This window comes from Hymenobacter sp. BT18, from assembly GCF_012273015.1.
GTDB lineage: Bacteria > Bacteroidota > Bacteroidia > Cytophagales > Hymenobacteraceae > Hymenobacter > Hymenobacter lutimineralis.
In genome coordinates, this window is the sequence record NZ_CP050954.1 from 1,151,328 (window position 1) to 1,208,998 (window position 57,671).

Genomic DNA, 57,671 nt, shown 5'->3' on the forward strand with positions numbered 1-57,671 from the left:
ACCGGACGGTTGGGGAGCTGAAGCTGGAAACAACGACCATGCGCACGGCCCCAACTATTTTCTACCAATACCTGCGCAACCTGCTGATGGGCCCTGATAAAACTAGCGCAAAGGGGTCCGCTGATGGGGATGCGGGAGGAGGCGCGACGGCCGAAATAGCGGAGCTGCTCCGGCAGCGCGGGGGCCTGCAGAGCTGGGCCCTGACACGCACCCTGAAGAGGCTGCAAGATGCTATTCGGCAGCGGGAGGCACTACGACTGGAGCGGACCCGGCTGTTTGGCATGTACCGCAGCCTGTATCGAGCCGCCGGCCACCAGCTGGCTGCGCAAGGCCGTTTGGGTCGTGCCGAAGACGTATTCTACCTGACCGAAGATGAATTGACCGCCGCGCTTGGGGCACCAGCCGGTTTATCCTCCCCTGCTCTTCCGCTGCCACCCGTGCCTGCTACTATCTGGCTGAGTTCCCCAACAGCTGCTTCCCCCGATTTACGGGCGGTGGTAGCAGCGCGGCAACAGGAGTTTGCCGCCTACGAACAGGCCGAAGTACCGGCCCGCGTAACGGTGCCCGCCTCGCCTCACCGGATGGCCCCACCCCTGGCCGCTACGGATGACTTGTTGCAAGGCACGGGCTGCTTTCCCGGCATTGTAGAGGGCGAAGTACTGGTAGTGCGGCGCCCCGAAGACGACCTCAGCGTAGCGGGCAAGATTGTGTGCGCCCTCCGCACCGACCCCGGCTGGGCCACCTTGTTTCCCGCCTGCAAGGCCGTAGTTATTGAGAAGGGCTCCTCCCTTTCGCACTCCGTCATTATTCTGCGGGAGCTGGGCATTCCTACCATCATCAACGTGCCTGGCCTCACGCGGCAGCTGCAAAGCGGGCAGCGCGTGGTGCTCGACGGGCAAGCCGGCACCCTGCGAATACAACCCAGGCCGGCGGGCTGAAGCCGTTGGTTCGGGTTTGTTCCTGACTTTCAACTGGAAACCAGCAACCAGCAACCCGAAACAGCGGCTTCGGTAGCTACGGCATATCAGCAGTTACTTAGGGCACCGTGTTGCGTCGCTCCGGCGTGTTCTCAGCCTTAACCTGTATTAGCCTCTGGCAAAAGCTTTTTTGGATAGCCCGAAGAGGCCCCGGTGGTGGGGGATACACTTTTACAGACTAGCGCAAAAGTGTATCCCCCCGGCCGGGTACACTTTCACGCCTACCTGGAAAAGTGTACCCGGCCGGGGGGATACACTTTTTCAGACCGACGAAAAAATGTACCCCCAGCCAATACAGCCGTCCAACTAACCGCCGTGTTTTGTCTGACGCCTGCGCGGCCGACGCGTGATCATCAACCCCACTTGCACCCTTGCTTATGTTGTATTGCTTGCCTTATGACCACCAGCTCCCCGAGTCGTTCTGGCAGATTCCGGCGCGGGTGTATGCCCCTGAAGCCGCCGCACCTCGAGAGTCGCCGGAAGTGCTGGCGGCCGTGGTAGCCGAGGAAGCAGGACGCCATACCATACAGGTGTACACCGACCACGCCTCGCTACGCCTGCTGGGCATTTTCCCTGATGAAGGCGCGGACGCCTTTTTCGGCCTTTGGGAAACGCTGCCCGATGCGGCCCTCAACCAGCAGGCATTTGCCCAGCTGGCGGCCGAGGCCAAGCGGCGCGGCTACCGCCGGCTGGTGGGGCCGCTGTGCTTTACCACCTTTCACCGCTACCGCCTGCGGCTGGGCGCGGCGCCCTCGTGGGGGCAATTTGATGCGGAACCCGTAAACCCTGCCTACTATGCCGAGCTGCTGACGGATTTGGGCTTTACGCCCACGCTGACGTTCGAAAGCCGCCTGCTGCAGCCCGCAGTAGTACCGACGGTGTACGACAACAAAGCCGCCCTGCTGGCTCAGCTTCAGCAGGTGCCATTTGAGTTTTTGCCCCTGACGCCGGACGTTTGGCAGGAACACGAAGCGGCTATTTTTGAGTTGGTCCAAGCCATTTACGGGGCCAATCCGGCCTACCGGCCGGTGTCGGCGGCGCAGTTTAAGCTGCTCTACAACCGCACCTATGCCGAGAAGCTGTGCCCGCATACCTCGGTGCTACTGCGCGAGCGAAGCACGGGGAAGCTGGTGGCCCAGAGCTTCTGCAACCCCAACTATGCCCCCCTGAACCTGCCCGCTACTGAGCCGGCTACCTTCCAGCGGCACTACCCGCTCCTGCCACACCGCACGCTGCTGGCCAAAACCGTGGGCGTGCACCCCGACTACCGCCAGCAGGGCCTGATGTCTTACCTGGGTGCCTACGGGATGGTGTCGTTCCGGGAGTACTACGACGACATCATCTTTTGCCTGATGCGCACCGACAACTTTTCCCGCCACTTCACCGACGGCTTCCCCTACGAAACGGCCCACTACGCGCTGTATGCGCGGGAGCTGTGAGGCTTGTCGTTCGGGAAGTAAGACCGTCATGCTGAGTGGAGTCGAAGCATCTCTACCGCTTCGTCCGCATCATCCAACGAAGCGGTAGAGATGCTTCGACAAGCTCAGCATGACGGACATTTTATCTTTTTCTTTCCGTTACTTCACCATCTTGCCCTCATGAATCTACCAGCTTTCGGGGCGTATCTGCGGCAGCGGTTTCCGCCCGTAAACATGGCGCTGTTTGCCATCTTGTTTGGCACCGTGTACAGCGTGGCGGCGGCTTTGCAGGCCGGGCCGGCGGCTCAGCGGGCCTGGGGCTGGCCAGAGTGGCTGGGCGTGGCGGCCACCATCAGCTTCTTTTTCCGGCTGCGGGTGTTCGATGAAATAAAGGACTACGCCACCGACCTGGAGCACCACCCCGAGCGGGTGCTCCAGCAGGGCCGTGTGACGCTAGGGCAGCTGCAGGCCGTAGCCGCCTTGGGTACGCTGCTGGAAGTGGCGTGGTCGGTGGGTATGGGCTGGCGGGCCGTGGTGGGCTGGGCGCTGGCCGTGGGCTATAGCCTGCTGATGCGTTACGAGTTCTTTGTGCCCACCTACCTGCGGCCCCGGCTCGTGCTCTACGCCCTCACCCACATCCTGGTGATGCCCCTGCTCATTGGCTGGCTGTGGGCAGCCTACGCGGCCCCGCCTTTACTCACGCCGCCACTGGGACTGCTGGCCTTATTGAGTGTGTTTGGGGGCCTGTCCTTTGAAATAGCCCGCAAAATCAGAGTGCCGGCCGATGAACGCCCCGGGCTTGACTCCTACTCCCGCGCTCTGGGCTACGGCGGCGCCGTGGCGGCGGTGCTGCTGGTGCTGCTGGCCGGGGTGCTTACGCAGGGCGTGCTGCTGCAGCGGCTGGAAGCCCGCGCCTGGCCCTTCTGGCTGGTAGCCGTGCTCTACGCCGCTACGGCGGCAGCCTACGGCTGGAGCTTGCGCCGCCCCTCGGCCCGGGCCCTCAAGCTGGCCGAGCTGCTGACCTCCCTGTTCATGCTCAGCAGCTACGTGTCCATCATTGCGGAAATAGCGCGACGGTGGTAGCTGAGGTCAGTGAGCAGCACGCAAACACCACTAACGCGTCCTGCTGAGCTTGTCGAAGCATCTCTACCGCTTCGTCCGCATCATCCAACGAAGCGGTAGAGATGCTTCGACTCCGCTCAGCAGGACCGTCTGTTACTCAACTTTCACATTGATGATTGATTTCCTCTACCGTTTCCGTTTCTGGCTGCTGACCCTGGTAGCTGGGCTGGTGGTGGTACTTACTCCCGGCGTACGCACGGCCGTGCAGATCGACAACAGCCTTTCAGTGTGGTTTCTGGAAGGCGACCCGGCCCTGGGCGCCTACCGCGACTACCAGGCCCGCTTCGGCAACGATGAGGTAGTGACGCTGGTGGTGCACGACTCCGCTGGTTTGCTGCGGACGCCCTACCTGGGCAGCCTGTCCGCCCTGAGCCAGGAGCTGACCGCCCTGCCCGACGTAGCCGCCGTGCTGGGGCCGGGCACGAGTACCATTGCCGGGCGGGGCCTGATGGCGGGGGCGCATCCGCTCCTTTCCGCCCAAACCAGCGAGGCACAGGTGCGCCAGGACCTTAACCGCCTGCCCACGCTCCGGGAGCAGCTGTTCTCGCCCGATTTCCAGACCACCCGCCTGCTCATCGAGCTGAAACCCAGCCCTACGTTCGATGCCCGCCGCGCAGATATTCTGGCGCAGATTCGAGGGGTGGCGGCCCGGCACCTACCGCAAGGGCACTACTGGCTGGGGGGCGTGGGCGTGCTCTACGCGGGCCTGAACGCGCTGTCGGAGCAGGACTTTGGGCGGTTTCTGGGGCTGGGCTACGGGCTGATGTTCCTGGCTTTGCTGGTGCTGTACCGCAACCTGCGCCTGCTCCTGTACGTGGTGGGCATTGTGGGGCTGGCTACCTACCTCACCCTCGGCGTGTACGGGGCTATGGGCTACCGCCTCAACCTGATGACGGTGCTGCTGCCCATGATTCTGATTCTGCTGGGCATTATGGATGCCCTGCACATCATCAATGAGCGCAACCTCGTGCTCACCGAGCCCGGCCAGACGCCCCACTCGGCGGCCCTGACGGCCCTACGCCACACGCTGGCGCCCTGCCTGGCCACTATGCTCACCACGGCGGCTGGCTTTCTGGCCCTGGTTTCCAGCCCCATGGCCATTCTGCGCACGTTTGGGGGCTTTGCGGCCTTGGGCATTGTGCTGTGCTTGTTTTTCACGTTTCTGCTGGGCGTCCTGCTCTTGCCCGGCTACCAGGGTCGCCCGCGTGCCACCATGCAGGCGGCCGGCGGGTTGGCCCGGCTCTATACCTGGGTTGATGCCCACCCGCGCCAGCTCACGGCCCTGGCATTGGTGCTCACGGTGGCGGCCGCCTTTGGAGCGCTGCGGCTGCGGGCCGACACCTACACGTTGGGCTATTTCCCCGACGACCACGCTGCCGTGCGGGACCACCAGGCCATGCAGCGCACTTGGGGCGCCTACATGCCCCTGGAGCTGCTGGTGGAGCCCCGCCCCGGCCACACCCTGCACGATGCCGCCGTGGTACAGGCGGCAGCGGCTTTTGCAGACTCGGCCCGTACCTTGGCGGGCGTGGGCCGGGTGGCAGGCTTCCATACACTCTACCTTGCCGGCCTGGAAACGGTAGTGCCCGCCAGCCGGGCACGGGCGGCCCTGGGCAGCCAAAGCCTGCTCAACCGTGTGCACGCCCGCCTTGTCCCCGACTACCCCCAGCTCACCCGGCAGTTCATTGACGAAGCCTCGGGTACGGGCCGCATTACGGTGGCCGGCCCTATGCTCTCGGCGCGGGAGCTCACGGCGAAATCGGAGGTGCTGCTGCGCATGGCGCGCCACACGCTGGGGCCCGTGGCCACGGTGCGGGCGGCCGGCTACCAGCCACTCTACGCCCGCATCGTCGACTATGTGACCCGCTCCCAAGCCAGTAGCCTGGGTTGGTCGGCGGTGGTGATATTCGGGCTGGTATGGTGGTTTGTGGGCAGCTTCCGGCTGGCTTTGCTCACGCTGGCACCCAACCTGCTGCCGGTGCTCTTGCTACTGGGCCTCATGGGCTGGGCCGGCATTGCCCTGGATACCGCTACGGCCAGTATTGCCGCCATTGTGCTCAGCCTTTGCACCGACGATACGGTGCATTTCGTGCATCACTACCAGCAGCTGCGCCGCCAGAACCTGGCGCCGGCGGCGGCCCGCTTTGCCACCATCACCCACGTGGGGCCCACCATTCTGCTGTCCAGCGGGGTGCTGTTTGTGGGTTATTTGGCCATGACGCTGGCTTCGCTGAAAACGGTGATGCTGTTCGGCCTGCTCACGGCCGTCAGCATTGCGGCCGCCTTCTACGCCGAGCTGCTGGTGTTTCCCTTGCTGCTGGCCCGGTTTGACCGGGAGAAACCGGCACCACCAGCGCAAACCCGTGCTCAACGCCCCTGAAACAAGCTTGCCATCGGCTTGCTGTTGTGCTTTACCTGGAATTAAAAACAATGCCTCTGCCTCCCGGATAGCTCGGGAAGCAGAGGCATTGTCGATAGGAAACCAGGCTTACTTCTTGAGCACGAGGTAGCCGTAGGGCAGCAGGGAAACCGTGCTTTCCAACGTCCGGGAGCCGCCTTGCAGGGCATCGGTCCAGGTGGTGTTGGCTAGGGCTGCCGGCAGCGTGTACTGCACGGTTTGGTTGCGCACGTTCACCAGCACCAGCGCTTGTTCGTTGCCTTCGGTTTTGGTGAAGGCGCACACGTCGGCGCTGCTGTACGCGGTAGGCGTGCCGTGGCGCAGGGCGGCGCTGGCGGCGCGGGCGCGCAGCAGCTGCTTATAGGCCTTGGTCACGTCGGGGCGGGTGTCCCAGGTGACGTTCACCGACGTGAAGGGAAATGGAATAGCCGTGCTCATCCCCGATTCCTGGCCGTTGTAGATCATGGGCACTCCTTTGTAGTAGGACGCAATGACGAAGGCAGACATGGCCCCCGCATCCCCGCCAAACAGGGCCACGGGCGTGCCATCGGAGCCGTTCACGTCGTGGTTGGTGGTGTAGCGCACCACTTGCTGGGTGCCGGTGGCCTTCTGGTATTCCGTGGCGTTGAGCTGGTCAAACCGGGTGGCTGGCTGCCCCCGGCGGTATACGTCCCACAGGCCGCCGTAGAAGCTGAAGCCAAAGTTCATATCGAAGCCGACCGTGAAGTTATCGGCCCGGGTGCCCTCGGCCAGCAGCAGCAGCTTATGGGATTTAATGTTGCGCAGGGTATCCGTGGCTTGCTTCCAGAAGTCCACGGACTGGAAGTCGGCGTAGTCAAAGCGGTAGCCATCCACGTTGGCCTTGTACACCCACGATTTCATGGCCGCAATCATCTCCAGGCGCATGGGCTGGCTGGCGAAGTTGAGCTGGGCAACATCGTTGTAGGTGACGCCATTGTTGGAGGGGGATACAATGGTGCCCGCCGCATTCTGCAAATACCAGTCGGGGTGGGCCGTAATCCAGGCATGATCCCAGCTGGTGTGGTTGGCTACCCAGTCCAGCATCACGGCCAGACCACGGGCGTGGGCCGCGTCTACCAAAGTGCGCAGGTCGTCCAGGCTACCAAATTCCGGGTTCACGGCCGTGTAGTCGCGCACGGCGTAGGGCGAGTTCACGCCCCGCAGCTGACCTATCGGATAAATCGGCATCAAATACACCACGTTTACTCCCAGGGCCTTGATGGAGTCCAGGCGGGCCGTGACGCCGGCAAAGTTCCCGGCCTGGCTGAAGGCGCGCATGTTCACCTGGTACAGCACGGCATCCTGGCGGTCGGGCACGGCCGCGAACGGGGTGCCGTACTGGGTGGGCTTTTCCGTAGCGGGCGGCGGGTCAACGGGGGCCGGCGCTACGGGCGACTCGGGCTTACAGCCGGCCAGCAGGCTGGCCGCCGTCAGGCAGGCGAGGCTATACTTGAGCGCGGTGTTGAAAAAGGACATACGATACGAATGAGTTTGTGAAGACTTGGGAAAGGCGGCGGTCAGCTACCATCGGGCAACCTGCTGAACGCTTGGCTGGCGGCCGATAGTTCGTCGCTGAGCGTCATGCAGAGCGGAACCTGGAATGACGTTGATCAACGGCTGACAGGTTTGATGCTCACAGCCGCACCACCCCCGGCCGCCAACTGCAGCTTCAGGGTCGACTTGCTGTCCACTTTCTGCTTGCGGATCTGGTAGCTCATGGGATTTTTGTCCCAGCTGGCATCTTTCCCGTCGGCGTAGATGGTCGCCTCGTAGCGCTGGCCGGGCGTCAGGAAATCCAGCTTCAGGGTTTGGGCGCGGGCGTTTTCGTCGGTGATAGCGCCTACGTACCACTCTTCCTTACCCTTGGCTTTGCGGGCCGTGGTGATATAGTCGCCGGGCTCGGCGGCCAGGATGCGCGTATCGTCCCAGTCGACGGCTACGTCTTTGATGAACTGGAAGGCATCGGGGCGCTTTTCGTAGGCTTCGGGCAGGTCGGCGGCCATCTGCAGGGGCGAGTACAGGGTTACGTACAAGGCCAGCTGCTTGGCCAGGGTGGTGTGCACCTGGCGGCCTTTGTTCTGGGCGGGGTTCCAGTCTTCCAGCTTGATCTGAAAAATGCCGGGCGTGTAGTCCATGGGGCCGCCCATGAGGCGGGTAAACGGCAGGATGGTTTCGTGCTCGGGCGGGTTGCCGGTGCTCCAGGCGTTAAACTCGTTGCCTCGGGCGGCTTCCGAAGCCAGCCAGTTGGGGTAGGTGCGGTGCAAGCCCGTGGGGCGCACCGACTCGTGCATGTCTACCATAATCTGCCGCTGGGCCATGTTCTCGGCAGTGCGGTTGAAGTGGTTGACCATCCACTGCCCGTCGTGGTGCTCCCCGCGCGGAATGATGCGGCCCACGTAGCCGGTTTTCACCGCGTCGTAGCCGTGCTCCTTCATAAAGCGCAGGGCCTGGTCCTGGCGCCGCTCGTAGTTGGTCACGGAGCCCGAGGTTTCGTGGTGCATGATGAGCTTCACGCCCTTGCCGGCGGCGTACTGCTGCAGCTCCGCCACGTTGAAATCGGGATAGGGCGTCACGAAGTCGAATACTTCTTCCTTCCAGTTGTTGGCCCAGTCTTCCCAGCCCACGTTCCAGCCTTCCACCAATACGCCTTCAATACCATTTTTGGCGGCAAAGTCGATGTAGCGCTTCACGTTGGCGGTGTTGGCGCCGTGGCGGCCGTTGGGCTTCAGCGCGTTCCAGTCGGTGGAGGCCAGCTTGAGGTTGCCGGTATCGGAGTAGTTCCAGCTGGCCTTGTTCACGTGCATCTCCCACCACACGCCCACAAACTTCTGGGGCTTAATCCAGCTGGTTTCGGCGAGCGTGGTAGGCTCGTTCAAATTCAGAATGAGCTTGGAGGCCAGCACGGCGGGGGCATTGTCGGCCACTACCACGGTGCGCCAGGGCGTGTGCTCGGGCGCCTGCAGGTAAGCCGCCGCCCCAGTGGCCGAGGGCACCAACTGGCTGGTGAGGCCGAAGGTTTTGGTGTCCACGTTCAGCATCAGGGCCGGGTAGTTCACCAGCGCGGCCTCGTGGATGTTCACGTACAGCCCGTCGTCGGACTTGAGCATGAGCGGAGTCTGCACCCGGTTCGGCGCCGATTTTTCCTGAATCGGGGTAATGTCCGCGCTGTTGACTTCGCTTAGCTTCGAGGTCGTATAGGTGTATTCGTTGGAGTCGTAGTCCCCGGGAATCCAGAACGCCTTGTGGTTGCCGGTTAGGTTGAACTCCGTTTTCTCTCCCTGCACCGTGAAATAGGTGAGGTCTTTTTGCCGGGGTACTTCGTAGCGGAAGCCCACGCCGTCGGCAAATACGCGGAAGACGATATCCAGCTGCCGGCCGGGGGCCTGGGCCTGCCGCAGGTGCACCGTGAGCTGCTGGTAGTGGTTGCGGATGCTTTTCACCTCGCCCCACACGGGCTGCCAGGTCTCATCTGCGTCCTTTACCTCACTGCCGATGAGCTGCAGCTGACCATCGAAGCCCGGCGTGCCGGCCAGCTCCAGGCCCAGGCGGGAAGGCGTAATCACGGCCCGTTGTCCGTAGGAAACCGTGTACGTGGGCTGCCCCGCGGGGCTGAGCGCAAAGGTTAAACTCACCTTATCGAGGCGGGCCGTGAGTGGGGCAGCCGTAGGTTGAGCGGCCCCCCGGAGGCCGGCCGTAAGCAAACAAAGAAGCAGTACTTTTCGCATGATCTAAACAAGAATTCCGACCGCGTGAGTTGTGTAAAGCCCACCCACGCCCGGAATATCGGACAAACTATTTGTGCAGCACCAGATACTGATACGGCGCCAGGGTAAGGGAGCGGGCTGCGTCGGCGGGCTGCCCACTAAAGGCGTGGCGCCAGCCGGCACCGGCCAAACTGGCGGGAATGGAGAAGAGTTTCGGAGAGCTGCGCAGGTTGACCAGCACCAGCACCTGCTCCTTACCCGCCGTTCTGGTGAAGGCGCACACGTCGTCGGTGCTGTAGGAGGTTAGCTCGCCGCGGCGCAGGGCCTTGCTGCCGTTGCGGAATTTGATGAGGCGCTTGTACTCGGCCGTCAGCGCGGGGTTGGGCGTCCAGTCGATGGGCTGGCGCGCGCCCATGAACGGCACCCGCTGGCCGTAGCCCACTTCCTGCCCGTTGTAAATCATGGGCACGGCCTGCATGTAGGCTGCCGTCACGAAGGCCGCCATTGCCCCTTGAAGGCCGCCAAAAAACTCCTGCGGGGTGCCTTCCCAGGCGTTCAGGTCGTGGTTGGACACGTAGCGCACCATGCGCGCCGCGGGCGGGGCGTTGCGGTACACGGCCGCGTTCAGGGAGTCGAGCAGCTTCACGCTTTTGCCCTGGGCAAAGATTTCATGCTTTAGCACATTGATAAAGCCAAAGTCGTAGCACAGCGGGAAGCCGGCCCGGAAGAAGTGTTTTTTCTTGTCGCCCTCGGCCAGCAGCAGCACCTTGCGCCCCCGGATGGAGGTGAGGCTCTGGCTGGCTTCCTGGAAAAACTCGAACGTGGGCCCATCGGCGTAATCAAACCGGAAACCGTCGACGTTGGCCTGGAACACCCAGTAGCGCATGGCCTGAATCATGGCGGAGCGCAATTGGGCGTTCTGGAAGTCCAGCTGAACAATGTCCTTCCACTCGGGAATGGGGTTGACGAGGTTGCCCGCGTCATCGTGCACGTACCAGTCGGGGTGCTGCTGGGTCCAGGCGTGGTCCCAGCTGGTGTGGTTGCCCACCCAGTCCAGCATCACGGCCAAGCCGCGGGCGTGGGCGGCGTCTATCAGCATGCGCAAATCCGTGAGCGTCCCAAACTCAGGATTCACGCTGGTGTAGTCGCGCACGGCGAAGGGCGAGTCCACGGCCTTGAGCTTCCCAATCGGGAAAATGGGCATCAGATACACCACGTTTACACCCAGGGCCTTAACCGAATCAAGCCGGGCCGTGACGCTTTGAAAGTCGCCCGCCCGGCTGAACCCGCGCATGTTTACCTGGTAGATAGTGGCGTCCGGACTGTCGGGCACGCCCCGAAAGGGCTTGCCGTACGGGGCCGGGTCGTGGTAGACGGCCGGGGGGCCGGCTTTTTGCGCCAGCCCCGGTTGGGCGCCCGCCAGCAGCGGCAGTGCCAAAAGACAGGCCGCGAGTAAGGTATTTTGCATGGTGAACAACTCAATACCAGCCCGGCAGCCCTATTGCTACCTGACTGGCGAAACGTTATTTGGTTGGTAGCAGCCAGCGGGCGGGCGGCAGACCTTCCCAAGGGGCCGGAAACATTCCCCAAGTTTCCGGCCCGGGAAAAGTATAGCCGCACTAGCGGGTTACGGCCAGGCGGCGGGTCGCTATTTTTTCCCCTACCTGGACCTTCACCAGGTATGCACCCACCGCCAGGTCGCCCGTGGCTACACTCAGTTCGTGGAAGCCGGCCGACTGGCGGGCTGCCAGCAGGGTCCGCACCTCGCGGCCCAGCAAATCCGTCACGCGCACCGATACAGCTTGCGCCTTATCAAGCACCCGGTAGGCAATAGTTGATTTTCCCTGCGCAGGGTTCGGAAACACGCTCATGGCCACCACCGCTTCTTCGGCCTTGCGGCTGCTGGTCACCACCAGGTTAAGGGCTGCCGCCTGGGTGCCGGCCAGGGCCGTAAAGTCGGGGCTGAAGCCGAGGTTGTTGTTGCCATTGCCGGGAATTTCCGGAATTACATCCGACGACCAGTAGCCGTCCCCGCTCACGTAAGCGGCCATAGCGTGCACTACCGAAGCCCCCGAGGGCAGGCCCAGGGCGGCATTGTCGAACTCATATTCGAGTCCATAGGAACCCGCGCCCCCTTCGGTGGCATTGCCGGGGTTGCTGGTAATGTCGCCGGTGGGCGTGGTCGGGGCCAGATAGGCTACCCGGGTGCCCGCAAACAGGCTGTAAGCACCAGTCGTGGCCGAGGCCGGCAACGTGTTGGCCGAGCCGCCGGGGTTGACGGGTGCGCTCAGCCCGTCGCCCAGGGACTTGGCCATGCCCGTGGTGGCCGTGTAGATGGCGGCCTGCACGTCGTTGGTGCCGGTGGCGGCAATGGCCACGTCGGTTTCCATCTCCATTTTGGTGCCGCCAATGCCCCCGCCCGCGAAGGTGCCAAATACTGTGGTCGTGCCCGCAATAGCCGGTAGGGCCGTGCCCACGGGCACCCCGGTTCGGTTCGGCAAATCCAGGTAGAGCTGAAAGTTATTGCCACTGGCTTCCAGGGTGCCGGCCAGCCCGATGTAGAGCTTGGTGGCAGTGTTAGCCCCGTACATGCGCAGCAGGCCCGCATTGCCGAAGCCGGCCCCAGCAACGTGCGGCGTAGTAAAGGCCCCCAGGGACGTGTATTTGCCGCCGGTGGCTCCTATTTCGTTGGCGTTGATGATGCCATCCAACGTAATCTGGGCCTGGGCGCTGGTGGCGCCAGCCAGGGTGCTAATCAATGCCAAGGTAAGTGTTTTTTTCATGACGAAGGAGCGGGTGAGAAGAAAGGATAGGTGAGTGAGTGCCGCGGGCCGCGGAGCAGGCAAGGACCCTCCCCCACCGGCGCTGGGCCCAAGTGTGTCGGCCGCCATCAGGAGTATTCCGGCAACCAGCAACGGCCCAGGGCAGCCCGGTAAGTGGGGCCACCGGGCCCTGACGCAAGAGCAGCGCCAGGGCCCATGCCGCATTAGTAACCTGGCTGGTTGCCCACTGCCGGGCCAGGGCGGCCCGGTGGGCTGTTTAATTGTAGCCGTCGTTCTGCTTGAGCGTTGGGTTGGCTACCAGGTCGGTAGAAGGCAGCGGGTAGAGGTTGCGGTAGGCGGGCACATCGTGGCCCTGCTTGTCGTCGCCCGAGCCGGCGTAGCCTTTGAAGGGCCAGTTGTAGCCGGTTGTGAACTTGCCGAAGCGCACGAGGTCGGTGCGGCGGGTAGCCTCCCAGTACAGCTCGCGGCCGCGCTCTTCCAGAATAAAGTCGGGGGCCGTGAGCTGGGCCAGGGTGATCCGGCCGTTGGTATTGCCGTAGGCCCGGTCGCGCAGGGCATTCACGTAGTCCAGAGCCTGGGCCTGGGTCCCGCCCTGGCCGCCGCGCAGCACGGCTTCGGCGTACATCAGGTACACGTCGCCAAGGCGAAGCAAGGGGAAGTCGGTGTCCACGAAGATGAGCTGTGGGTCGTTGCCGTTGGCTCCGGTGGAGGTCTTGTTCCGCCACTTCGTCACGCCGTAGCCCTCCGTGAAGATAGTCAGGTCGTTGATTTCCAGCGTCTGGCCCGAGGTAAAGAACATGGCGCGGGTATCGAAGTCACTGCCGGTGGCGGGAAACAGCAGCGGCAGGTTTTTGCGGGTGCGGTTGCCGGCCCAGCCGCTGTTAATGCCAAAGCCGCTGGTGAGCATCTGGCCGCCTACGGCCGCGTGGGTCAGGTAGGTAGTGCCACCGTAGCCCTGCGAGGCCACCCCGTCGCTGGTGAGGGGAAAAATGATTTCCGAGGCGGACGTCACGTTGTTGTCGGCCAGAAAGAGTAGCCGGTACTCGGGGGCCAGTGCGTAGTTAGCCTTCAGGATGTTATTGCAGTACGTGAGGCAGTCGGTATAGCGCGCAGTGCCGGTATACACCTGGGCATTCAGGTAGAGCTTGGCCAGCAGGGCCCAGGCAGCACCCTGGTCGGCGCGGCCGTAGGGGGCCGTGTGGGCGGGCAGCAGCGCGGTTTCAATAGCTTTCAGCTCAGACTCCACGTAGGCAAACAGCGCTGCGCGGGTGGTTTGCTTGGGCAGGTTCTTGCTGGGCGCGTCGGCCTCGGTCACGAAGGGCACGTTGCCGTACAGGTCGATGGCGTGGTAGTAAGCCAGGGCGCGCAGGAAGCGGGCTTCGGCCCGGTAACGGCGCGCATTTTCGGCATCGAGGCCCACAATGCCGCGGCGGCTGAGCTTGTCGTCGCTGGTTTCGCGGATAAACTCGTTGCACAGCGCCACTTCGTAGAAAATCCGGGTGTAGCTGTTGTTGATCAGGTCGTTGCTGCTGGTCCAGCTGGTGGTATTCAGCTCCTGGAGCGGGGGGCTGTTCCAAGCCACCACGGCCTGGTCGGCTACCAACTCCTGCAGGTACCAGTAGGCGCGCAGGTACGAGGTTTCGCCCTCATCCTTGCCCTGGCCGGCAAATACGTCGGGGCTGCCGGGGTTGCCCGATAGGTTGAAGCCGGCGTAGCACTTGGCCAGCACCTGCAGGTGGTTGGCCGGGTCCTTGTACACCGACTCGGTGTTCAGGTCGTAGAACGGCTCCCGGTCGAGGTCTTTATTGCAGGCCGTGAGGCCCCCGGTGAGTAGCGCGGCGGCCGCGGCCAGGGTGAAGGCGTTGCGGCGCAGAATGCGATGGAAGTTCATGAAAAGGCGATGAGTAAATGAGCGAAGGGGTGCATGAGTGAATGGTAGAATACCGGCAGCAGTGATGGAGGACTCGTGGGTCATTCACTCCTACCGTTATCTGCCCATTCGTTCATTGGCTTAAAAACCCAGGTTGATGCCGGCGGTGAGGGTACGGGGCAGCGGGTAGAAGTTGCTGTCGATGCCGGTGGCGCGCTCGGGGTCGAGGCCCGAGTAGCGGGTGAGCAGCAGCAGGTTCTGGCCCGCCAGGGTAAGGCGCAGGCTGGTGCCGGCTTTCAGCAGGCTGCCGAAGTCGTAGCCCAGCGTCACGTTCTGCAGGCGCACAAACGACCCATCTTCCAGGTTGATGTCGCTGAAAGGCTGACCGTTGCGGAACCCGGTTGCGTAGATGGCGGGCACCACGTTGGCCGAATAGTTGAGCGTCGTGTTCAGGCCGTAGTAGTTGTTCTGGCCACTGGCTACGTTGTTGTACACGTAGCCCCCGATGTTGGAGCGCACCGTAAAGTCCAGGCTGGCTTTGCCGTAGCTCAGGCTCGAGCTAAAGCCCAGAATGGCTTTCGGAGCGGGATTCTTGCCGTACACCTTGTCGCGCTCATTGATGGTGCCGTTACCGTCCTGGTCCACGTACTGGTCGGTGCTGAGGCTGGCGGTGGGGCCTTGCAGGGGCCGGCCGTTTTCGTCGTACTTCTGCTCGTACAGGAAGAAGGTATTGGGGGCGTAGCCCACCGCATTCACCTGCACAAACTGGAAGTTGCCCACATTGCCCGTGGGCGTGCCCAGGTAGTTGGGGTCAACTACCTGCGAGAGGCGGGTAATCTTGCCCCGGTTCATGGTCGCATTAAAGTTCACCGTCCAGTTCAGCTTCTCGCCGCGCAGCACGTCGTAATTCAGGGCCAGCTCCACCCCGCGGTTTTCCAGGCTGCCAATGTTGGTGAGCAGGGTGTTGGACAGGTTGCTACCGGCCGGCACCGGAATCACGGCCAGCAGGTCGTCGGTCTGGCGCAGGTACGCATCCACGGTACCCGTCAGGCGGTTGTTCAGGAAGCCGAAATCCAGGCCCACGTCATACGTCCGGGTTTTTTCCCAGCGCAGGTTGGCGTCGTAAGCGGCCGGCTTGAGGGTGCGTACAGTATCGGTGCCAATGATCTGGCTGACCACCGGGGAGCTGAGGTTGTAGCTGGCCAGGTAAGGGTAGTTGCCGGCCACGTTGTACACGTCCTGCTGGCCCGTGCTGCCGAAGCTCAGGCGCAGCTTCAGGTCCGAAATTACGGTCGTCTCTTTCAGGAACTCCTCCTGGTTGATGCGCCAGGCCACCGAAGCGGCCGGAAAGTAGCCCCAGCGGTTGTCGGGGCTGAAGCGCGAGGAGGCATCGGCCCGCAAGGTGCCCGTCACTAGGTATTTGTCCTTGAAGTTGTAGTTGGCCCGGCCGTAGTACGAGAGCAGGGTGTACTGCGTCTTGAAGGGGTTCTGAGCGGGCTCCAGCGGGTTGATGCGGCTGCCGTCGGCCTTGTAGCTGAACCGGAACGGCGCGTAGGTATAGAAATCCTGGTACGAGTAGCCGGCCAGGGCCTCCACCCGATGGTTGCCCAGCTGCTTGGTGTAGTTGAGGAAGGCTTCCAGGAGCTCATTGTTTTTTTCCTGGCGGTAGGAGTTGTTCAGGCCCTGCGTGGAGTACGCCACCGGCGACTCCGCCCCGATAAATACCGTCCCTGAGCTGCGCGACCGGTCGTAGCCCAGGTTCAGGTTGGCGTGCAGCTCGGGCAGGAAGTGCAGGGAGTAGTCGAACTGCACGTTGCCGATGCTGCGCAGCACGGTGCTCCGGTCGCGCTTGTCGTTGAGCAGCGCCACCGGGTTACGGTCGGTCAGCGGGTTCGGAATAGCCCCGTCGCGCCACTCAAAGTAGCTGTTGAAGCCCGTGCCGTCGTTCACGTAGATGGGCTGCGTAGGGTTGAAGCGCGCCGCCGCGCCAATGGCGCCCTGGTCGGCGAAGCGGTAGTCGGCCCAGGTGCCCTTGAAGTTGAGGTCGATGCGCAAATGATTGTCCAGCAGCTTCGGCGACAACCCCACAGAAGCCGAGTTGCGCTTCAGGTTGCCGGTTCTAAGGGTGCCATCCTGGTCGAGGTAGCCCACCGACACCCGGTAGGGCAGGCGATTCAGGCTACCGGTCACGCTCACGTTGTTGTCGGTCGTCCAGGCGGTTTGGTAGATAGCATCCTGCCAGTCGGTGTTGGCCGTGCCCAGGTAGGCCGTGTTGTTGGGCGGGATAATGCCCTGAGCGACGGCGTTGTTGAGCAGCGTGCGGTAGGCGTCGCCGCTCAGCACGTCTACTTTGCCGTAGTTCTCGGCGCGCGTCACCAGTGAGCTGACGTTGACGCGGGTTTTCTCCCCTTCCAGGCCTTTTTTGGTGGTGATGAGGATAACCCCGTTGGCCGCCCGCGAGCCGTAGATGGCCGTGGCGGAGGCGTCTTTCAAAATGGTAAACGTCTCAATATCATTGGGATTCACCAGCGCCAGTGGATTGCCGGCCCCGTTGATGCCCTGGTTATCCACCGGCACCCCGTCGATAACGATGAGCGGGTCGTTGCTGGCGTTGAGGGAAGAGCCCCCCCGCACCCGGATGGTGCTCACCTCGCCGGGGGCCCCGCCGCCGGTGGTAATTTGCACCCCAGCCACCTTGCCCTGCACCAATTGCTCGGGCGCGGTCACCTGGCCTTTCACAAAGTCCTTGGCCGATACGGTCGTTACGGCGCCGGTCAAATCCTGGCGGCGGGTAGTGCCGTAGCCTACCACCACGGCTTCGTTCAGCAGGGTGGTATTTTCGGCCAGCGTGGCGTTCAGCACCGCGTTCTGGCCGGGGGCCGCCGTAAAGGGCAGGCGCTGGGTATTATAGCCCACGAAGGATATCACCAGCACGTGCGGCCCGTCGGGCACATTGTCGATGTTGAACTGCCCGTCGGCGTTGGTGGAGTTGCCCAGGGAGGTACCTTCTACCAGCACCGTAACGCCGGGCAGGCCCTGCCCTTTCTCATCCACGATACGGCCACTCACCGAGCCCACCACTACGGGGGCCAGGCGCACCAGCACGGTGGGGTAACGAAGACTGGCGCCGGCTACAAGAGCGGGCAGCGCCGGCGTGGCCAGAGCAGTGCCGGCCGCCAGCAGACCCAGGGCCGGCGCGAGCAGGACGCTGGTAAACTTCCGGGGAATGGGGGGAAATGGTAGGAGTACGGGCATACGAGTAAGGGGCTAGCAGAACCTGCGGATTACGTTGCCTGCCCAGCACTACCCACAGCAACAAACGTTTGCGGCAGCCTCTGGCAACAGGAACGACACAAAGCAATGCCCCTCGGTACTCAACTAAAATTTGTCAAACTTCAATCAAGAAAATATAGCCACATCTAATCTTCAACACGCTTATTTACAGTAATTTAACTCCCTGTTTCGCAACTCAAATATGAACGTAGTATTGCTGCTTTGGGAGTTTATTTCCCGGAACCCCGGGTGTTGATCAGCTGGATAGTAGCGCCGCAAGGCGCATTAATTGTGCCCTAAGTACGTACTCACTTCCATTCCCCTTTCCCGCACCCAGCCTTGCACTGGGCGGCTGGGTGTGGCGTAAGCAAGCCCAACACCCACAAGCCCTGCGGGGCTTGATAGTTCATTTGTCGTCTTGTGGTTAGTAGGTAACTCGGCCGTGGCGCAATGGCCAGGCCTGGCTACACCGCCTGAATGGCCTGGATGCGCGCCTCGAACTCCTCGTTGGGTACCAGGGAGCGGTTTTTCACCCGCGTCTTGTAGGTATAGATAGTATTGATAGAGTAGCCCAGCATCCGGCTGATCTGCTCACTGTCGCTGATGCCTAGGCGGATGAGGGCGAAAATGCGCAGCTCCGTCGTCAGCAGCTGGTCCTCGGCGAGCTGTACCTGATCTTCGGGCCTGAACAAGGCATTGAACTGGCTGATGAAGTTGGGGAACAGCCGCAGGAAGACGGTGTCGAAGCCCTTGAACAGGTCGTTGCGCTCCTTCTTGATGTTGATACCGTCGGTCAGCTTTTGCACGGCGGTGTACTGCTTGTTGCCGAGCTGCGTGTCAAGCGTCTTCTTCAGCGACTCCAGCTTGTCAATGTACTGGGAGTTATTGTGGAAGTAGTAGGCAATGTATTCCTCCTTGATCTTGTTGGCCTCGTTCAGGCCGTTGTTCAGCTGGTGCAGCTCGTGGTTGCGGGTGCGCAGCTCCCGATTGGTCAACGAAATCAGCTTGTCGGCCTTTTGCAGGCGGCGCAGCTGCTTGAAGATGATGAACAGGAAACCCACCACAAACAAGGCCAGCAGCGTGACGACCGTGGAGTACGTTTTCAGCGACTTGCGCTGGTTTTCGATGATATTGATTTTCTGCCCTTCAATGAGGGAAGAAATGTGGCTTATTTCAATCTGCCGCTGCCGCGCCTTATAAAACGTGGCTTGCGCCCGCGCTTCCCGGATGAACGTGTAGGCGTTTTCCAGGTTGCCGCGCCGGTAGCAGTAGTCAGAAAGCTGGAAGATGGCTACCGTTTCCTTGGTGGCGGTTTTTACGTCGGCAATGGCCGATACCAGCAGCAGCTCGAAGGCTTTGTCTTCCTGCTTACCCACGAAAGCCATGTGGGCCGCGGTGCTGGCACTCACCGCCAGCTGGTGCAAGGACAGCTGCGGCAGCCGCCGGATCTGCTCGTAGAGCCTCGTACCCTCGGCCAGGCGGTTGTTTTTCAAAGCCAGAAACTGCCGCATCGAGAGCTGTTCGTAGGAGCCGGGACGGCTGTACTGCAGGGCCGTATCGGTATAAGCCAGGGCCTTGACGTAGTAAGCGGGCCGGTACACGGCATCCTGGTTGAAGTCGCCCAGGTCGCTGTAGGCGCGGGCCTGCAGGAAGTAGAAGTCCACTTTATCGGCGTTGCTCAGCCGGCCGGGCTTAATGGTTGCCAGCGTTTCGAAGGTTTCCTTGAACATGCCCGAGGAGAGCAGGATGAAGGCCAGCCTGAGCTTGGCCACTTCAATTTTGCCGGGGTCACGCAAGTGCTCCGCTACCTGCATGATCTTCTGGCTGTAGACGAAGGCCGAGTCGTACTTAAAGGCCTTGTATTCGTCGTAGATGCGCAAGCCCAGGTCGAACTTCGCCGCGTCGCTGCCCTTGCTGGCCCGGAAGGCCGTGGTGAGGGCCGCAATACGGGTCCAGCGCTGCGCGTCGTACTGCTGCTTATGCGCCAGCGCGGTATTCAGCTCCGTGAGCAGGCTGTCGGTAGTGCCCGTGCTGGCCCGGCCCGAAGCCACGCAGCACACCACCATCACGCATAAGAGCAGCAGGAATTTCACCAGGCAGGCAAACTAAAAGGGGCCGAAGTTGGCGGGGGCCAAAAGTAGTAAATATGTTGAGCCGGCCCGGAAGGCCGCTACGCCCACTCCCCGGGCAGCTGCACGGCTTCCAACCAGGGCTGGAGCTGGGCCGGGTTCTGAAAGGGGTTGATGAACAGCACCCGCTCCTCCCCCACTAAGCGCCACACCTCGGCGTAGAAGTCGCCGAAAGCAAACAGCTGCAGCCGGCAGCCGTGCTCGGCGCGGTCGGCCAGGTGGTGCCCGGCCTGCGCCAGCCGGATTCCCTGCTCGGTCTGGTGGAGTTGTTTAAAGGTGTGTAGGTCCATCGGCGGCATTGCTCAGGCATCGAAGATACAACGCGCCCGGCAGCTCCCGCAACTATATAGATCAGCAGCTATTAGCCACAACGCGTACTTTCGCCGGATGAAAACCCTGCGCTTTCCGCACCCGCTGGTGCTGCTCACCGGCTTTATTCTGCTGGCCTGCCTGCTAAGCTACCTCTTGCCCGCCGGCGTGTTTGAGCGCCACGCCGACGCCGCCACCGGCCGCGATATTGTGGTGCCTGGCTCCTACCACCGCGTGCCGCCCACGCCCGTGAGCCCGCTGCAGGCGATAGTAGACATCCCGAGAGGTCTGGGCGAGGCCGCTTCCGTCATCTTCCTGGTGTTTCTGGCCGGCGGCGCTTTCACCGTGGTCGACCACACCGGGGCCCTGCGCCGGGGCGTCGACTGGCTGCTGGCCAAGTTCCGGGGGCGGGAGGCGGTGGTTATTCCCATCATCTCGGTGCTGTTTGCCACCATGGGCGCCCTGGAAAACATGCAGGAGGAAATAGTGCCGCTCATTCCGGTTTTGCTGGTTCTGATGCGGCGCATCGGCTACCCCGCCATCACGGCTGCTGCCGTGAGCATTGGCTCGGCGGCCGTGGGTGCAGCGTTTAGCCCCCTCAACCCTTTTCAGGTAGGCATTGCCCAGAAGCTGGCCCAATTGCCGCTACTGTCGGGCGGCGGGTTCCGGCTACTTTTTCTGGCTTTGGCCTTGGCTATCTGGATTGGAGGCACCGTGCGCTTTGCGTTGCGCCACCGCGTAGCTCCGGAAGCTGATGCCGATGCCGAAACCAGCGGGCAGGGGGGGCGACACGGCATCGTGCTGGCATTGTTGTTCGTCACGTTTGCCTTTTTTGCCTACGGAGTACTGAAGCTGGGTTGGGAGTTTGAGCAGATGGCGGCGCTGTTCTTCGCGCTGGGCGTAGCAGCGGGCCTCATTGGCGGCCTGGGCCTGACGGGCACCGCCGAGTCGTTTATCGTTGGCTTCCGCGACATGGCGTTTTCGGCCATGCTCATTGGCTTTGCCCGGGCCATTTTCGTGGTGCTGGAGCAGGGCCAGATTGTGGATACCATCGTCAACGCCATGTCGGCGCCGCTGGCGGGGCTTCCCGTGGCGCTGTCGGCGCTGGGTATGGTAGGGGTGCACACGGCTTTGCACCTGCCGGTGCCCAGCGTGAGCGGGCAGGCCGTGCTTACCATGCCCCTGCTGGTGCCCCTCTCCGACCTCATCGGCCTTTCGCGCCAGGTAACGGTGCTAGCCTACCAGTACGGCGCCGGCCTCTGTGAGCTAATTACGCCCACCAACGGCGCCCTGGTGGCCATTGTAGCCGGCTGCGGGGTGCGCTTCGACCAGTGGTGGCGGTTTGTGCTGCCGCTGTACCTGGCGCTGCTGGCGTTGGCGGTGGTAGCTATTGTAGTGGGCATTGCGGTAGGAATTTAGCCCGGCTGGCCCGGCGCTGGTATTTTCTACTGGCTCCGGAACGTGCCTGAGCACTTGGCTACCACAAAGCCAGGGACAGTCGGACGGCCCCCGTAACCGTATAAGCCCGCTATGAAAAGACCCCATGTAATTTGCCACATGATGTCGTCGGTGGATGGAAAAATCCTGTCCAGCAACTGGCAGGACGAAGACATTTACGACACTTTTGCCGGCTACTTCGAGAAATACCACGACACGTTTACCAGCCAGGCCTGGATGTGCGGGCGCATCACCATGGAACGGGACTTCACGGGCGGCGTCCAACCCGAGCTCCAGGCCCCACCCCAGCCCATTGCCCGGGAACCGTTCATCGGGAATAAAAATGCCAGGTCCTTCGCCGTTGCCGTCGACGCCCACGGCAAGCTGGGCTGGGATACCAACGAAACCGGCGGCGACCATATCATCGAGGTGCTGACCGAACAGGTAAGCGACGAGTACCTTTACTACCTGCAGCAAAAGCAGATTTCCTACCTGTTTGCCGGGAAATCGGAAGTTGACTTTGCCTCGGTGTTGGAGCAGCTGGCCGCGCTGTTTCCCATCCAGACGCTGATGCTCGAAGGCGGCGGCCACCTGAACGGCTCCTTGCTCAACGCGGGCCTCATCGACGCGCTCAGCCTGCTGGTGCTGCCCCTGGCCGATGGTACGCCCAAGTCGCCGACTACCTTTGAAGTCAGTGAGTACCTGACCAAGGGCCCCGCCACCCACTTGTACCTCACCCAGGTACAGCGGCTCGATAACGACGTGGTGTGGCTCAAGTACCGCTTCGAGCGTTAAGCAAGTTCTCAAGATGAACGTCATGCTGAGCACAGCCGAAGCATCTCTACTGCTTCGTTGAACAACCATTATAACGAAGCGGTAGAAATGCCTCGGCTCCGCTCAGCATGACACAAGGTTTTTCTGAGGCTTATATTTTTGCTTCTACCCATTTCTGTTCTGCTCAACCAAACCTCCTTCTCATGATTGAAACGAAAGCCTACGCGGCTCAAAGCCCCGAAACCGACCTCGCCCCTTGGACCTTTGAGCGCCGCGACGTGGGTGCCCACGACGTACAGATTGAAATCCTGTTCTGTGGGGTCTGCCATTCCGATTTGCACCAGATCCGCAACGAATGGTTTCCCGGCATCTTCCCCATGGTGCCCGGCCACGAAATCGTGGGCCGCATCACCCAAGTCGGCGACCATGTTAAGAAGTTCAAGCAAGGAGACTTGGCCGGCGTAGGCTGCATGGTGGACTCCTGCCAGGTGTGCTACAACTGTAAGGACGGCCTGGAGCAGTACTGCGTGGAAGGCAACACCCAGACCTACAACAACCTCGGCCGCGACGGTGTGCCGACCTACGGCGGCTACTCCAACACCATCGTAGTGCGCGAGGAGTTCGTGGTAAGCGTGCCCGAAAAGCTCGATCTGGCAGCTGTGGCTCCCTTGCTCTGCGCGGGCATCACCACCTACTCGCCCCTGAAGTACTGGAAAGTGGGCCAGGGCCATAAGCTGGCCGTGGTGGGCCTGGGTGGCCTGGGCCACATGGGCGTGAAGTTCGGCGTGGCCTTCGGGGCCGAGGTGACCGTACTCAGCACCTCACCTGCCAAGGAAGCCGACGCCAAAGCCCTCGGTGCCCACCATTTCGTGGTAACATCCGACGAGGAGCAGCTCAAGACGGTGCAAGGCTCCTTCGACTTCATCCTCGACACGGTAGCCGCCGACCACAACATACCGCTGTACCTATCCCTGCTCAAGACCAGCGGCACGCACATCTTAGTAGGCGCTCCACCCAAGCCCCTGGAAATTCCGGCCTTCGCCCTGATTCCGGGCCGCATGAGCGTATCCGGCTCCACCATCGGCGGCATTGCCGAAACCCAGGAAATGCTGAACTTCTGCGCCGAGCACAACATCGTGTCCGACATTGAGCTCATCAACATCCAGGACATCAATCAGGCCTACGAGCGGATGGTGAAAGGCGACGTGCGCTACCGCTTCGTCATCGACATTGCCAGCCTGTAAAGCCTGTCGTATCAAATAAAAGCCGGCTCCTGCCCTACTGCTCGTCGAAACCGGGTAGTAAAGCGGGAGCCGGTTTTTTGCGTCCAGAAGGTTCGGGCCAACACCGCTAAACTGCGCCTCCAGCCAACCATTCAGGCCGGCCGTGGTTACGGGCTGGTATGAGCTTCGTATGTTGCCCAAAGTTTGTTTTCCCTGAGCATGTATCCGTATCCCAGCAAGCCCCTTATCCCGGTCTATGCCTCCGAGCACAACGGCCTGGCCGGCAGTAAGGGCAGCCAGCCCTTCACCATCGTGCAGGCAGAAGGAGCACTCGTGTACGAGGAGGATCTGCTGATTCCGCACCGCAAGGCTTATTACCTACTGGTATTCGTGAAGCAGAACCAGGGCCGACACTGGGTGGATATGACGTCCTACGAGCGTAAAAACCGCACGCTTTACTTCACCGCTCCCCACCAAATTTTGGTGAAAGAGGCGCCCACGCCGTTCTGGGGCACCTACCTCACCTTTACCCCCGAGTTTCTGAGCCTGCAGCAGCACGCGGCCCTGCGGGAGCTGCCCCTGATTCAGAACCCCCACCACGGCCACGAACTACTGCTCTCAAATGCTGACTGGGCTTTTGCCGAAGACCTGCTGGCCAAGCTCTCAGCCGAGTACCAGCGCCCCGGCGAGTGGCAGCACCGCATGCTCACGGCCTACCTCACGGTGCTGCTCACCTACCTGAGCCGGCTCTACACCGAACAGTTTACCGGCGGCGAGCCGACGCCCGACCAGCTCCTGCTGCGCACCTTTCGGGCCCGGATTGAGGAGAGCTTCCGCGAGTTGCACGAGGTTAGCGCCTACGCCGAGCAGCTCCACATTTCGGCCGGGCACCTGAGCGAAGTGGTCAAGGCCCAGAGCGGGCGGCCGGCCATCAAGCACATCCACGAGCGGCTGGTGCTCGAAGCCCGGCGTCTGCTGTTTTACACGCCCCTTGCCCTCAAGGAAATTGCCTTCGACCTCGGGTTTTCGGATGCGTCTTACTTCAACCGCTTCTTCAAGCGCGAAGTAGGCGTGACGCCGGCCGAGTACCGCACCAGCATCCGCAAAATGTACCAGTAATACCGCGGAATGGGGGCCAGCGGCGCGCCGGGGGCCCGGTAGTTTTGTGCTGTTCATTTAACACGCAACGTACCAGCCCCATGAAAACCGCACTTATTACCGGCGCCAACAAAAGCATCGGCTTCGAAACCGCCCGCCAGCTGCTCCAGCTCGGCTACCACGTGTACCTGGGCAGCCGCGACCTGGAAAAAGGCCAACAGGCCGCCGACCAGCTCCACGCCGAAGGCTACCTTGCAGTCGAGCCTCTGCAGATTGACGTAACCGACAGTGCCTCTATTGCCGCCGCCCGCACCGAGCTGGGGCAAAGAACCCGCGTCCTGGACGTGCTCATCAACAACGCGGGTATTCTCGGCGGCATGTCGCAACCGGCCCTTACCAGCCCCATCGGCATGATTAAGGAGGTGTTCGAAACCAACGTATTTGGCGTGATTCAGGTCACGCAGGCGTTTATTGACCTGCTGCGGGAGTCACCGGCGCCTCGCATCGTCAACGTGACTTCCGGCCTGGGCTCATTGACCCTGCACAACGACCCATCCTGGAAATACTACGCCGTGAAAGGGGCCGCGTATCAGCCCTCGAAAGCGGCCCTGAACGCCTACACGATTATGCTGGCCTATGAGCTGCGCGACACGCCTTTCAAGGTAAACGCCGTGGACCCAGGCTACACTGCCACCGACTTCAACCACCACAGCGGCCCCGGCAGCGTGCCGGATGCCGCCGCCCGCGTGGTGAAAGCCGCCCTACTCGGCCCCGACGGCCCCACCAGCCAGTTCTTCAGCGACGATAACGCCCCGGAAACCGGCATCAGCCCCTGGTAAAAAGCACGTTGGGTAGCGGCGTTACCCGCGGCTATCCATCGGCTTGCTACTCGCTTGCCTCATCTATCATCAGGCAAACCGCAGCTCTTCGGCCTCGAACACGCGGGGCAGCTTGCGCTTGCGCTCCACCAACTGAAAACGGGCCCGGTCGGCCGCCTCATCCCAGAATACGTCGGAGATAAGACCGCGGTGCGGGGGCCGGCCGGGCTCGGGCGCTACTTCCTGCACGGCATCGCCGAAGGAGAAGGCGGGCTTGCCGTAGAGCTCTTTAAACAGCTCGGGGCGCACCTTGAACTGCTGCTCATCGTAGCGCAGCAGCAGCCACTCCTCATCTTCATCAATTTTCTCGAACAGCTTGCCCACGGGCTCCAGCCACTCAAACGTGCGCCGGTTGGCAGGGTGAATGTAGCTATAGCCGTAGGCGGGCGTCCAGCCATAAAGGCCGTGAACAACGGGTTTAGGACGAGGCACTGGAAAACGTTGAAAAAGTAGTAAAGCAAAAATAAGCCACGCACTCCGGACCACGGGTGCAAATGTCGGGGCTTCAGCCAGGCTCACGGGCACCCGCCAGATCGGCTCCCTGACAGAATGCCGGGCAGGGGCGGAAGGTTCCGGGCACTCCGCGTAGCCCTCCCCGTTGGCGCGACTTGCCACCGGCCGCAGGAGTTTGCCACTGCTCCCCAGCTGGTTGGCGGGTGGCAGGCCCTACTGCGGCCCCGCCGTGTATCAGGGCCTGGGCTGATCCAGCCAGTCTGTGGTCGTGGCAAAGCTAACCAAGAGGCGTCTATCATTCCTTGCCTGGGGTGCCCCGCGCTGCTGGAGGGCAGGCTTTTCCCGGACACCCCGCGGCCGTGTGGCCGGCCGCCCCTTAACCGGGCGGCATGGGCGGAAAAATGCCCCCGATTGAACTAAAGCGGGTAAAACGTGGCCCAGCGGGCAGGAAAGTATAACCAAATCATTAGCTCCACAGTAGAAGAGGCCAGCGAAACATTTGCTCTGCTTTTCTGACCGAACCTATATGCCCCAGGCTGAACTACTTCCTGCTCCCACGCTCCAAACGGGTATGGGCGCTATTCCCCACGCTCTGGGTACCACCTTCCGCGTGTGGGCCCCCAATGCTACCGCCGCGGCCGTAGTGGGCCCTTTCAACGACTGGAACCCCACCGCGCACCCCCTCACCCACGAAGCCGACGGCTACTGGGCTACTGATATTGCCGACCTCGGCGCCGGCACCGAATACAAGTTCTGGCTGCAGACGCCCACCGGCGAGCTAACCAAAAATGACCCCTACGCCCGCCAGGTAACGCACTCGGCCGGCTCCTCCGTAGTACCCAACTACTCCTTTGACTGGGAAGACGACCAGTTTCAGATGCCGGCCTGGAATGAGCTGGTAGTGTACGAGCTGCACGTAGGCACTTTCAACGCCCCCGACCCCAACCGCCCCGGCACCTTCCTGAACGTAGTGGAAAAGCTGGGCTACCTGCGGGACCTGGGCATCAACGCCATTGAGATTATGCCGGCCACCGAGTTTCCGGGCGGCCGCAGCTGGGGCTACAACCCCGCCCATCCCTTCGCTCTCGAAACCGACTACGGCGGGCCGCAGGCCTTCAAGGAACTGATAAAACAAGCCCACCGCCACGGCATTGCCGTGATTCTGGATGTGGTCTACAACCACTTCGGGCCCGGCGACCTGGACCTCTGGCAGTTTGACGGCTGGCAGGAAAACGACGGGGGCGGCGTGTACTTCTACAACGACTGGCGCGCCGAAACGCCCTGGGGCCACAACCGCCCCGACTACGGCCGCGACGCCGTGCGCCGCTACATCCGCGACAACGCCCTGATGTGGCTGGAAGAATACCGCGTGGACGGCCTCCGCGCCGATGCCATTGCCCATATCCGCAACGTGGATGGCACCAACGACCCTTCCCGCGACCTGCCCGAGGGCTGGAGCTTGATGAAGTGGATCAACGAGGAAATCCGGGAGCGGATGCCCTGGAAAATCACCATTGCCGAGGATCTGCTGGGCAACGAGTTCATCACCCGCGCCCCCGAAGATGGCGGCCAGGGGTTTGCTGCCCAGTGGGATGCCGGCTTTGTGTACCCCATCCGCGAAGCCCTGACGACTCAGCATGACGCCGACCGCAACCTGGCGGCCGTGGCCGAAGCCGTGGCTAAGCGCTACAACGACGACGCCTTCCAGCGCGTCATCTACACCGAGTCACACGACGAAGTAGCCAATGGCAAGAGCCGCGTGCCGGAGGAAATCATGCCCGGCGACGCCCACACCTGGTTCCCGAAAAAGCGGGCGACCCTGGGTGCCGCGCTGGTGTTTACGGCCCCCGGCGTGCCCATGATTTTTCAGGGCCAGGAGTTTTTGGCTGATGGCTATTTCTCCGACGACCAGCCCCTGAAATGGGAGCACGCCGAAACGCACCGCGGCCTGGTGACGCTCTACCGGGACCTGATCCGTCTGCGGCGCAACTTCGAAGGCAGCACCCGTGGCCTGCAGGGCCAGCACATCGACGTGTTCCACGTCAACGACCAGGAAAAAGTGCTGGCCTTCCGGCGCTGGGCCGATGGCGACGGGGGTCCCGGCGACACTACCATTGTGCTCTGCAACTTCGCCGACCGCGCCCACGAGGCCTACGCCATTGGCCTGCCCTGCCAGGGCCACTGGCGGGTGCGCTTCAACTCCGACTGGGCCGGCTACGACGAAGAGTTCGGCAACTACGAGAGCGTGGATACGCACAGTGAGGAAGGCGAGTACGACGGGTTTGCCTGCCACGCCTCCTTTGGCCTGGCTCCCTACTCGGTGCTCATTATCTCGCAGGAATCAGGCGAGTAATTTTTCGTTTCTCTACACCTACGGATGCCGGCCGGGAAATCATCCCGGGCCGGCATCCGTGTTTTTTGGTGAAAAAACGGGCCCTTGCTGGCATTGCATCCCGTTTGCTGCCTACTTTACCGGCCCGTCCGGCTTCCACCCTTCTATTCTTGCGCGTTATGCAGTTTCCATCATCGGCCCCCGACCTTGTTGCCCCCAATGCCCTGCTGGTGGAAGTAGCCTGGGAAGTCTGCAACCAAGTGGGTGGCATCTACACCGTTATCCGCAGCAAAGTACCGGCTACGGTGCAGGGCTGGCAGGATAGCTACTGCCTGCTGGGCCCATACTTCGCGCACCAGGCCCAAGCCGAGTTTGAACCCGTAACGGAAGCGGAGCTGGCCGCGGCCGCCGACCCGTTTTCGCGGGCCGTGCGCCGCCTGCGGGAACAAGGCGTGGATGTGCACTACGGCGTGTGGCTGGTAACGGGCCGCCCCCGGGTGGTGCTTCTGAACCCCTATGATGCCTACGGACAGCTGGGCCAGATCAAAGCCGACCTCTGGCGCGACCACGGCATTCCGACCCCCGAACACGACGACCTGCTACACCAAGTAGAGGCCTTTGGGCACCTAGCCAAGCGCTTTGTGCAGGCGCTGGCCGCCGAAGCGGCCGAGGACGCCACTCAACCTAAGGTGCTGGTGCACTTCCACGAGTGGATGACGGGCGTGGCTATTCCCGACCTGCGCCGCGAGCAGGTGCCGGTGCACATCATCTTCACTACCCACGCCACGCTGCTGGGCCGCTACCTGGCCATGAACGACCCCAACTTCTACGACCACCTGATGCAGGTGAGCTGGGAGGCGGAGGCGCGCCACTTCAACATTGAAACGGCTGTGCGCATAGAGCGGGCCGCCGCGCACGGCTCCCACGTGTTTACCACGGTAAGTGAGCTGACGGTGCGGGAGTGCATCTACCTGCTCGACCGGATACCTGACGCAGTGCTGCCCAACGGCCTGAACATCGAGCGGTTTGTGGCCCTGCACGAGTTCCAGAACCTGCACCAGCAGTACAAAGCCAAGATTCACGAATTCGTGATGGCGCACTTCTTCCAGAGCTACTCGTTTGATCTGGACAAGACGCTGTACCTGTTTACCTCGGGCCGCTACGAGTACCACAACAAGGGGTTCGACCTGACGCTGGAGGCGCTGGCCCGCCTCAACTACCGCCTGCAGCAAAGCGGGCTGGAAGGCCAGGTGGTTATGTTTTTCATTACCAAGCGTCCTTTCTACAGCATCAACCCGCAGGTGCTGCAAAGCCGCGCGGTGCTGAATGAAGTGCGCGAAACCTGCGAAGCCATTGAGCGACAGGTGGGTGAGCGGCTGTTCTACGCCGCCGCCGGCGCTACCGACTACAAGCTGCCCGAGCTAGGCAGCATGGTAGACGATTACTGGAAGCTGCGCTACCGCCGCACCCTGCAAAGCTGGAAAACCAACAGCCTGCCCCCGGTTATCACCCACAACTTAGTAGACGACCACAACGACGACATTCTCAACTTTGTGCGGCGCGCCAACTTGGTCAACAACCAGCATGACCGGGTGAAAATTGTGTATCACCCCGATTTTGTGTCGCCCACCTCTCCCCTGTTTGGTATGGAGTACGGGCAGTTTGTGCGGGGCTGTCACCTGGGCATCTTTCCAAGCTATTACGAGCCCTGGGGGTACACCCCGCTGGAGTGCGTAGCCCGCGGCGTGCCTGCCATCACCAGCGACCTGTCGGGCTTCGGCGACTATGTGATGCAGAATGTACCGCAACACGAGGAGAAAGGCATTTTCGTGGTGCAGCGCCAGGAAAAGAGCTTCGATGAAGCCGCGGAGGAGCTCACCAACATGCTCTGGACCTTTGTGCTGCAAACCCGCCGGGAACGGATTATGCAGCGCAATCAGGTAGAAAGCTCCTCGGAAATGTACGACTGGAAAAACCTGCGCGTGTACTACGACCGGGCCTATCACCTGGCCCTGGAGCGGAGCTAAGGTTAATTACTAGTTATCAGTTGTTTGTTGTTGTCAGGTATCAGGATAGCCTGATAACTAGCGTGGTCGTGTGGCAGGGTGCGGGGCTGGCCATTGTGGCAGCAGGAAACAACCAGCAACTCGCAATGAAAAACTAAATGCTACGCCATCTGGCGGACGGGTTTGTAGAGAAACAGTAGCCCCAGGCCCGCTATCAGGCAGGCTAGAGTGGGCAACAGCCCCGTGGGCGTGAGAAAGAACGTGGGCGCGCTGAGGGCCACCAGGGTGCCCGCGGCGTGGCAAAAGGGCCGGGCCGCCCGGGAGCGGCCCTGGCTCAGCAGCTGGGCCTGCTGCAACATGCGCAGACTCAGCCCCATAAATACCACGCCCATCAGCATCAGGGAATAAAACTGAAAGTCATAAGCAAAGGTGTGGGTCATCAGGCGCTCCAGGGCCTGGCAGAGGTTGGCCAGCAAATGGGCCCCCATCCGCACCGCCACCCAGGTAGGTCCCAGCACCAGAGCAAACAACGCCAGCCGGCGGATGGGCGGTTTATAACGCACCAACCACTGCCGCCAGCAGACAAGAGCCAGCAGCAGCGTCAGCCCCGCTGTTAGTGCATCAAGGTGTAGCCACACGAAGCTCATAGAATAAATCAGCCGGATCAATACCTAAGCAAAAGTACCCGCTTACTGCCCCTGCGTCAATCACATAAGCATGTGAAGGCTCCCAGGCCCTACTCAGCTAGCTACAATACAATTCGCGCCGGAGAATCATAATTGGCGCTGTAGAAGTATGCCGCTTATTGCCTACCTTCTTTTCCCTTTCCCTCCTACCACACCAAACACTTCGGTACCTGGCTGGTTATTTTTATTCATTTCTCTGTTTTAAGTTAAGTATGCGGCTGCCTGGACTTCTTATGCTGGTAGGGTTTCTGGGCTGGGCCTCCTGGGCCACTGCCCACGAATTCTGGCTGCACCCCAGCCGCTACCGCGTATCGCCCGGCACCCTCGTTCATGTTCGTCGGTTGGTTGGGCAGCAATTGACGGGCTCCCCTTGGTCGGGCACGAGCCAGCGCCTGGCCCGGCTGGTGCAGTACGCCCCCAACGATACCGTAGACCTGACGGCCCTGGCCACGCTGGCCGACACGCTGCGCACCACCTTGGAACTGAATGAGTCGGGCACGCACATGCTGTGCCTGGATACCAACGAAACGGCTTTGTCTTTATCGGCCGCCGATTTTAATGCTTACCTGAAGGAAGAAGGGCTGGAAAGCATTCTGCTTGTGCGCCAGAAACGCAAGCAGCTGGACAAGCCGGCCCGGGAAACCTACCGCCGGTGCGCCAAAACCCTCGTGCAGGTTGGCGGTACCCTGGCCGGGCCCTTCAACGCGCAAGCCGGGCAGGACCTGGAATTCATTGCGGATCAGAACCCCTATGCGGCCCGGCCCGGCTCCCTGCTTACGGTACAATTGCGGGAAAAAGGCCAACCCATTCGGGGGCAGCTGGTGCAAGCCTGGGTAAAATCCCAAACTCCCGCCCAGGCGCCCGCTCAGCTGCAGCGCCTGTATACGTCGCCGGAAGGCCGGGTGCTGATTCGCTTGCCCACGCAGCCCGCCGAAATCCTGGTGAGTGCCGTCCGGATGCACCCGCATCCGCACCCCGACCAAGCCGATTGGCAGAGTACCTGGGCTACACTTACCTTCGGGGTAAATCAACCCTATAAGCGTTGATAGGCCCTATTTCCGCAACGATTTTTTTTACTACCTTCGCAACTCCCGTAACCTCCGAACTGTCCGCTGGTATGAAGTACTCGATTGATAAAAAAGAAACCTACACAATCATCACGATTGACGAGAAGAAGCTTGACACTACGGTGGCGCCGGATCTGAAATCGGAGTTTGTGAAATTGAATGCCGAGGGCATTAACAACCTGATTCTGGACTTGCAGAACGTAAAGTACACGGACTCTTCGGGGTTAAGTTCTATTCTGATTGCCAACCGTCTGTGCAATTCCACTGGCGGTCTGCTGGTGCTGACCGGCCTGCAGGACCACGTCATGAAGCTGATCACCATCTCGAAGCTGGAATCGGTACTGCACATTCTGCCCACCGTGGAAGAAGGCATTGACCGGATTTTCCTGCACGCCATTGAGCGCGACCTGACCAGCAAAGAGTAGCCTGTTTATGGGCTGTTGGCTGTTGGCTGTTAGCTGTTAGTTTTTCTGCTGACAGCTACCGGCCAACAGCCTTTTTATTTACCTGGCTGATGCGCTGCCTGGCCGAAGGGCTACCCAATCCCGCCGCTTCTCCGCAGCCATTTAACCAGCTAGCCAGCCAGCCATTTTACATGGAATTTGAGCTAAGGATTTTGGGCAGCGGCTCGGCCACGCCAGTACCGGGCCGCCACCACACGGCCCAGGTATTGAGCGTGGGCAACACGCATTACCTGCTGGATTGTGGCGAAGGCACGCAGCGCCGGCTGATGGAGCACAAAATCAGCCCCATGCGCCTCAGCGTCATCTTTATTTCCCACCTGCACGGCGACCATTTCTTTGGCTTGTTTGGCTTGCTGGGCACTATGCAGCTGCAAAGCCGCACCGAGCCGCTGCGCCTCTTCGGCCCCGCTGGCCTGGAAGAAGTCCTGACCACGCAGTTCCGCCACTCGGGCACCCAGCTCAGCTTCGACCTGGAATTTGTGGTGGTGGACCCCACCGTGCACCAACTGGTGTATGAGGATAAGCTGCTGACGGTGCACAGCTTGCCCATGCGCCACCGCATTGCCTGCTGCGGCTACCTGCTGCGCGAGCAGCCCCGGCGCCGCTCCCTGCTGCGGGACCGGCTGCCGGCCAGCCTCTCCCCCGCCCAGCTCCAGCAGCTCAGCCAGGGCGAAGACCTACTCGACGAAACTACCGGCGAGGTAGTGCTCCGCTATGCCGAGGTAACGGGCCCACCCAAACGCGCCCGCAGCTACGCCTTCTGCTCCGACACTGTGTATTTGCCGGGATTGGTGGAGCTGGTGCGCGGGGTGGATGTGCTCTACCACGAAGCCACCTTCCTGGATGAGCTGCGCGAGCGGGCCGCCGTTACGTTTCACGCCACGGCCCGGCAGGCGGGCCAGCTGGCCCGGGAAGCCGGCGTGGGCCAATTGCTCATCGGGCACTTTTCTTCCCGCTACCGCGACCTGGAGCCCCACCTGCGCGAGGCCCGCTCCGAGTTTGCGCCTACGCTCCTGGCTCTGGAAGGCACCGTGGTAAACGTTCCTAATCAACCAACTGCCGAGTAAGCGGCGCGTTGTTGTACTTTGACCGTATGGTTCCAACTTCTTCTTTTGCCCACAAAAAGCAGCAGCTCTACCTGGTTCTGAGCGGCATTTTTATTGTAAATGCCCTGCTGGCCGAAATCATCGGCGTGAAGATCTTCTCGGTAGATGCCCTGCTGGGGCTGCCCGGCAACCTCACGGCCGGGGTGCTGATCTGGCCCGTGGTATTCGTCACCACCGACATTATCAACGAGTACTTTGGGCGCAAGGGCGTGCTGCGGGTCAGCTTCCTCACGGTAGGGCTGATTCTGTACGCCTTCCTCGTGATTCTGGCTACCACCAAGCTGCCACCGGCGCAATTCTGGCTCGACATCAACAAAGTAGATGCGGAAGGCCGACCCTTCAACATTGAATTTGCCTACCAGAGCATTTTCCGCCAGGGCCTGGGCATCATCACGGGCTCTATTGTGGCCTTTCTAATTGGCCAAGTACTCGATGCTACCGTGTTCCAGGCCCTGCGCCGCATCACGGGCAGCCGCCTGATCTGGCTGCGGGCCACGGGCTCCACGCTGGTCTCACAGCTGGTCGATTCGTTTGTGGTGCTGTTCGTGGCGTTTTACCTGTTCGGCAACTGGAGCTTCGAGCAGGTGCTGAGTGTGGCTAACACCAACTACTGGTATAAATTCGCGTCGGCCATTCTGCTCACACCGGTGCTCTACCTGGCTCACTACCTCATCGACCGGTACCTGGGCCAGGATGATACGGTGGAGCTGCAGCAGGAAGCTGCCGCTAATGTGAGCGTGTAAGATGCTGGTAGCTAATAGCTGTTGGCTGTTGGCAGAAATGAGTTCGAAATTGTTTTAAAAGCTAACAGCCAACAGCTATTAGCTAATTGCTTAAAAAAATGCCCCGCATTCTCACTGGCATCCAGAGTACCGGCCGGCCGCACTTAGGTAACCTACTCGGCGCCATTCTGCCCATGATTGACTTGTCGCGCAATGCTGCCAACGAGTCCTTGTTCTTCATTGCCGATCTGCACTCCCTTACCACCGTGCGCGACGCGGAGCTGCTGCGCCAGAACACCTACGCGGTGGCCGCCGCCTGGCTGGCCTGCGGCATCGATACGGAGCGCAACCTGTTCTACCGGCAGTCGGATGTGCCCCAGGTGACGGAGCTGACGTGGTACCTCTCGTGCTTCACGCCGTTCCCGATGCTGGCCAACGCCCATTCGTTTAAGGACAAGTCCAGCCGCTTGGCCGACGTGAATGCCGGTCTTTTCACCTACCCCGTGCTCATGGCCGCCGACATCCTGCTCTACGACGTGGACATTGTGCCCGTGGGCAAAGACCAGATTCAGCACCTCGAAATCACGCGGGACATTGCTTCGGCCTTCAACAACCGCTACGGCGAAACCTTCGTGCTGCCTCAGGTGCGCGTAGATGAGCAGGTAATGCTGGTGCCTGGCCTCGACGGCCAGAAGATGAGTAAGAGCTACGGCAACATTCTCGACATCTTCGTGGACGACAAGGCCCTGCTCAAAACCATCAAGAGCATTGTATCAGACAGCACGCCCCTGGAAGCGCCCAAGAACCCGGACACCGACACTACCTTCAAGCTTTACTCCCTGCTGGCTACGCCCGAACAGGTGGAGGAAATGCGCCAGAACTACCTGCGCGGCGGCTACGGCTACGGCCACGCCAAGCAGGCGCTCTACGAGGTAATCCTTACGCGCTTTGCCCGGGAGCGGGAGTTGTTCAGCTACTACATGAACAACCTGCCCGAAGTAGACGCCCGCCTGGCCGATGGGGCCCGGAAAGCCCAGGCCTACGGCTCCGACGTCCTGAACAAAGTGCGTGAGAAAGTAGGTTACCTCAGAAGGTAATGTGCTAATGTGGGAGAATGTGGGGAATGTGCTAATGACCGCGCCTGAAACGTGCTGCCCGTTCTTCCACCAGAAAGCCCTTACTCGTTGCGCACGGGTAAGGGCTTTTCACATCTGGGGGTTTGGCCCGTTGTTCAGGACGGATTGCTTCCGCTACGCCTCGGAATGACCGCGGCTGGTACACTAGCTAAAGCATTAGCACATTACACTCAATACGGCAGACCGTCGATGTTGCTGTGCTGCTGACTGTAGAAGCTGAAGCCGACTTTGCTGCCCCGGCTCACCTGCTGGTTTTCGATTTTCTGCTTAACGGTAATCTTCTGGATTTCGGGCAGCGGGGGTGCAATCAGGTCGTTGTTCACGGCCGCAATCATGGCGCTTTCCACGAAGAGCTTCATGGCATCCGAAGTCAGTAAGTTGTCCGACATATCCAGATCGGGCATTTCCAGTTGCTGCACGCCTTCCAGGAAATAGTGGTTGTCGATGTTGATGAGCAGGCGGCCCACCAGGTAGCCGGGGTCGTTGAGGCGCTGGTACTTGATGGAGTCGGCCATGAAGTTGTAGGCCATGATGTGCCCGAAAAAGCGCCGCCGGAAGTCCTCCTCCACGTAGGCCGTGGGCATGGGTCCGTAGGTGTCGGGGAAGGTGACGATGTTGGAGTGGAGCACGAACACGAGCAAATCACCCGAGAACCGGATGTGGAACTCCATTTCATTCACGGGCCGGTACTCAATCACCACGGAGGCATCTACGGGCGTGAGCTTGCGGCTGAGCTCCACCACCAACTCCTGCGACACCTTCCGCAGCAGATCGAAGGCGGCAATGGTATTGCGGTAGATGGCCTGCTTGGCCGTGGACTTCTGCCGGAGACCTTCAAAAATCAGCGTCAGCCGCTCCGTAACGGCCTCAGGCGTTACGGAATCGATGTGCGGCATCACGTCCGGGTGGTTGTTATCGGGCGCGGCCTGGGGCGCGGTGGGTTCCGGCGCGGCAGCTCCGGGCGTTTCCGCCGCGACCACCATTTCCGGGTCTGCGTTCTTCTTGGTGCGTTTTGCCATAGCTAAAAAAAGGCGGGCTAAGCCAGCCATAACGGGTACATCCTGTTGCCTACGCGCCCCCGCATCGGAGGTTGGCGCTGCCAGGAATGTACGATACTCCCGGTTTATCCAGATGTTTCTTCCGCGGCGGCGGTGCTTTGTAGCGGCGGGGGAGCGGGCAGCACTGCTGCAGTAGGCCAGGCCGGACTCCGAAAAGCTACTGTGCGGAGGCCTTGGTGAGCAAATTCTGGTGTAGCGGGCAGCAGCATGGCCTGCGCCGACGGGTGCCCCAGGGCCTCGCCTACCGTGCGCACTGCCCCGGCCGGCACCGCCAGTTGCCCCAGCTCCGCCAGCAGCGCCTGCCCCTTTACCTCAGCAATGCGTGCCCGCAGCAACTCTTCCAGCTCCGCACGGTGCGCTACGCGGGCTGGGTTGGTAGCAAACCGGGCGTCGGCGGTCCACTCCGGCTGGGCCAGCACGGCGCAAAGCTGTTGAAACTGCCGGTCGGAGCCCACGGCCAGCAACAGGCGCACTCCGTCGGCGGCTTCGTACACAGTGCCGTAGGGCACGATGCTGGGGTGGCCCGAGCCCAGCGGCTGGGGCTCCTGCCCTGTCACTAAAAAGCTAGCGGCCTGGTTGGCCAGGGAAGCCAAGGCGCTGTCCCAAAGAGAAACCTCAACCAAAGTACCCTGGCCCGTCCGCTCGCGCTGGTACAGGGCGGTGAGCAGTCCGGCTTTCAGCTGATGAGCCGTGAGCAAATCAATCAGGGCCACGGGCATTTTCTGGGGAGGCTGCCCGGGCCCGGCGGCGTTCAGGTGCATAAACCCGGCTTCGGCTTGCAGCACAGCATCGTAGCCCGCACGGTTCACGTCGGCCCCGTATCCCGTAATGTGCCCATAGATCAGCCGCGAGTTCAGGGCAGAAAGTGTGGCATAATCGGCCCCTAGCTTTTCAGCGTCGCCGGGCTTGTAGCTGGCCAGCACGATGTCGGCGCGGGCCGCCAGCTCGTGCAGGGAGGCCCGGCCCGCAGTGGTGGTTAAGTCAAGCACCAGGCTCTGCTTGCCCCAGTTGGCGCAGGAAAAGTACGCCGACACGGAGGTATGGGCGTCTTCGCCACGGGTTTTCCAGGTGCGGGTTACGTCGCCGGCGGGGGCTTCTATTTTGAGCACGTCGGCACCCAGCTCGGCCAGAAACTGACCTACCTGCGGGCCGGCCAGCACCGAGGCCAGCTCAAGCACGAAAAGCCCCTGCAGTGGCAGCGAAAAAGAACTATCGACCATGGGCCGAAGGTAGGTACCCCTTCGGAATTTCGTTTTGATGTAGGCTCCGGCTAGTGTTTCAGTATGCAGTTACCGGCCCTACTCTACGCGCCCCAGCCGCACGAACACCGGAAACCGTACTTCTCGCTCTTCTTCCCCCCAGATCCGCGTCAGGTCGTCGGCCAGGAGCAGTACGGCGTCCTGCCCGTGCTGCTTTTGGTACTTCACCACGCTCGACCAGGTGCGCAGGTAGTTCAGGAAGTGCTCGGCCGTCCAGCGGCGGGACTCCGTGAAATGCGCGTACTCCACGGCGGCGAAGGGAAAAGGCAGGCGGGCGTACTCGTCGTCGATGTGCCAGCGGTTTTCGTCCCAGTACGGGCGCATGGTTTCGGCGTAGAATCGGCGGATGAGCGGGTCCAAGTCGGCCCTAACCTGCACTAGGCCGTAGCCCCACTCAGCTACTACACCGCCGGGGCGCAGCACGCGGCGCACTTCCTGGTTGAATGCCTCGGGCTCAAACCAATGTACCGCCTGCCCCACCGTCACCACGTCCACCGACTGCGTGGGCAGGGCCGACTGCTCGGCCGGAGCCAGCTGGTAGGTGATATTGGGCAGCCGGGGCGCTTCGGCCAGCTGGGCCGCGCTGATGTCGGTGGCGGTGACGTGCGCAAAGTGGCGGGCCAGCACCACGGCCACCTGCCCGTTGCCGGTAGCACAGTCCCAGGCGTGGGCCCGGCCCGAAACGCGCGGTAGCAGCCACTCATACAATGCCGCCGGGTAGTCGATGCGGTAGCGGGCGTAGAGGCTGGCCTGATCGGAAAAACGGTCGAGCATGGGCGCGGAGGTTAGGGCGTTTGGAAAAGAAATGATTGGCCGGGCTCCTTAGAGACGCATATTTGCGGCGGTGCGTTGATTTCCTTTGCGAAGAAAGCACTAGCCGCACAGCCCACAAGCCCTCAGACGTCTTACCCCTGCCTCCTATGTCCTCTCCTATTGCTACTGGCCTACTGGCCTACGGTATGTCAGGGCGCGTATTCCACGCTCCTTTCCTGACGGCCCCCAACTTCCGGCTGCAGGCCGTGGTAGAGCGCACCCGCAAAGAAGCCGCGTCCCGCTACCCCGAGGTGCGCAGCTACGACAGTGTGGCCGAGCTGCTGGCGGATGAGACGCTGGAGCTGGTCGTCGTGAACACGCCCAACGACACCCACTTCGACTTGGCCCGGCAGGCCCTGCAGGCTGGTAAGCACGTGCTGTTGGAAAAACCCGTTACGGCTACGGTAGCCGAGTTGGACGAGCTGTTGGCCCTGGCCTCCGAGCAGGGCAAGCAGCTGCTGGCCTACCAAAACCGCCGCTGGGATGCCGACTTTCAACTGGTGCGGCAAGTGGTGGAAAGCGGGCGGCTGGGCCAGCTCACGGAGGCGCACTTTCGCTTCGACCGTTACAAGCCCGGCCTCAACCCCAAGGTGTTCAAAGAAGACCCCACCGTGCCCGCTAGCGGCTTCCACTTCGACCTGGGCGCCCACGTGCTGGACGAGGCCCTGAGCTTGTTTGGCCGCCCTCAGCACGTACACGTAGCGCAGGCCAGTCAGCGGCCAGGCTCCCGCGTAGTCGATTATTTCCTTGCCCACCTCACCTACCCCGCCGGCCTGCAGGTGTTTGTAACGGTGAGCTTGCTGGCTGCCGCGCCGGTGCCCGCCTACGTGCTGCACGGCACGCAGGGCTCCTTCCAGAAGCGGCGCGCCGACGTGCAGGAAGCCCAGCTAGCGGCTGGCATGCGCCCAACGGATGCGGCCTATGGGTGGGAACCGGCCGAGGCTGCCGGACAGCTCACGATGGTTGAGGCCGATGGGCAGTTTTCCCACGCCACGCTGGAGGCCCCGCGCGGCAACTACTCTGGTCTGTTTGAGGCCGTTTACCAGGCTATCCGCCACGGCCAGCCCTACCCCGTCCGGCCCGAGGAGCTGCGCTGGCAACTGGAGATTCTGGAGCAGGCCGCCGCAAGGCCAGCGAAGTAAGCTTCACCAAAGCAAAAAACGGTGCCAGGGCTTTGGTGAGTGCACGTGATGCTTACTTGATGTACTGGGCCAGCGTGGCCTGCAGGGCTTCGCCTTTCAGGTTGACCGCCACAATCTTGCCCGCGGGGTCAATCAGGTAGTTCTGTGGAATACCGCGCACGGCGTAGCTGCGGGCCGCGGCATTTTCCCACCCGCGCAGGTCCGATACCTGGGTCCAGGTCAGCTTATCGTCGGCAATGGCTTTCACCCACTTGGCGCGGTCCTTCTCACTATCGAGCGACACGCCCAGCACCTCGAAGTTGCGGCCCTTATAGGCCGCGTAGGCGCGGGCCACGGTGGGGTTTTCCTGGCGGCAAGGGCCACACCACGAGGCCCAGAAGTCCACCAGCACATACTTACCCCGGTAGTCGCGCAACGACACGGTTTTGCCATCCGGAGTTTGCTGGGTGAAGTCCGGGGCCGTGGCGCCGATGGCTACGGCTTTCAGCCCTTCCACCAGTTGACCATACTCCCGGCCCTGGGCTGTGTTTTTGAGTGCCGGGCTAAGGGCGGCATAAAGCGGGCCCACGGTGGCATACTGCGGCAAATCCAGCATCTGCATTCCCAGCAGCGCATCCAGGCTAACGAGTGAGTTTGGGTTAGCTTTAATAAAGGCGTAGTTGGCCGTGGCAATCTGCTTATAGAAGGCTTCAAAGCGGGACTTCAGCTTCTCCGTGAAGGCTGGGTCCTGCCGTTGCTGCTCGGTAGCCTGCTGAATTTCGGCCCCAAAGGCCTGCATAGCGCTAATAATGGGCTTCAGGGAAGCATTGAGCCGCGCGTAGTCCTTGTTTAGTGGCCCCCGGCAATGGTAGCGTGGGTGAGCGAATCGGGACTGGTGACCAACACCGGATTGGCCTCCAGGTACACGCGCGTACGGTCGCCCGGCTGTCCATACAAACTGCCCAGCCGGCCGTTGCGCCGCATAATCAGCTCGGCCATACCAGGCGCTTCGGTGGTGCCTTTCAGCTCGAAGGCTCCATTTTTAATCGTAGCAGAGTCCGTGACGGTCATTCCTCGCAGCAAATACACCTTGGCCGGGGCGCTCAGCGGGCCTAGCTTGCCTTTGATGGTGAACGAAGTGGCTGATTGCGCAGATGCCAGCCCCGGCGCAGCCAGCAGCAGGGCGAGTAGATACTTTTGCATAGGAATACAAACGAAGTGAATGGAGCTACTGCCGTTGGCGCATTGGCTCCAGTAGGCAGCCGGGCCAAGTAACGCATAAAACGCTGCGACTAATATGGCAGATTGTGTGTTAGCCTGATAGAGCGGCAGATAAGCCCACTGGCAGCCCAACCGTATCTACCAAGCCTGCACGTGCGTCCACATGCAAATCCCTGTATCTTTGTTGCAGACCACCGGCGCCTTTCGGGGCTGTTTTAGCTGGTCTGGCCGCACCGGCTGCTTTCCGCTCCTCCACCGTGCGCCGCTGCAAGCTGACCAGAGACTCAGGGTCAGCCATTTATCATCCTAATTCTCGCTGAACCTTGACGTTTCACGAATTCAACCTTCACGACGACCTGCTGGCTGGCATTGATGCCATGAACTACCAGCAGGCCACGCCCATCCAAGAGCAGGCTATTCCCAAGATTCTCGACGGCAAAGACCTGATTGCCTGCGCCCAGACCGGCACCGGCAAAACGGCGGCTTACCTGCTGCCCCTGCTCGATAAGATTTCCCACGCCAAGCACGGCACCACCAGCACCCTGGTGCTGGTGCCCACCCGCGAGCTGGCCACCCAGATTGACGAGCAGGTGACGGGCTTTGGCTACTTTGTGGAAGCCAGCTCCATTGCCATCTATGGCGGCGGCAAAAGCGAAAACTGGGAGCAGCAGAAGCGCGCCCTTACCTCCGGGGCCGACATCATCATTGCCACGCCCGGCCGCCTCATTGCCCACATGCAAATGGGCTACGTGAAGTTCGAGGACTTGAAGTACCTGGTGCTCGACGAAGCCGACAAGATGATGGACATGGGCTTCTCCGATGACATCCTGAACATTGTGCGCCAGTTGCCCAAGCACCGCCAGACGCTGCTGTTCTCGGCCACCATGCCCAACAAAATCCGCGACTTCTCCCAGCAGATTCTGCAAAGCCCCGAGGAAATCCGTCTGGCCGTAAGCAAGCCCGCCGCCGGCATCGACCAGCAGTTCTTCATGGCCTTCGACCGCCAGAAGATTTACCTGCTGGAGCACATCATCAAAACCCAGGATGTGCAGAGCATGGTGCTGTTTACGAGCCAGAAAGCGGCCGTGGCCGGCATTGTACGGGCCGTGAATAAGCTGGGCGTGGAGGCCCGCGGCATCAGCTCCGACCGTACCCAGGAAGAGCGCGAGGAAATCATGCGCGCCTTCAAAAACAAGCAGTTCCCCATTCTGGTAGCCACCGACGTACTCAGCCGCGGCATTGACATCGACTCCCTCAGCCACGTGGTGAACTACGATATTCCGCGCGCCGCCGAAGATTACGTGCACCGTATTGGGCGCACCGCCCGCGCCGCCACCAAAGGCACGGCCATCACCTTCATCAGCGACCAGGACCAGGACCGTGTGCTCAAGATTGAGAAGCTCATTGAGCGCGAAATCGAGAAGCAGAACATTACCGAAAGCCTGGGCCTGGGTGAAGCGCCCGAGTTTGACCCCAAACGCTTCAGCGGCCTGCGGGGCAAAATTGGTGGTCGGCCCGAGCGGGGCGGCCGCTCCGGCGGCAGTGGTGGCAGCGGCGGGCGTGACCGAGGACCTCGCCCCGAAGGAGGACGCGGGCCCCGCGGGGAAGGTGGCCGCTCCGGCGGCCGGGGCGAAAAAGGCTCCCGCCCCGAGCGGGGCGATAAGCCCGACGCCGACCAGCAGGCCCGCATTGCCCGGGCCGAGGCGGCACTAGCGGCTCTCGACGCCGGCCAGGCCCCTGCCCAACCCTACCAGCGCCCCCCGCGTGAGCCCCGCTCCGAAGGCGAACGGAAAGAAAGCACCGGCCAGGCCCGTCCACCGCGTGAGCCGCGTGCACCCCGCCCACCCCGTCCCGAAGGCGAAGCTGCCGGGACACAACCACGCGCCGAAGGCGAGCCAGCCGGCGAAGGCCAGCGCCGCCGCAAGCGCGGGGGCCGCAACCGCAAGCGCACCGACCGGCCGGCGGGCAGCAGCCCCGAAGCAACGCAGTCGGCCCCGGCTGCCCCAAGCGCGGAGTAATACTCAGTCTTTAAAAAGCCCTGCCTGATTAAACGGGCAGGGCTTTTTTTATGAGCCAGTCACCCCGGGTAGCTCAGACTTCGCAGATAAGAAAACACCTCCTCCGCAGAGCAGAGAAGGTGTTTGCGGGTTTAACCTACCTAAGATTTCCCGGATTATCTTACCAGTAGCAGGCGCTGGGTATGCATCTTTCCGTCGAGGCGCAGGCGGCAGGTATACACGCCGGCACCCAAATTTCGGGCGGCCAAGGCTACCTCATACGCCTTGCCTTGCTCCGCTAAGCCATCATACAGCGTAGCTACCAGCTGGCCCAGCGCATTGTACACCTGAACCTGGGCCTGCGCTTTCTGCATGGAGCGGAAACGAATGGTTGTACGCTCGTTGAAGGGATTTGGATACGCCGTAAATACTTGCTCTAATGTGGGTTGAGCAGCTCGTAAGGCGGAAGAGCGGCTTTCGGCCTGCCCGGCGTTGCACCCGCCAAGCTGGTCCTGGTGCCCGGCAAGGTGTTGAGCCACGGCGCTGGCCGCCACGCACAGTTCCTGCCCTTTGTGGCACACTAGCACTTTCTCGTTGTTGTTGCCGCAGCGGGCATCTACTACCGTGAGTGTAACACTCGCGGTAGCCGTGCAGCCATAGCGGTTGGTGGCGGTAACGGTGAGCGGATAAGTACCGGGCTTCGTAGCCGTGAAAACGGACTGGGCCACGGTGGCGCTGCTCAAGCCTTCAGCAGGACTCCATTGGTAGCTGCTACCCCCGCTAGCTGTCAGCGTTACGCTCTGGGGGCCATAGCCGAGGTATAACGTAGTAGCTACGCCCCCGGTGTAGGTGGCATTGTTTGGCGTAACGGTAATTGCAGCAACCGGCAGCTCGCCGGTAACCGTGACGGTGGCGGGAGCCTGAGCCTGGTTGCCACTGGCGTCGCGCACAGTTAGTATTACCTGATTGGGGCCTAGGTTGGCACAGGTGAAGATGGCGGGCTCCACGCTCAGAGCCTGGATGCCGCAGGCATCACTTGAGCCATTGTCAATATCGGCACCAGAAATGGTGGCCACGCCGTTTACCAGTTGTACGCTGATGTTCCTGGTGGCGGCCGTCGGTGCTAGCTGATCCAGCACGGTTACCACGGCAGTAGCGGTAGCTACGTTGCCGTTGGCGTCGGTTACGCTGAGCACCACAGAATTTGGGCCCAGGTTTGCGCAGCCGAAAATGGTCTGACTGGCTTTCAGGGAAGCTATACCATAGGCATCCCGGCTGCCATTGTCGAGGTCGGCGGCAGCAATGGTAGCCTGGCCCTGGGCATTCAGGACCACAGTTAGGTCCTTGGCCAGCGCCAAGGGTGGCACTTTATCTTCGACCACAAACGACCACAGGTCCCCGGCCGCTACCACGCCGCCCGTGTTGCTGTCTACACGCCAGAAATACTGCCCCAGAGCACTTGTTTCGGGCAAAGTATACGTGGTGGAGGTGAGGCCGGTAGCCTGCACGCGCAAGTCGGCGGGTGAGGTGCCCAGCAACAGATTGTAGGTAGTGGCCGAGCCATTCCACTGCAGGGTGCCACTCTCGGGGCTCACTCCATTCGTCGGGGCCGGAGCCGTAGCCGCCGCCAGCGTGGTGTTGGCACTGGTAATGTACCAGCGCTGGCACAGGGCTCCGTTCTGGTCCCAGAGCGCCAACTGCGTGCCCGCCGTGGTAGAGGCGGCCGGCACTTCAATCACCCGCGTCCCGGTCAGGGAAGTCATCAGGTAGGCCCCATCTGCCGTGCGCTCAATCTTGAATTTCTGGCAGTTGTTGTTCAGGTAGGGCCAGAGCTGCAGCTTGGCCCCATTGCCTGCGTTGCAGTTCACCACGTCGGCGGCCAGGCCGCCCTGGGCATTGGTAATCTTGTAGGTGCCGTCGCCAACGGGCGTAAAATCCCATTTCTGACACGTAAGGTTGTTGTATTGGCCCTGGGCAATGGCTTGCCCCTGCACCCCGGTGCAGCCCCAGGCATCCCACGACAACCCGCTGTTCTGGTTGGTGACGCGGTAGCGCCCCGCCGCCACCCAGTCGCGCGTCACGAAGGGCCAGCCATCCACGGAGCTGATGCCCATATTAGCAATGTCGAGCTTGGCATTGCCATTGTCGTTGCGGTCGTAGTAGTGCAGGGACACGAAGTTGGCGCCGTTTTCGCGCAGCAGGCCAAAGTGGCCAGGGCCTACGTACTTGCCTGAAGTAGCCAGCAGCCGGGTGCCACCATTACTGCGCAGGTCCACGTTGCTTTTATCAACGTAAGGCCCGTTGATGTTGGTAGAACGGCCCATTACCAGGAAGTACGTGCTATTTACGCCTTGGCAGCAGGCTCCACGGTTCACCACCAGGTAGTAGTAGTTGCCTTCTTTGAACAGATAGGGCGCCTCCCAGGAAGCCCGGTTTCCACCGGCCACGTGTACAATGGGGGCTCCTGCTTTTCTCAGGCCGGTGGCTGCATCTAGTTCTACGACGCCAATTCCGCCGGAAAACGAGCCGTAGGTCATATATACCCGGCCATTACTGTCCTTGAGCAAGGCCGGATCAATGGCGTTAATATCCGTCTGGGTGGCAGAAGAAACCACCATCCCCAGGTCGGTCCATTTGTAGTAGGGCGAGTTTTGGTCCAGCGTAGGGCTGGTAGCCACCCCAATGGCCGAGCGGGGCGACCCAAACGTGGAGCAGGAGTAGTAGAGGTAGTACTTCCCGTTCATGTACAGCACATCCGGGGCCCAGAAGGTACCATCAAACCCAGGCACCGCTTGGTTGATCCAAGTGGGCCAGGTGCCAATGGGGAACACCGTTTTCGGCGCGCTTTGCCAGCGGAACAGGTCGGTGGAATAGGCCGCATAAATCCCGGCACCCGTGGTAAACATCCAGTATTTGTTGCCGTCTTTCACGAGGGTTGATGGGTCGTGGGAGCCATAGGCACCATCCAGCGCTGCTACCCGGCCCGCCAGGCCCAGTACCAGCAGCCACAGCAATACTCCCCTGCTGGCCATACACCACCAAGCAGATGAATTTGAAAGAGTCAGCTGGCCGGAACTGTGTTGGTTAGCTAGGCCATTTGTCGCGTTGAGTTTTGGGGGTTGAAGTACAAGCTGCATCATGAGAAAAATGTGTGGGAATTGGAAAACATGAACACAATCGATTGTGAGAATAAAAAAAACTCGGCTCACAATCGATTGTGTATTGCTTCAAGTAGTAAGGACTAGGACAGAAAAGACAGTTGAGATTGGTGGGCGGCTGGCTGGTTTATTATGCGCCGGGCAAGGTAGAGCTTAGCGCCAAGGCCTTCGCACTTCGTAAAGTAATGGAAGTTATTGGTAAGAGCCTATATCCTCGCTCTTTAATGAAGGTTATAACATTTTGGCCTGTCGCACCAAGTCTCCTGCATAGGCTCCTCAACACGGGCCTGAAACACCCGCAGCAACGGCCGTTTGCGCACAAAAAAGCCGCTTCTATTGCAGTAGAAGCGGCTCGGTACGCGGCACTCACCCAAAATTCAACTAGATACTCATCGTCACGATTCCGTGGGCGGGACAAGTGGTACGAGCCGCCTTGCCATCAATCAGCAATTGAAAATCTACTGCCTTGTCTCCCTTGTTCATGGCCACGACGGCAATGTTGCCATCGGTATTCAGAAAGGCCGTGGCTTGCAGCTGCCCGCTAAACGAGGAGCATACGATGCGCTTGGCCCCGGGCCGCACGAACTTCGAGAAGTGCCCAATGTAGTAGAAGGAGTTCATGTAGTGCACGTCGCCCGTGCGGGTGTCGGCAATGATGGGGGCGTAGCAGTAGTTCTGCACGTGGTTGGGCCCACCCTTCTCGTCCAGAATCATGTTCCAGTCCGTCCAGCCATCCGACCAGTTGTTCAGGTCCTGGATGATGGACTCGCCGTACTTCTCGCCCCACTGCCACTCCTTGATGCGACTGAAATCGAAGGGGTACAGGCAGCCCTCCGTGAACAGCAGGTGCTTATCGGGCCAGGCATCGTGGACCTGCTGCACGTTCTCGTAGTTGTCATCCATGTACCAGTGAAAGGCGGTACCCCACACGTACTGGGCCGTTTCGGGGTCGTTGAGGGCGGCCGCGGCGCGCTGCACCATGGGCCCGCGGTTGTGGTCCCAGATCATGAGCTTGAGCCGGTCGAGGCCGGAGCGCCGCAGCTCGGGCCCTAAAAAGTTCTTTACAAAGCTGGCTTCCTCGTCGGCCGTGTAAATACACGACTCCCAGGTTTGCACCGCCAGGGGCTCGTTTTGCACTGTGAGGCCCCAAATAGGCACGCCAGCTTTTTCGTATTCCTTAACGAAGCGTGAGTAATAGCGGGCCCAGGCCCGGCGGTGTTCGGGGCGCAGCTTGCCCCCCTGCAGCATGTTGTCGTTGGTTTTCATCCAGGCCGGGGGGCTCCAGGGCGAGGCATACATGGTAATGGCGCCGCCGGCGGTTTTCAGGGCTTCGCGGATGAAGGGCAGCCGGAACTTCTCGTCGTGGGCCAGGGAAAAGCTGGTTAGGGCCGTGTCGCCCGGCGCAACGTACGTGTACATGTCGCTGCTGAAGTCGCAGCTGTTGATGTGCGTGCGCCCCAGAGAGTAGCCGATGCCTTTACTCTTATCGAAGTAGGCGCTAAGAATTTCCCGCTGCTTGGCTTTGGAGAGCTTATAAAATGTTTCGGCGGAAGCATCGGTGAAAGCCCCGCCAATGCCCACGATGGTCTGAAACGTGCGGCGGTAATCTACGAACAGCGTGGCCACGTTCTCGCCGGGCTGGCCGCTGGGCTCGAAGCTTACCGGAGCTTTGCGGGCCAGCCGGTCGTTGGTGTTTTGGGCCGTTACGTATACTTCGGCCTGCCGCACGTTGGGCGTAGGACCCGTGTAGGCAGTTGCGGTGGAACTAGTGGTTTTGGCCAGTTGGGGGCTACAGGCCACCAGCGCGGCCCCAAGTCCCAGGGTAGTCAGGAAAAAACGGGTAGAAAACATAGGCAGGAGGATTAACCGTCACGCCCCAAGGCGAGAGCAGCTAAAGCAAGAGCGGTGAGGCGGGAAAACAGGCTAATACACTTCCAGCTGACGGGTATAGGCGTTGTTGTCTTCCAGCCATTCCTTCAGCTTCTTGTCGGAGTCGATGGTGGCTTGCACGGAGAGCTTGCCGACTGCCGGGGCCTTCCAGGTGCTTTGAGTAGCCGGCAGCAGCATGGCCTGGCCCGGCTGCAGCGTCACGCTGGTACCCGGCGCGCTGGCCACAGTGGCATTGTTGACGGAGAAGCTCAGGTTCAGCTTCTGCCCGGTTACCGGCGCATTGCCGAGGTTGCGCACCAAGGCATAGAAGCGTACTTGCTCCCCAGCCTTGGGGAAGCGCGGCAGGCTGAATACCTCGGTTACTTTCAGGTCGGGCCGGGGGGCACCGCTTTTCAGCGTCAGGTCCTGAGTTAGGGGCAGCCGGTCGGAGGCGCCCCCGACGCGCACGGTATAGCGGCCGGCATTTACCTGGTAGGCTTTCTGCTGCTCGTTCCAGCGGTAAAAGTCCTCGGCGGTGAGCTGGAACGTAACCGTTTTCTTTTCGCCCGGGGCCAGCGCCACGCGCTCAAAGCCTTTCAGCTCCTTTTTTGGAATCCATACCGGCGAGTTGTGCGTGGTCAGGTAGAGCTGGGTTACTTCATCGCCGGCCATTTTGCCGGTGTTCTGCACGTCTACCATCACCTGCACCGGGGCACCAGCTACCAGGGAATTGCTGGCTGTGCGGAGGTTGGTGTACTGGAAGGAGGTGTAGCTGAGCCCAGCCCCGAAGGCAAACTCCGGCGTCAGGGCTTTCTCATCAAACCACCGGTAGCCATTGCCGAAGTCGTCGGTGAAATCGTCGTTCCATTCCGGTAGCTGGGCGTCGGCGGTGGGCATAGTCACGGGCATGCGGCCCGCGGGGTTATAGTCGCCGAACAACACGTCGGCCAGGGCTGTACCGGCTTCCTGCCCAGCGTAGAACGAGTACAGCAGGCCTTTGGTAGCCGGTAGACTTTCGTGCATCGACACCACGCCCCCGCTTTGCAGCACCACCACCAGATTCGGATTGACCCGGGCCAGGGCCCGAATCAGCTGCTGCTGCATGCCGGGCAACGTGGTGGAGTTGTTTACCCGGTCGCTGCCGCCGTTGTACCCCTCCCCTTCCTGGGTCAGGTCGAGGCCGCCGGCAAACACCACGACATCGGCTTGGCGGGCCAACTCCGTAGCGGCGCGGAAGCCTGTGGTATCGATACTATTAATGTCGCAGCCTTTGGCGTAGTACACCTTGGTGGCGCCGAGTTTGGTGTCGAGGCCTTGCTTGAGGCTCACGGCGTAGGCCGGCGTCGTCTCGCTGCTGCCAAAGCAGTTCAGGTTCGACTGATCGGCATTGGGGCCGATAACGGCAATGTGCTTAACTGCAGCTTTGCTGAACGGCAGAATGTTGCCCGTGTTCTTCAGCAGCACAATGGACTCACGCGCGCCTTGCAGGGCCACTTCCTTGTGCGCTGCGGTGTTAGCCGATTGCGCCGGCGAAGAGGTAGGGTAGAAATCCAGCATCCCGGCCATGATCTTGGTGCGCAGTACATTGCGCACGGCCGCATCGATTACGCTCATGGGCACCTTGCCGCTGGCGACCAGCCCGGGCAAGTCCTTCTGATAGTCGTCGGAGCCCATGCAGATGTCGTTGCCAGCCACAATGGCTTTTTGGCTGTCATGTACCGCATCCCAGTCCGATACCACGTAGAACGGAAAGCCCCAGCGCTGGCGCAGCACCGTATTCATCAGGTACGGGCTTTCGGCCGCGTGCTCCCCGTTGATGAGGTTGTAAGATGACATCACGCTCAGCGGCCCGCCTTCCTGCACGGCCATGCGGAAGTTGTAGCCAAACTGCTCCATCACGCCGCGGTCGGTGAAAATCTGGTTGCGGGTGTGGCGCGTGCTCTGCTTGCCTTCAATCATGAAGTGCTTGGCCGTGGCTATAACCGGAGTGGTTTGGATGCCGCGGATGGTATAGCCGCTCAGCTGCCCGATGAGAAAAGGGTCTTCGCCCCCGGCTTCGGCATTGCGGCCGGCGCGCGGGTCCTGCACGATGTCGAGGCAGGGCCCTAACTGCTGATGCTTGCCGTACGCCCAGAACTCCTCACCCATGGCTTGCCCAAGGCGGTAAGCCAAGGCCCGGTCCCAGGTAGACGCCACGGCCATGCCCGTGGGGAAAGACGAGGCCCGCTCGAAGCGCACCCCATGGGGGCCATCGTCCATCACAAAGCCCGGTACTTTCAGCCGGTCGTTGGTGGGCGTGGTCATAAATCCGTTGTTGTAAAGCTGGGCCAGCTTTTCTTCCGTGCTCATCTGCTTGAGCAGGGCCTCCACGCGGGCATCGGCGGTGGACGGCAGTTGCTGGGCTTGCGCCGGGCCGTAGCTCAACAGGCCAAGAGAGAATACAAACGCCGCACGACGAAACGACTCTAGAAAATTCAGCATAAATCAGTGGGGTGGAACGCTTAGCTGCCGCTCATCGAAATGACGGCCACATCAGGCAGAGAAGACAATAGAAGAGGTGCTGTGCCCCGGCGTTAGGCCGTTCTGACGTGTCCTTTCAGGCCGTACCAGAGAATGTAGGCGTAGCAAAGCACGGGCAGCAGCAGGGCCAGGCGCAGGGAGCTGGCGTCGGCCACGGCCCCGAAGAGCATGGGCACCAGGGCTCCCCCCACGATGGCCACGTTCAGCAGGCCCGAGGCTTCCTCCGTGTGGCGCCCCAGCCCGGCCACGGCCAGCGTGAAGATGGTGGCAAACATGATCGAGTTCATCAGCCCCACGGCCAGCAGGCTCCACATGGCTACCGGCCCGCTCGTGCTCAGCGAGAGCAGCACCAGGGCCATGGCCCCCAGGGCATTGAAGGCCAGCAACCGCCCGGGGTTTACCTTGTTGAGCAGGTAGGCGCCCAGGAAGCGGCCCACCATGGCCCCGCCCCAGTAGTAGGTCACCTTGTCGCCGGCCACCTTAGGGGCGAGGCCCGCCACGTCGGGCAAATGCAGGTAGGAGACGATGTGCGAGCCGATGGCCACTTCCCCACCCACGTACACGAAGATGCCCACCATGCCCAGCACCAGGTGCCGGTAGTGCCAGGCCCGCTGGTTGGGCGCCTCCTGGGTGGGCGCGTGGGTGATGCGCGGCAGCTTTAGAAAGGCCAGCAGCACGCTAATCAGCAGTAGTACGCCCCCAATGGCCAGGTAAGGCGTTTGCACGGCCCGCACATCAATAGCGGCGGCCGAGTGGGCCGTGTCCAGGTCGGGCAGGTGGGAGAGAATCAGGGCCGAGCCCAGCAGCGGAGCTACGGTCGTGCCCAGCGAGTTGAAGGCCTGCGTGAGTGTGAGCCGGGCCGGGGCCGACTCGGGCCGGCCCAGGATGGCCACGTAGGGGTTGCCGGCTACCTGCAGCAGCACCACGCCGGTGGCCAGCACGAACAAAGCGCCCAGAAACAGGGCGTAGGAGCGGCTGTCGGCGGCGGGGTAGAACAGGAAGCAGCCCAGGGCGGCAATGAGAAAGCCCAGCAGCATGCCGCCTTTGTAGCCCAGGCGCTGCACCACCTTGCCGGCGGGAATACCCATGACGAAGTAGGCCCCGAAAAAGCAGAGGTTGATCAGGTTGGCCTGGGTGTAGGAAAGCTGGAAGATGGCCTTCAGGTAGGGAATCAGGATGTCGTTCAGGCAGGTGATGAAGCCCATCATGAAGAACAGCACCGTCAGCGAAGCCAGGGCCGAGGTGTAGCGCGGCGAGGAGCCCGCCGGGTCGGTGGTAGTAGCAGGAGAAACGGAAGCGGGAGCAGCCAGGGCCATAAATCAGCAAAAATGAGGAGGAGTAGCATGCCCGGAGTATGGGCACAAAATAGCCTATACCCGACCGGTGCGACGGCGCCGACCGGGTATAGGCTCATATATCAGGCAGGGCGGTACTAGTGCTGCACGCTCAGCTTTTGAGTGGTTACCTGCCCACCCGTTTCCAAGCGCAACTGGTAGAGACCAGCGGCCAGCTTAGCGGTAGGCACCAGCAGTTGATGAGCACCGGCCGGACGCACGGCATTGTTCAGCAAGGTGGCCACGCGGCGCCCCTGCAGGTCGTAGAGCGACACCGATACGGTGCTGGCTTTTACCAGTTGGTAGTCAAGCCGGCTCTGCTGGCTGGCGGGGTTCGGCCACATAGGCGCCAGCGTAGCCACGGCCGGGCGGGCGGCGCGGTTAGGCGTAGCGGTTTTGAGCGCGGGACCTTGCAGGTCGTCGAAGTAGTACGTGTCGCCGGTTTTCTGGCCGTAGTCAATCAGCATGACAATCTGGTTGATGTCATTTGCCGTTACGGAGGGGTCGGAGGCGCCGGCCGTGTACTGGAAGGTGAGGGTTTCCCAGGCGTTGGCCTTGGTGGTCACGGCTTCGAGGGTACCACCCAGGTTACCGTTGGGGTAGCCCGTAGCCGACTTAGCTTTGTCCTGCAGCACCATCTGCACCTTCACCCCGGCTTTCGGGCTGTAGAACTTCAGCGTAATCTTCTGCGCCCCGCTCAGGTAGCCGCTCACGTCGGCAAAGGCCTGGTTATCGGTGGGGTTGATGACGATGACGTCGTAGTCTTTATCCTTGTTACGGGTGTATTTGGCTACTTTTTCGCTGTCGTTGCCCGTGCCTTTGGCCGGGTTGGCGGCGCCTTGCTCGTAGGCCCCATCTGTGTAGGCATACGTCACTTTGCGCATGGCGTCAAAGTCATCGAGCAGTACGGGTGTCTGCGGCTCGGTGGGCGTGGTGGAGGCAAACTCGGGGCCCATCAAATCGTCGAGGTGGTAAGTGTCGCCGTTCTTGACGCCGGGTGCCACCAGCATCACCAGCTGGTCTACGTCGGTAACCTTCACGGAAGGGTCGGAGGCGCCGGCGCTGTACACGAAGGTGAGCGTTTCCCAGGCGTTGGCTACCGTCGTTTTGACGTCGAAGGTACCACCCAGGTTGCCGTTGGGGTAGCCCGTAGCCGATTTAGCCTTGTCTTGCAGCACGAGTTGCACGCTCACGCCCACGGCCGGGCTGTAAAATTTCATCGTGATTTTCTTCGAGCCATTAAGGTAGCTCGTCACATCCGCCAGCTTGCGGTTATCGCTGGGCTGCAGCACGATAACGGCGTAGTCGGCGCCCCCGTCCCGCACGTACTTGCCCACCTTATCGCTGTTATTAGCGGCGGATTTGGCAGGATTGTCCACAGTCGTGAGAGAACTCGTCACCGTGGGGTAAGACACCTGAGCGGTGTGCTCGAAGTCGTCGTACAGGGTTTGCGCCGTAGCGGCGGACCCGAGTAGCCCTAGCAGGCTGGTGAGCAGAAGGGTGCGGGTAGAAGTTTTCATCATACAAGAAGGTGGGATGGAAAAAGGTAACAGGCACTATTTGCATCGGCCAACCAGGAAGAGTTTGCCTCGGCCCGCATTTGGCCAGTAAGAAATTCTTGTGAGTTCCTAAAGGGCCGGCTTGCTCCCCTTACATTGCTAAGCCGGCCCCGGAACCGAACCAGCCAGGCGAAACCTGAGCTGGGGCGGATAAAAAGCGGGTGGAGCGTCTCCCCTGCCCGCTAAATTTTACTTGGCTTTCATGCGGTAGATGCGCACGTAGTCGATTACCATCCGCTGCGGAAAAGCGGCGTCGTCTATGCCCTTGGCGCCGCCCCATTCTCCGCCCACTGCTACGTTTAGCAAGAGGTGAAAGGGCTGGTCCCAGGGCCAGGCTTCCCACCCCGAATGCTCGTTGGCGCTGGTGAAGTAGGCCTTGTCGTCCACGAAGGCGGTAATCTTTTCCGGGGTCCACTCAACGGCGTACACGTGGTACGCCGTGGTGGCATCGGGCACCTGAATGGTGGCGGTTTTCTGGTTGTTGGTGCGGAAGTAGTACTTATTGCAGTGCGTGGAGGCGTGAACGATGCCAGGGTCGTAGCCCACGTATTCCATGATGTCGATTTCGCCGTTGTCGGGCCAGCCTTTATTGCCGTACTGCCAGTTGTCGGGCAGCATCCAGATAGCCGGCCAGATGCCCCGCCCACCGGGCAGCTGAGCCCTGATTTCAAAGCGGCCGTAGAGTTGGCTGCCGCCGCCCAATGACACCAGCCGGGCGGAGGTATAGGCGTTGCCAGGGTGCAGGGCCTCGCGCCGGGCCTCCAGTACCAGGGTGCCGTTCTCTACCCGGGCATTTTCCGCCCGGGCCTTGGTATAGTACTGCAGCTCTTTGTTGCCCCAGCCGCTGCCGCCCTCATCGTAGCCCCATTTGGCGGCATCGGGCAGACCGGGCTGGTCGAACTCGTCCTGCCAGACCAGTTCTTGAAAGGAGTACTCAACCGTGGACGGCGTACTGCCCCCGGGCAGACCTTTGGGCCGCACCGGGTCCGGCGACGTGCACGCCGCGGCGGCCAGCAGGCCCCCCGTACACCACATTCCCCAGGCAGCACGCACATTCATAGCAAGAAAGGTGAACAGTGGTTGGTAAATGAGCCAGCGGGCCGGCTTGCTAAAGCTTCCGCCCGGCTTATTCGGTAGTATGTCGTCGGTCACTGCTTAGCGGCCGGATATGTCTCAGTTGGAGGGCAGCCATAGGCCGCCAGGCAGGGCACTGCGCCCTGTTTGCGTGGGGGTTGCGGGCCCATAAGCCCGTAGCCGGGGGGCTCCGGAGGGGCAGCAGCTGTCCGGCACGTGCCGAAGACAAGCTGCTGCCCAAACCAGTGCCGCGCGGTTGCAGCTCCGCCCGTCGGGACTTTGTTTCCCACCCGACCCGACGGGGTGCGCACTGATTTACTTGGAGTCCTTGTACTGATAAAACCGCACGTAGTCCACATACATCTTCTGCGGAAATACGGTGGCGCTGTTGGGGTCACCATCGAAATTACCGCCTACGGCCACGTTCAGGATCAGGAAGAACGGGTTGTTGAAGGGGTTGGGCGAGGCTGCGCCCGAGGAGAAGTTATACACTTCCCGCTCGTCGATGTACGTCCGGATCTGGTCTTTGCTGCGCACCACGCTGAACACGTGGTAGTCGTCGGCGTAGGTGCCGGTGGCCAGCTGCTGCCACTGGTTGCTTTTGTACTCGTGCCGGCCCTGGCTGTTCATGTAGTGCATAGTGGACAGCACCTGGTTGGGTTGGCTGCCCCGCAACTCCATGATATCAATTTCGCCGCAAGTCGGCCACTGCACCTGGTCGATGTTGGAGCCCAGCATCCAGATAGCCGGCCAGATACCCTGGCCTTTGGGCAGCTTGGCGCGCACATCAATGCGGCCAAACTGAAAATCCCTCTTGCCTTTGGTGATGAGGCGGGCCGAGGTATAGTCGCGGGGGCCACTGCCTGTTTTTTTGGCTTCAATGACCAGGCTCCCATCCAACAGGTAGGAGTTTTCATTGGTGTTGGTGTAGGTCTGCAGCTCGTTGTTGCCCCAGCCATTGCCCCCCTGCTCCCGCACCCATTTCGACTCGTCCAGGGTGCCGGCATCAAACTCGTCGTTCCAGATCAGGTCGGTGTAAGCCGCGTAGTCGCGGGCTTCGGCGTTGGTTTCCGCCACCGGGGGCGGCGGCGTTACCGGGCCTGGCTTGGCTTTTTCTTCGGTGCAGGCCTGGGTAGCCAGGGCCAGCAGCAGGCTGGCCCCGGCCCAGAGGTTTCGGGAAGTCGGGAAGGAGGATCTTTTCATGGTAAGGGGAAATGATGACGTATGCAGACCTCAACCGTTACGGCTTGGCTACAAGTTTCATCTCAAATACGGTTCCGCTGGGACGGCCAGCCCGGAGCACGAGGTGCGTGTCGTCAATGGAGATGATGCGGTAGGTCAAGTCCGGGGCATCCGTCACGCCAATGAAGGTGCCGGCTTTCTTGAACTCAATCATGGCAATGCCTTTGCCATCGGCGGGTCCGAAGGTGTAGTCAGAGCCACCCGAACGCGGAGCCTGGCACTCGTAGGGACCAGCTACAAACGTCTGGTCCTTGGCGTTGTAGGTGAACTTATCGTTGGCGAAGAAAGTGTACTCGTCGTCCGACTGGCAAGTAGGCAACTCGCCCTTCTTCACCCCGGGGAAATAGGCCGCCGGGTTATCTTCCGTACCCACGATGATGGGCGCATCCACGTCGTTCTGGAGCATCCACGTTTTGGACGTAGTGCCCGTCAGCAGCAGCTTCACGCGGTCGAGGGCCGAGAGCTGGGGCCGGAAGGTGTACTGGGTAAAGGTACCGTCGGCGTTTTCGGTGCGCAGCTTCAGCGTGGTTTCCGTCGCTTCCAGGATTTCGTAGGAACGGTCCTTGGTTGGGGTAGTCTCGCCAATAAAGGCGCCTTCCTTCTGCAGGGTAATTTTGCCGCCGGTAGCGCCGATGGGCGTGAACACGAAGTCAGAAGTTCCGGTCTTGGCCGTTCCACAAGCCCCGTCGGCATAGGTCTGGTCGCCGGCGTTGTAGCTGTAGGCGTAGGTGCTGGTGAAGGTCAGCTCATCATCGGCCTGGCAGGCCGGAATGCCGCCTGCCGCGGAAGACGAAAGTACGGTGGTACCGTTGGCGGCGTACTTGGTGATGGCGCCCGCCTGGTTGGAAAGAATCCAGGCCCGGTTGCCGGTGGTGGTGCTGTTCGTCAGCCCAATGTAGGCCGGGCTGGTAGGGGCCGCAATTACCACGTTAGCCGTTTGCGGCTGGCTCGTGCCCCCACGGCCGGCCGTGATCAGGCTTACTTTGTACGTACCCGGACGCTTATAGACGTGAGTAACGTTCTGCCCTTTTTCCAGGGGCGAGCCGTCGCCGAAGTCCCACTGGTAGAGGAAGGCATCCTTGCTGGTGTTGGTGAAGGTAACGACCGTAGGAAACTCCGTGGTTTTCACCGTGGTAGTGAAGCTGGCCTGCGGAGCCGCCCCCTCCAGGGTATAATCGTCGCCTTCCTTTTCACAGGAGGTGAGCAGCGCGGGAGCCAGCAACAGGCCCAGCATTGCTACGCGTACTATATGTTTCATGGGAATTCAGAAGAATGAAGGGAAGCTGGAGCCAGCCGGCCCACGGGTATGGGCCGGCCAGTCAGCAATTAATAACCAGGGTTTTGCTTCAGGCCGGGGTTTACGTCCAGTTCCTGCAGCGGCAGCGGCATCACAATGTTGTAAGACTTGATGCCTTTCTTCTTCAACTCGGGCGAGGTGAACAGCTCTCCGGTACGCTTCATATCAAACCACCGGTCCATCTCAAACGCCAGCTCGTACTTCCGCTCGCGGCGCACGGCGGCCGTGAAGGCCTCGGGGTTGGTGGTGGTCACGTCGCGGTTACTAGGCGTATTGATGGGCAGCCCGAAGGCCCGGCGCCGCACCTTGTTCAGGGCTTCGCGGCCTTCCTCGGTGGGGCCTACGCCTTCGGCCAGGATCAGGTACATCTCGGCCAGGCGCAGGATGGGAATGTTGAGCTCCGAGTCCCAGATGTTGGTATTGACGGTGCCCACGAAGTACTTCTTCAGGCCGTAGCCATTGGGCGAGCCGGGCAGGGAGTTGGGCTGCTTACGGCCATCTGGGTAAGAGTCGCCGGGCTTCCAGATAGTTACATCACGGCGCAGGTCGCCTTCCTCGTAGCCGGCCACGAACTCGGGCTCGGGAATGTTGAAGCCGTAGCCACCCTGGGGCACGATGCCCTGGCCGCGGGGGCCGAAGAACTCATTGCCACTGAAACCGGGCCCGTCCGTGGTCCACTGGTTGAGACCCGAGATAAACTGCGCCTCAAACAACGACTCCTTGCCGTTCTCGTTGGCTACCTTGAAGTTATCACCGTAGTTGT

Annotated in this window: 42 protein-coding genes (2 of these 42 cut by a window edge); 18 read left to right on the top strand and 24 right to left on the bottom strand. The window is 61.4% G+C overall.

All coding sequences use genetic code 11. From position 1 onward, the window contains the following. The 4 genes from HER32_RS04790 to HER32_RS04805 form a co-directional block, all read left to right on the top strand. On the top strand, positions 1-938 hold the final stretch of the coding sequence (locus HER32_RS04790) for a PEP/pyruvate-binding domain-containing protein (protein ID WP_168680929.1). The gene continues 1,726 nt to the left of window position 1, outside the view; the window shows 938 of its 2,664 coding nt (coding positions 1,727-2,664); its start codon lies off the left edge, out of view; the stop codon is at positions 936-938. Between the two features lie 428 nt (positions 939-1,366). Next, on the top strand, positions 1,367-2,416 hold the full coding sequence (locus HER32_RS04795) for a hypothetical protein (RefSeq protein WP_168680931.1): 1,050 nt from the start codon (positions 1,367-1,369) through the stop codon (positions 2,414-2,416). Positions 2,417-2,575: 159 nt separating this feature from the next. Then, positions 2,576-3,478, top strand: a complete 903-nt coding sequence (locus tag HER32_RS04800) for a hypothetical protein (protein ID WP_149071899.1) — start codon at positions 2,576-2,578, stop codon at positions 3,476-3,478. Positions 3,479-3,629: 151 nt separating this feature from the next. After that, positions 3,630-5,897 (top strand): efflux RND transporter permease subunit, encoded by a 2,268-nt coding sequence (locus tag HER32_RS04805; RefSeq protein ID WP_168680933.1) that lies wholly within the window; start codon positions 3,630-3,632, stop codon positions 5,895-5,897. Between the two features lie 108 nt (positions 5,898-6,005). Here the strand turns inward: HER32_RS04805 and HER32_RS04810 are convergent, their stop codons facing one another. From HER32_RS04810 to HER32_RS04845, 8 genes are all read right to left on the bottom strand, one after another. Further along, entirely contained in the window at positions 6,006-7,412 is a 1,407-nt protein-coding gene (locus tag HER32_RS04810) for an alpha-amylase family glycosyl hydrolase (protein ID WP_168680935.1), read from the bottom strand. Positions 7,413-7,546: 134 nt separating this feature from the next. Continuing rightward, the gene (locus HER32_RS04815) at positions 7,547-9,661 is read right to left on the bottom strand and encodes a glycoside hydrolase family 97 protein (protein ID WP_168680937.1); all 2,115 of its coding nucleotides are present in this window, start codon (positions 9,659-9,661) and stop codon (positions 7,547-7,549) included. A 67-nt stretch (positions 9,662-9,728) separates the two neighbouring features. Further along, positions 9,729-11,108, bottom strand: coding sequence for an alpha-amylase family glycosyl hydrolase (locus tag HER32_RS04820; protein WP_168680939.1), 1,380 nt, complete (start codon positions 11,106-11,108; stop codon positions 9,729-9,731). A gap of 151 nt (positions 11,109-11,259) precedes the next feature. Continuing rightward, positions 11,260-12,423, bottom strand: a complete 1,164-nt coding sequence (locus HER32_RS04825; RefSeq protein WP_168680941.1) for a T9SS type A sorting domain-containing protein — start codon at positions 12,421-12,423, stop codon at positions 11,260-11,262. A gap of 256 nt (positions 12,424-12,679) precedes the next feature. Beyond that, positions 12,680-14,314, bottom strand: coding sequence for a RagB/SusD family nutrient uptake outer membrane protein (locus HER32_RS04830; RefSeq protein WP_168680943.1), 1,635 nt, complete (start codon positions 14,312-14,314; stop codon positions 12,680-12,682). Between the two features lie 120 nt (positions 14,315-14,434). Beyond that, positions 14,435-17,548, bottom strand: a complete 3,114-nt coding sequence (locus tag HER32_RS04835; RefSeq protein ID WP_168680945.1) for a SusC/RagA family TonB-linked outer membrane protein — start codon at positions 17,546-17,548, stop codon at positions 14,435-14,437. A gap of 482 nt (positions 17,549-18,030) precedes the next feature. Next, on the bottom strand, positions 18,031-19,659 hold the full coding sequence (locus HER32_RS04840) for a DUF6377 domain-containing protein (RefSeq protein ID WP_168680947.1): 1,629 nt from the start codon (positions 19,657-19,659) through the stop codon (positions 18,031-18,033). A 77-nt stretch (positions 19,660-19,736) separates the two neighbouring features. After that, entirely contained in the window at positions 19,737-19,985 is a 249-nt protein-coding gene (locus HER32_RS04845; RefSeq protein ID WP_149071908.1) for a hypothetical protein, read from the bottom strand. A gap of 97 nt (positions 19,986-20,082) precedes the next feature. Between HER32_RS04845 and HER32_RS04850 the strand changes: the two genes are divergently transcribed. From HER32_RS04850 to HER32_RS04870, 5 genes are all read left to right on the top strand, one after another. Next, positions 20,083-21,423, top strand: coding sequence for a YfcC family protein (locus HER32_RS04850; RefSeq protein WP_168680949.1), 1,341 nt, complete (start codon positions 20,083-20,085; stop codon positions 21,421-21,423). Between the two features lie 111 nt (positions 21,424-21,534). Continuing rightward, the gene (locus HER32_RS04855; RefSeq protein ID WP_168680950.1) at positions 21,535-22,236 is read left to right on the top strand and encodes a RibD family protein; all 702 of its coding nucleotides are present in this window, start codon (positions 21,535-21,537) and stop codon (positions 22,234-22,236) included. 182 nt (positions 22,237-22,418) lie between these two features. After that, the gene (locus HER32_RS04860) at positions 22,419-23,459 is read left to right on the top strand and encodes an NAD(P)-dependent alcohol dehydrogenase (RefSeq protein WP_168680952.1); all 1,041 of its coding nucleotides are present in this window, start codon (positions 22,419-22,421) and stop codon (positions 23,457-23,459) included. A 198-nt stretch (positions 23,460-23,657) separates the two neighbouring features. Next, the gene (locus HER32_RS04865; RefSeq protein WP_168680954.1) at positions 23,658-24,557 is read left to right on the top strand and encodes a helix-turn-helix domain-containing protein; all 900 of its coding nucleotides are present in this window, start codon (positions 23,658-23,660) and stop codon (positions 24,555-24,557) included. Positions 24,558-24,637: 80 nt separating this feature from the next. Then, entirely contained in the window at positions 24,638-25,375 is a 738-nt protein-coding gene (locus HER32_RS04870) for an SDR family oxidoreductase (RefSeq protein WP_168680956.1), read from the top strand. A 69-nt stretch (positions 25,376-25,444) separates the two neighbouring features. Here HER32_RS04870 and HER32_RS04875 read toward each other — a convergent pair whose 3' ends face one another. After that, on the bottom strand, positions 25,445-25,846 hold the full coding sequence (locus HER32_RS04875; RefSeq protein ID WP_168680958.1) for a DUF6960 family protein: 402 nt from the start codon (positions 25,844-25,846) through the stop codon (positions 25,445-25,447). A gap of 547 nt (positions 25,847-26,393) precedes the next feature. Between HER32_RS04875 and HER32_RS04880 the strand changes: the two genes are divergently transcribed. Then, on the top strand, positions 26,394-28,220 hold the full coding sequence (locus tag HER32_RS04880; protein WP_232066381.1) for an alpha-amylase family glycosyl hydrolase: 1,827 nt from the start codon (positions 26,394-26,396) through the stop codon (positions 28,218-28,220). A 158-nt stretch (positions 28,221-28,378) separates the two neighbouring features. Next, positions 28,379-30,226: a glycosyltransferase gene (locus HER32_RS04885; RefSeq protein ID WP_168680960.1), complete on the top strand. Its 1,848-nt coding sequence runs from the start codon at positions 28,379-28,381 to the stop codon at positions 30,224-30,226. Between the two features lie 140 nt (positions 30,227-30,366). On the opposite strand, the gene HER32_RS04890 is transcribed toward HER32_RS04885, so the two are convergent. Next, positions 30,367-30,852, bottom strand: a complete 486-nt coding sequence (locus tag HER32_RS04890) for a hypothetical protein (protein WP_149071913.1) — start codon at positions 30,850-30,852, stop codon at positions 30,367-30,369. Between the two features lie 272 nt (positions 30,853-31,124). On the opposite strand from HER32_RS04890, the gene HER32_RS04895 reads away from it, so the two are divergent. From HER32_RS04895 to trpS, 5 genes are all read left to right on the top strand, one after another. Further along, a complete protein-coding gene (locus tag HER32_RS04895; protein ID WP_168680962.1) occupies positions 31,125-31,937 on the top strand; it encodes a DUF4198 domain-containing protein in 813 nt (270 codons plus the stop codon). A 71-nt stretch (positions 31,938-32,008) separates the two neighbouring features. Then, complete coding sequence (locus HER32_RS04900; protein WP_073111726.1) at positions 32,009-32,383, top strand: STAS domain-containing protein; 375 nt, start codon at positions 32,009-32,011, stop codon at positions 32,381-32,383. 89 nt (positions 32,384-32,472) lie between these two features. Further along, positions 32,473-33,489 (top strand): ribonuclease Z, encoded by a 1,017-nt coding sequence (locus HER32_RS04905; RefSeq protein WP_232066383.1) that lies wholly within the window; start codon positions 32,473-32,475, stop codon positions 33,487-33,489. Between the two features lie 26 nt (positions 33,490-33,515). Continuing rightward, complete coding sequence (locus HER32_RS04910; protein ID WP_149071915.1) at positions 33,516-34,271, top strand: queuosine precursor transporter; 756 nt, start codon at positions 33,516-33,518, stop codon at positions 34,269-34,271. A gap of 98 nt (positions 34,272-34,369) precedes the next feature. Beyond that, complete coding sequence (gene trpS, locus HER32_RS04915) at positions 34,370-35,347, top strand: tryptophan--tRNA ligase (RefSeq protein ID WP_168680964.1); 978 nt, start codon at positions 34,370-34,372, stop codon at positions 35,345-35,347. A gap of 209 nt (positions 35,348-35,556) precedes the next feature. Here trpS and HER32_RS04920 read toward each other — a convergent pair whose 3' ends face one another. The 3 genes from HER32_RS04920 to HER32_RS04930 all read right to left on the bottom strand — a co-directional run bounded on the left by HER32_RS04920 (position 35,557) and on the right by HER32_RS04930 (position 38,477). After that, positions 35,557-36,405, bottom strand: a complete 849-nt coding sequence (locus tag HER32_RS04920; protein WP_232066385.1) for a hypothetical protein — start codon at positions 36,403-36,405, stop codon at positions 35,557-35,559. A gap of 104 nt (positions 36,406-36,509) precedes the next feature. Beyond that, a complete protein-coding gene (locus HER32_RS04925; protein WP_168680966.1) occupies positions 36,510-37,664 on the bottom strand; it encodes a CaiB/BaiF CoA transferase family protein in 1,155 nt (384 codons plus the stop codon). Between the two features lie 78 nt (positions 37,665-37,742). Next, positions 37,743-38,477, bottom strand: coding sequence for a class I SAM-dependent methyltransferase (locus tag HER32_RS04930; RefSeq protein WP_168680968.1), 735 nt, complete (start codon positions 38,475-38,477; stop codon positions 37,743-37,745). 146 nt (positions 38,478-38,623) lie between these two features. On the opposite strand from HER32_RS04930, the gene HER32_RS04935 reads away from it, so the two are divergent. Beyond that, positions 38,624-39,658 (top strand): Gfo/Idh/MocA family oxidoreductase, encoded by a 1,035-nt coding sequence (locus HER32_RS04935; RefSeq protein WP_168680970.1) that lies wholly within the window; start codon positions 38,624-38,626, stop codon positions 39,656-39,658. A 52-nt stretch (positions 39,659-39,710) separates the two neighbouring features. On the opposite strand, the gene HER32_RS04940 is transcribed toward HER32_RS04935, so the two are convergent. Then, positions 39,711-40,436, bottom strand: coding sequence for a peroxiredoxin family protein (locus HER32_RS04940; RefSeq protein WP_168680971.1), 726 nt, complete (start codon positions 40,434-40,436; stop codon positions 39,711-39,713). 50 nt (positions 40,437-40,486) lie between these two features. Then, complete coding sequence (locus HER32_RS04945) at positions 40,487-40,840, bottom strand: DUF4369 domain-containing protein (RefSeq protein ID WP_168680972.1); 354 nt, start codon at positions 40,838-40,840, stop codon at positions 40,487-40,489. 395 nt (positions 40,841-41,235) lie between these two features. Here HER32_RS04945 and HER32_RS04950 point away from each other — a divergent pair, with 395 nt between their 5' ends. After that, the gene (locus HER32_RS04950; RefSeq protein ID WP_232066469.1) at positions 41,236-42,876 is read left to right on the top strand and encodes a DEAD/DEAH box helicase; all 1,641 of its coding nucleotides are present in this window, start codon (positions 41,236-41,238) and stop codon (positions 42,874-42,876) included. 155 nt (positions 42,877-43,031) lie between these two features. Here HER32_RS04950 and HER32_RS04955 read toward each other — a convergent pair whose 3' ends face one another. The 9 genes from HER32_RS04955 to HER32_RS04995 form a co-directional block, all read right to left on the bottom strand. After that, positions 43,032-45,887 carry a family 43 glycosylhydrolase gene (locus HER32_RS04955; protein WP_168680974.1) on the bottom strand — a complete coding sequence of 952 codons (2,856 nt, stop codon included), beginning with the start codon at positions 45,885-45,887 and terminating at the stop codon, positions 43,032-43,034. 507 nt (positions 45,888-46,394) lie between these two features. Then, on the bottom strand, positions 46,395-47,864 hold the full coding sequence (locus HER32_RS04960) for a glycoside hydrolase family 30 protein (RefSeq protein ID WP_168680975.1): 1,470 nt from the start codon (positions 47,862-47,864) through the stop codon (positions 46,395-46,397). A 72-nt stretch (positions 47,865-47,936) separates the two neighbouring features. Then, positions 47,937-50,363, bottom strand: coding sequence for a glycoside hydrolase family 3 C-terminal domain-containing protein (locus HER32_RS04965; RefSeq protein WP_149071926.1), 2,427 nt, complete (start codon positions 50,361-50,363; stop codon positions 47,937-47,939). Between the two features lie 92 nt (positions 50,364-50,455). Further along, on the bottom strand, positions 50,456-51,718 hold the full coding sequence (locus HER32_RS04970) for a sugar MFS transporter (RefSeq protein WP_168680976.1): 1,263 nt from the start codon (positions 51,716-51,718) through the stop codon (positions 50,456-50,458). A 116-nt stretch (positions 51,719-51,834) separates the two neighbouring features. Continuing rightward, on the bottom strand, positions 51,835-53,259 hold the full coding sequence (locus HER32_RS04975; protein ID WP_168680978.1) for a T9SS type A sorting domain-containing protein: 1,425 nt from the start codon (positions 53,257-53,259) through the stop codon (positions 51,835-51,837). A gap of 225 nt (positions 53,260-53,484) precedes the next feature. Next, positions 53,485-54,354, bottom strand: a complete 870-nt coding sequence (locus HER32_RS04980) for a family 16 glycosylhydrolase (RefSeq protein WP_232066387.1) — start codon at positions 54,352-54,354, stop codon at positions 53,485-53,487. A 330-nt stretch (positions 54,355-54,684) separates the two neighbouring features. Further along, on the bottom strand, positions 54,685-55,572 hold the full coding sequence (locus tag HER32_RS04985; RefSeq protein ID WP_168680979.1) for a family 16 glycosylhydrolase: 888 nt from the start codon (positions 55,570-55,572) through the stop codon (positions 54,685-54,687). Positions 55,573-55,609: 37 nt separating this feature from the next. Next, positions 55,610-56,869, bottom strand: coding sequence for a PKD domain-containing protein (locus HER32_RS04990; RefSeq protein WP_168680981.1), 1,260 nt, complete (start codon positions 56,867-56,869; stop codon positions 55,610-55,612). A gap of 68 nt (positions 56,870-56,937) precedes the next feature. Then, positions 56,938-57,671, bottom strand: partial view of a RagB/SusD family nutrient uptake outer membrane protein gene (locus tag HER32_RS04995; RefSeq protein ID WP_168680983.1) — the end only. The gene runs 757 nt beyond the window's last position; only the last 734 of its 1,491 coding nucleotides appear in the window; its start codon lies beyond the right edge, outside the window; its stop codon occupies positions 56,938-56,940.

Coding starts and splice junctions, on each gene's coding strand:
- HER32_RS04800 (WP_149071899.1), top strand. CDS start 2,576: ATGAATCTACCAGCTTTCGGGGCGTATCTGCGGCAGCGGTTTCCGCCC.
- HER32_RS04805 (WP_168680933.1), top strand. CDS start 3,630: ATGATTGATTTCCTCTACCGTTTCCGTTTCTGGCTGCTGACCCTGGTA.
- HER32_RS04810 (WP_168680935.1), bottom strand. CDS start 7,412: ATGTCCTTTTTCAACACCGCGCTCAAGTATAGCCTCGCCTGCCTGACG.
- HER32_RS04815 (WP_168680937.1), bottom strand. CDS start 9,661: ATGCGAAAAGTACTGCTTCTTTGTTTGCTTACGGCCGGCCTCCGGGGG.
- HER32_RS04820 (WP_168680939.1), bottom strand. CDS start 11,108: ATGCAAAATACCTTACTCGCGGCCTGTCTTTTGGCACTGCCGCTGCTG.
- HER32_RS04825 (WP_168680941.1), bottom strand. CDS start 12,423: ATGAAAAAAACACTTACCTTGGCATTGATTAGCACCCTGGCTGGCGCC.
- HER32_RS04830 (WP_168680943.1), bottom strand. CDS start 14,314: ATGAACTTCCATCGCATTCTGCGCCGCAACGCCTTCACCCTGGCCGCG.
- HER32_RS04835 (WP_168680945.1), bottom strand. CDS start 17,548: ATGCCCGTACTCCTACCATTTCCCCCCATTCCCCGGAAGTTTACCAGC.
- HER32_RS04845 (WP_149071908.1), bottom strand. CDS start 19,985: ATGGACCTACACACCTTTAAACAACTCCACCAGACCGAGCAGGGAATC.
- HER32_RS04850 (WP_168680949.1), top strand. CDS start 20,083: ATGAAAACCCTGCGCTTTCCGCACCCGCTGGTGCTGCTCACCGGCTTT.
- HER32_RS04855 (WP_168680950.1), top strand. CDS start 21,535: ATGAAAAGACCCCATGTAATTTGCCACATGATGTCGTCGGTGGATGGA.
- HER32_RS04860 (WP_168680952.1), top strand. CDS start 22,419: ATGATTGAAACGAAAGCCTACGCGGCTCAAAGCCCCGAAACCGACCTC.
- HER32_RS04865 (WP_168680954.1), top strand. CDS start 23,658: ATGTATCCGTATCCCAGCAAGCCCCTTATCCCGGTCTATGCCTCCGAG.
- HER32_RS04870 (WP_168680956.1), top strand. CDS start 24,638: ATGAAAACCGCACTTATTACCGGCGCCAACAAAAGCATCGGCTTCGAA.
- HER32_RS04880 (WP_232066381.1), top strand. CDS start 26,394: ATGCCCCAGGCTGAACTACTTCCTGCTCCCACGCTCCAAACGGGTATG.
- HER32_RS04885 (WP_168680960.1), top strand. CDS start 28,379: ATGCAGTTTCCATCATCGGCCCCCGACCTTGTTGCCCCCAATGCCCTG.
- HER32_RS04890 (WP_149071913.1), bottom strand. CDS start 30,852: ATGAGCTTCGTGTGGCTACACCTTGATGCACTAACAGCGGGGCTGACG.
- HER32_RS04895 (WP_168680962.1), top strand. CDS start 31,125: ATGCTGGTAGGGTTTCTGGGCTGGGCCTCCTGGGCCACTGCCCACGAA.
- HER32_RS04900 (WP_073111726.1), top strand. CDS start 32,009: ATGAAGTACTCGATTGATAAAAAAGAAACCTACACAATCATCACGATT.
- HER32_RS04905 (WP_232066383.1), top strand. CDS start 32,473: ATGCGCTGCCTGGCCGAAGGGCTACCCAATCCCGCCGCTTCTCCGCAG.
- HER32_RS04910 (WP_149071915.1), top strand. CDS start 33,516: ATGGTTCCAACTTCTTCTTTTGCCCACAAAAAGCAGCAGCTCTACCTG.
- trpS (WP_168680964.1), top strand. CDS start 34,370: ATGCCCCGCATTCTCACTGGCATCCAGAGTACCGGCCGGCCGCACTTA.
- HER32_RS04920 (WP_232066385.1), bottom strand. CDS start 36,405: ATGGCAAAACGCACCAAGAAGAACGCAGACCCGGAAATGGTGGTCGCG.
- HER32_RS04925 (WP_168680966.1), bottom strand. CDS start 37,664: ATGGTCGATAGTTCTTTTTCGCTGCCACTGCAGGGGCTTTTCGTGCTT.
- HER32_RS04930 (WP_168680968.1), bottom strand. CDS start 38,477: ATGCTCGACCGTTTTTCCGATCAGGCCAGCCTCTACGCCCGCTACCGC.
- HER32_RS04935 (WP_168680970.1), top strand. CDS start 38,624: ATGTCCTCTCCTATTGCTACTGGCCTACTGGCCTACGGTATGTCAGGG.
- HER32_RS04940 (WP_168680971.1), bottom strand. CDS start 40,436: ATGCAGGCCTTTGGGGCCGAAATTCAGCAGGCTACCGAGCAGCAACGG.
- HER32_RS04945 (WP_168680972.1), bottom strand. CDS start 40,840: ATGCAAAAGTATCTACTCGCCCTGCTGCTGGCTGCGCCGGGGCTGGCA.
- HER32_RS04950 (WP_232066469.1), top strand. CDS start 41,236: ATGAACTACCAGCAGGCCACGCCCATCCAAGAGCAGGCTATTCCCAAG.
- HER32_RS04955 (WP_168680974.1), bottom strand. CDS start 45,887: ATGGCCAGCAGGGGAGTATTGCTGTGGCTGCTGGTACTGGGCCTGGCG.
- HER32_RS04960 (WP_168680975.1), bottom strand. CDS start 47,864: ATGTTTTCTACCCGTTTTTTCCTGACTACCCTGGGACTTGGGGCCGCG.
- HER32_RS04965 (WP_149071926.1), bottom strand. CDS start 50,363: ATGCTGAATTTTCTAGAGTCGTTTCGTCGTGCGGCGTTTGTATTCTCT.
- HER32_RS04970 (WP_168680976.1), bottom strand. CDS start 51,718: ATGGCCCTGGCTGCTCCCGCTTCCGTTTCTCCTGCTACTACCACCGAC.
- HER32_RS04975 (WP_168680978.1), bottom strand. CDS start 53,259: ATGATGAAAACTTCTACCCGCACCCTTCTGCTCACCAGCCTGCTAGGG.
- HER32_RS04980 (WP_232066387.1), bottom strand. CDS start 54,354: ATGAATGTGCGTGCTGCCTGGGGAATGTGGTGTACGGGGGGCCTGCTG.
- HER32_RS04985 (WP_168680979.1), bottom strand. CDS start 55,572: ATGAAAAGATCCTCCTTCCCGACTTCCCGAAACCTCTGGGCCGGGGCC.
- HER32_RS04990 (WP_168680981.1), bottom strand. CDS start 56,869: ATGAAACATATAGTACGCGTAGCAATGCTGGGCCTGTTGCTGGCTCCC.